The organism is Streptomyces sp. XD-27, from assembly GCF_030553055.1.
In the GTDB taxonomy this organism is placed as follows: domain Bacteria; phylum Actinomycetota; class Actinomycetes; order Streptomycetales; family Streptomycetaceae; genus Streptomyces.
This window is the reverse complement of sequence record NZ_CP130713.1, coordinates 6,840,075-6,897,745: the sequence shown is the minus strand read 5'-3', so window position 1 is coordinate 6,897,745 and position 57,671 is coordinate 6,840,075. Positions and strand designations below refer to the sequence as shown.

The window sequence follows — 57,671 nt, the reverse complement described above, 5'->3', positions numbered from 1 at the left end:
CGCCGTACTGGTCCTGGAGCCCGGGGAGGACGGTGCGCACCAGGCGATCGCCTACCTGCTGCCCCGATCCGACCGCGAGAACGGCGAGTTCTGGCTCGACTACCACGGCGAGCTCTGGGACGGCCGGCGCAACAGCCTCACCGAGAACGAGCGGCTCCTCGGCCTGCCCTGCCGTGATGTCCGTACGCTGATCGCACGGCTCGGCGAGGCCACCGGCCCCATCCGCCTGCTGCGCGGCCACGACGCGGGCGCCGAGGCCGCCCTGCGCGACAAGGTGACCGCGGAGCGCGACGAGGAGTTCCGCGTCTTCCTCTCCGAAATGCGCCTGGTCAAGGACGAGTTCGAGATCGCCGACCTGCGCTTCGCCTGCGACGCCACCGCCCGCGGCTTCGAGGACGTCGTCCGCATCCTCGGCGCGGACACGCCGACCCTCGAGCGCGCCATCGAGGGCACGTTCTTCCTGCGCGCGCGCATCGACGGCAACGACGTCGGCTACGCCTCCATCTGCGCCGCGGGGCCGCACGCCACGACCCTGCACTGGGTCCGCAACGACGGCGAGGCCCGTCCCGGTGATCTGCTGCTGCTCGACGCCGGGGTGGAGACCAACAACCTCTACACCGCCGACGTCACCCGCACCCTGCCCGTCAGCGGCCGCTTCACCCCGATCCAGCGCAAGGTCTACGACGCGGTGTTCGCGGCGCAGGAGGCCGGTATCGCCGCGGTCAAGCCCGGCGCCGGGTACCGGGACTTCCACGACGCCGCCCAGCGGACCCTCGCCGAGCACCTGGTCTCCTGGGGCCTGCTCGGCGACCGGTCGGTGGACGAGGTCTTCGAGCTCGGCCTGCACCGCCGCTGGACCCTGGCCGGTACCGGACACATGCTCGGCCTGGACGTCCACGACTGCGCCAAGGCCCGTACCGAGATGTACGTGGACGGCACGCTGGAGCCGGGCATGGTGCTCACCGTCGAGCCGGGGATGTACTTCCAGACCGACGATCTGACCGTGCCCGAGGAGTACCGCGGCATCGGCGTCCGGATCGAGGACGACTTCCTGGTCACCGCCGACGGCAACGAGAACCTCTCGGCCGCCCTGCCCCGGGCGGCGGACGAGGTGGAGGCCTGGATGGCCCGACTGCGGGGCTGACGACGCCGACCGCCGCGGTGAACGTCGCACGCGCCTCGGCCGCGTCGCGGACGTGCACCGAGGCGAAGGGCGCGCGGGGCACCGTGGTCCCGCGCGCCGGGCGGTCACCTCAGCGACGCCATCCAGGCCTCGACCTCGTCCGCGCCGCGCGGCAGGCCCGATGACAGGCAGACCGCGCCGTCGGCTGTGATGAGGAAGTCGTCCTCGATCCGGACGCCGATGCCGCGCAGCTCCTCGGGGACCGTCAGATCGTCGGGCTGGAAGTACAGTCCGGGCTCGACGGTGAGGACGTGCCCGGGCTCGAGCACGCCGTCCAGGTAGGTCTGGCTGCGGGCACTGGCGCAGTCGTGGCAGTCCAGGCCGAGCATGTGGCCCGTGCCGCAGACGGTGTACCGGCGGTACAGCATGGAGTGGGGAGCGTGGGCCGCCTCGCCGCCGGGCCGCAGTCCCCAGTCGTCGAGGCCCTCGTCGATGACGCGCATCGCGGCGTCGTGGAAGTCGCCGTACCGCGCCCCGGGCCGCAGCGCGGCGATGCCCGCCGACTGGGCGGCGAAGACCAGGTCGTAGACCCGCCGCTGGACATCGGTGAAGCGTCCGCTGACCGGGAGCGTCCGGGTGACGTCGCCGGTGTAGAAGGAGTCGGCTTCGACACCGGCGTCCAGCAGCAGCAGGTCCCCGTCCCGCACCGGCCCGTCGTTGTGCATCCAGTGCAGGACGCACGCGTGCGCGCCCGCCGCCGCGATGGTCTCGAAGCCCAGGCCGTAACCGTCCAGCCGGGCCCGCCGGTTGAAGGTCCCCTCGATCCAGCGCTCGCCCCGCGCGAGGGTCGTGGCGTGGCGCAGCTCGCCGACGACGTCGTGGAACCCGGCGACGGTGGACCCCACGGCCGCGCGCAGTTGCTCGACCTCCCACTCGTCCTTGACCAGCCGCAACTCCGAGAGGAAAGTGAGCAGTTCGGCCTCGGCCTCGCGGGCCGGCGGTACCAGCGCGTCGACGAGCGTGTCCTCGCCGCGCAGCACCCGGGTCGCGACGTTCCCGCCGAGGGCCCGCTCCAGGTCGTCGCGTGCGGCGGTCTCGATGCCCAGGGCGTCGGCGGTCTCGGCAAGCGTCCGGCGCCGCCCGACCCAGAACTCGCCGTGCTGCCGGTCGCGGTAGAACTCCCCGCCGTTCGCCCCGCCGTCACGGGGCGACCGCGGCCGGGTGAACAGGGTGACCGCGTGCCCGTTCCCGATGGGTTCGAAGACGAGGACGCTGTCGGGGACCGCCTGCGTACCCTGCTCGGCGGTGAGATGGATGAACGCGGAGTGCGGCCTGAAGGTGTAGTCGAAGTCGTTGCTCCGGGCCTTGAGCCCACCCGACGGGATGACGATCCGCTCGCCGGGGAACCGCTCGGACACCACCGCGCGCCGCTTGGCCGCGTGTGCCGCCCCGGGCACGGGCGGCAGCTTCAGGCCGGTATCCGCCCATCCGTGCCGGAACGACTCGGCCAACGCGGCCGACACCTCACGGTCGTGACTCCCGACACCGCGCAAGCCGTTCTGCCGCTCCACCGCACGCTCCGAATCGTCGTGGTCCGTTTCGGCGGAGAGTACCATTTCACATATGACACTTCTAGAACGTGTGCGCGATCCCCGACGGCCCCACCGAGCGTCCACGCCCGGCGCCTGACGTCTGACGCCTGACGCGGCGGCAACTCGCCGAGCAGGACGCCCACCGGCCGCCGGCGCAGGGCGCGGCGGACGCCCGCCCGTGGGTCTTCCGTCAGCGGCCGGTCCTCTTGCGGGCCTTTTCGGCTGCCTCTTCCGCCGCCTCCCGCGCCTTGCCGGTCAGTTGCTCGCCCTGGCCCTCGGCTTGCAGGGACCTGTCGCCCGTCGCCTTGCCCAGGGTCTCCTTGATCTTGCCCTTCGCCTGCTTCGCCTTGGCCTTGCCTTTTGCCATCGCGGATCGCTCCCTCTCCGGTTCGGCGGAGTCACGGACCCGTCCCGGGTAACCCGCACGCGCGCGGGGAAACCGTCGTTTTCGCGGAGCACCGGCGGGAACCCGAGGCAAATGGTGCGCATCGGATACACGATGATGACGGAACAGGCCGGCCCGCGGCAGCTCGTGGACCACGTGGTGCACACGGAGGACGTGGGATTCGACTTCTCCGTGACGTCCGACCACGCGTTTCCCTGGCTGCGGACCCAGGGCCACTCGCCGTACGCGTGGAGCGCACTTCACCGTCGACTCCGCCAAGCTGTGGGACTTCCCGGACCCGCCGCCGGCGATCGGCATCGCCGTCGAGCCCGACGCCGCCCTGCTCGGCGCCTTCGACCGGGCGGGCGGCGCGGGGAGGCCGCGGGTGGGGCAGGTACCCCTCGCTTACGACACCGACCGCGACGCGGCCGTGCGCCGCCCACGGCCCGCGCACCGTATGTCACCCGAACGCCCTGGTCACCGCGCTTCCGGCGCCGTACGCCACGAGTCTGATCCCGGGGCCTGTACTCGTCCGCCTGAGAGAGCAGGACGTGAGCAACGCACTTCCGCAGACCTGGGAGCACGCCGTCGTCACCGGCGGTGCGGGGGGCGTCCTCGCCGCGGCGGAGCCACGGGATGCGCGGCCCGGTCAACATCGGCAACTCCACCGGTGATGTCGGGGCAGAACTCTGTGATGTCGGGGTAGAACGGGGAACCCGGGAGGCATGACGGAGCAAAGCCCTGATCCAGATCGTTCGCGCGACGCCGGACAGCCCGGCGCGGGCGTGCCGCCCGGTGAGACGCCGCCCGGCGAGTCGAGCATGTCGGGGGCGGGGCCGCGGGAGACCTACAACCCCACCAAGGGGTGGGCCAAGGGGCCCACCGTCGCGATCCTCCTGCTGGTCCTGGTCTTCGTCGCCTTCTGCGTGGCCTTCATCGTGGCGCTGCTGTGAGCCCCTACCGCCTATGGTCCTCCGCGCGCGTGAGGCCGGCCTCCGTGACGCCCGAGTGGAGGGCGTCGAGTCCGAACGCGGCCAGCGGGGTGAGCGCTCCGACTCCCTGTACGCCGTGCCGCGCCGCGGTCATCGCTCCCCAGGCGAGGAAGTTGGCGGTGAAGGTGTACCCGTTCACGCCGCGCAGCGTGGCGCGGGCGAGCAGGTGCCCCGCGGAGGAGAACGCCTCCGCCACCACCGTCGTACCGTTCCGCTCGCGTGCCGTGGCGTCCGGGCCGACGAAGGGGCCCGCCGCCTGCCGGTCCAGGATCGCGGCGAGCCCGGCCTTGACGGGCCGGATCCGGGCGGCCGCCGCGATGCCGACCGACAGCAGCGGCATCGCCCGGGACAGCGCCCCGAACGATCCGAGGATGACGTCGATGTCGCGCAGCTCCGGGTGCGCCGCGGGCAGCCCGAAGTGCTCCGAACCGCCGACGCTGGCCCCGTACCGCGGCGTGGAGCAGCCGATGTCGAAGGCTCTCATCCGGGCACCCGTACGCTCCGAGCGGAGCCGCCCGCCACGGAAGCCGAAGGACGGTTCGAGCATGAAGCCCTTCAGGCTCGCCCGTGTGCCGCGGCTCTTTCCGCCGCCGTGGGGGAAGTACCCGATGTCCACCCGCACTGCGTCCGGCCCGGCCTCGCGCAGAGCCAGGGCTCCGGCGAGGTGGCCGGGCGCCCACTCGAAGCCGAAGGCGGTGAGCAGGCCGCATTCGGCGGCAGCCGCCGGCGGCCCGAAGTGCTCGAACACGCGGCGGATGAAGCGCTGCTCCGCGGACGAGTCGAGATAGGTCGCTCCGGCCCCGATCGCCGCCTCGACCGCCGGGTCGCCCCAGCGGTCGAACGGGCCCACCGTGGAGATCAGCACGTCACCGCGGTCCACGAGCTGCCGCACCGTACGCGGGCGGTCCGCCTCGGCGACGGCGGTCTCCAGGCCGCCGAGCTCGCCGCCGAGCTCGGCGGCGAGCCGCTCCAGCCGCCGGGCGGAGCGGCCGGCGAGGACGGGGCGGGCTCCCTGGGCGACGAGGGCGCGGGCGACGAGCTCCCCGGTGTAGCCCGTCGCTCCGAAGACCACGATCCGGCCGGCCATCAGGCGAACCGTCCGCGCTCGAGGACCTCGTCGACGACGCGGGGGTCGGACGCCGGGAGATCGCCCAGTTCCTCCGTCGCCGCCGCGTAGGCCTTCATCGCCGTGATCGCCTCCGGCGTGGTGATCGCGCTCAGGAACTCCGCCGCCTCCAGGCGCAGTCCGTCCACGAGCGGCAGGGATCCGCCGATGTTGACGGAGCGTTTGATCGCGCCGATGGCCGCCTTCGGGCGCCGCCCGAGCCGGGCGGCCACCTCGACCGCTCGTTCGACCAGCAGGTCCGGGTCGACGACCTCGTCGACGAGCCCGATGTCCAGCGCCTCCTTCGGGCTGAGCGGCCCGCCGTCCAGGCACAGGCGCAGCGCGGCGGCCCGGCCCAGCAGCCGCGTGAGCCGCTGGGTTCCCCCGCCGCCGGGCGGGAAGCCGAGGAAGATCTCGGGCTGGGCGATGCAGTGGTCGCCGTCGGCCATGAGCCGCATGTCGCAGGCCAGGGCGAGCTCGCAACCGCCGCCGCCCACGTGCCCGTTGAGGGCCGCGATCCACACGGCCGCGCATCGCTCGATCCCCAGACTGACCTGGCGCATGCGTTCCATCACCGCCAGCCCCGCCGCCGGGCTGCGGCGCAGTGCCTCCTGTGCGCCCGGCACCCGCAGGGCCGCGCCGACGGCCTTCAGGGCGGCGTGGACCGCCTTGGGGCTCATCGGTGGCGAGGATTCGGCGTTCGCGAGGACGAGACTGACGTCGAAGTGCGCGACGAAGCGCGAGGGGTGCGCGCCGGTGAGGACGACCGCCCCGACGTCGGGATCCTCGTCCGCGCGTCGGGCCAGCGCCGCCAGCTCCATGTGGATCGCCGCGTCCAGCAGCGCATGGGGCGGGTTGTCGATGGTCGCCAGCAGGACGTTTCCCCGCTCCTCCACCGTGAGCGTGCCGCTCATCGCTGTCCTTCCATACGATCGAACCTCCGTTTGACCCCCCTGAGTCCTCGGCCGTTGCCCTTTCGCCGCAAGCTACAACCGGGGCCACCCGACGGACGGCAGGCAGGCCGCGCCCGGGGTGTCCGTCACCGTTCCGCCGGACTCGGCTCCTCGGCGGGTGCCGCGTCCACCGCGCGTTCCGTAGTGCCGCGGTAGGCGAACCAGGGCAGGAAGAACTGGGCGGTCGGCCCGACCGCGAGCGCGTACAGCACGGTGCCGACGCCCACGCTGCCGCCCAGCAGCCGGCCCAGGGCGAGCACGGTGAGCTCGATCACGGTGCGGACGAGCCGGATGGAACGCCCGGTCGCGGCCGACGCGCCGGTCATCAGCCCGTCCCGGGGCCCGGGCCCCAGGCGCGCGCCGACGTAGACGGCCACGGACAGCCCGTTGAGCAGGACACCGCCGACGAGCAGACCGACCCGGGCGGGGAGGCCGAGGTGCTCGGGAACGAGCCAGAGGCCCAGGTCGGACGAGCACGCCACGACGATGACGTTGGCGCCGGTGCCGAACGTCGGCCGCTGTCTGAGGGGGATCCACAGCAACAGCACGAGCACGCCCACGAGGGCGCTGACCATGCCGAAGCTCAGGGCGGTGCGGCGTTCCAGACCCTCGTTCAGCACGCTCCAGGGGCTGACGCCCAGCGCGGACCGGACGGTGAGCGCGATGCTGAATCCGTACAGACCGAGGCCGATGAACAGCTGGGGCAGGCGCCGCAGCGGCCGCTCGGCCAGACGGAGGTAGGTGAGGTCCTGCTTCATACGGCTCGCTCCACACGGTGTTCGACGTCCTTCAAGGCCAATGGGGCGAGTCTGTAGAGTGATTGGCCCGCACCACAGGGCCAATCTCAGGGGAATGGTTGGTATGGCCGACTCGAACGCGGTTCCGCCGCCGCGGGGCATGGAGCGCGGCGACCGGGCGCTGGGCGGCCGGCAGCTCGCCGCCATGCTGCCCGACCCGGTCGGCGCGCGGCCCGCCTACCGCCACCTGGCGCGGGCGATCGGCGCGCTGATCCTGGACGGGCGGATCGCGTTGCACGTCAGGCTCCCCGCCGAGCGGGAACTGGCCGCCGCCCTGAACACCAGCAGAGCCACCGTCACCGCCGTGTACGACCTGCTGCGCGAGCGCGGCTACGCGCACAGCCGGCAGGGCTCCGGTACGTGGACGGACCTGCCGGAAGGCCGCAGGCCCAACGGCGTCAACCGGCTCCTCGGCACCGCGGACACCGCGATCGACCTGGCCCGGGCCGCGCCCGGACTGCCGGGGCAGGCGCTCGTCGACGCGCTCGCCCAGGTCGCTCCGCGGCTGGCGGACCACGCGCACACCCCCGGCTACCACCCCTACGGCCTTCCGGAGCTGCGCGCCGCCGTCGCCGAGCGCTTCACCCGGCGGGGCCTGGCCACCGTGCCCGAGCAGATCCTCGTGACCTCCGGCGCCCAGCACGCGCTCACGCTGGTCCTGGGGCTGCTGTGCCGGCCCGGCGATCGCGTCGTGGCCGAGAACCCGTCGTACCCGAACGCTCTGGACGCCCTGCGCCGGGCCCGGCTGCGCACCGTGCCGGTCCCGGTGACCGACACCGGCTGGGATCTCGACGTCGTCGAGTCGGCCTTTCGTCAGGCGGTGCCCCGACTTGCCTACCTGATCCCCGACTTCCACAACCCGACCGGTTGCCTCATGCCCGATCAGGAGCGCGCGCGCCTCCTGCGCGCCGCTCGGCGCTCCGGCACCTGGCTGGTCGTCGACGAGACCCTGGCCGACCTCGCCCTGGACGTTCCGGCCCCGCCACCGCTGGCCTCCCGCGCCGCGCCCGGCGACGCCGGCCAGGTCATCACCGTCGGCTCGATGAGCAAGACCCACTGGGCGGGGCTGCGGATCGGCTGGCTGCGCGCCCCGGCGCGGCTCGTCACCGAGCTCGCCGGCCAGCGGGTCGCCACCGACATGGGCGGCTCGGTGCTGGACCAGCTCCTGGCCCTCACCCTGCTGGCGCGGGCCGGGGAACTGCTGCCGCCCCGCCTGGAGCAGCTGCGCGAGCAGCGCGCCGCCCTGGCCGCCGCCCTGACCGAGCACCTCCCGCGGTGGACCTGGCGGCTGCCGCCCGGCGGACTGTCGCTCTGGGTCGACCTGGGCGAGCCCGTCGCCCCGGCCCTGGCCGAGCGGGCACGGGACTACGGGGTGCGGATCGAGGGTGGTGGCGCCTTCGCCACCGACCCGGGCGTCTTCGAACAGCGCCTCCGCATCCCGTACACCACGCCTCCGGACACCCTGCGCGAGGCGGTGCGCCGTATGGCGGCCGCCCTCGCGGACGGACCGTCACCGAAGCCCGCCGACCGGCGCCCGCACTGGATCGCCTGACCGCCTGGTCGCCTGGTCGCCTGGTCGCCTGGTCGCCTCAGAGCGTCCGGCGGGCGGCGATCGTACGGCGCGCCCCGTACGCGGCGGCGCCGACGACGAGCACCGCGGCGCCGGAGACCACGGAGGAGACCGGCAGCGCGAAGGCCAGGACCAGGCAGCCGGCCAGTCCGACCACGGGGACGACGCGCGGCGGCCGGCCCTCGGCCGGGGCGAGGGTCCACGCGGCGGCGTTGGCGACGGCGTAGTAGGCCAGCACGCCGAAGGACGAGAAGCCGATCGCCCCGCGTACGTCCGCGGTCGCCGCGACCACCGCCACGACCGCGCCGACCGCGAGTTCGGCCCGGTGGGGCACCTTGAAGCGCGGGTGGACGGCGGCCAGGGCATGCGGCAGGTGGCGGTCGCGGGCCATGGCCAGCGTCGTACGGGAGACGCCGAGGATCAGCGCCAGGAGGGAGCCGAGCGCGGCGACGGCGGCGCCGACGCGGACGACCGGCGCCAGATGGTCCGCGCCCGCGGCGCGTACGGCGTCCGACAGCGGTGCGGCGGCCTCCGCCAGCCGCTGCGGACCCAGCACCATGAGGACCGCGGTGGCGACGACGGCGTACGCAGCCAGGGTGATGCCGAGCGCGAGGGGGATGGCGCGCGGGATGGTGCGGGCCGGGTCGCGGACCTCCTCGCCGAGGGTGGCGACGCGCGCGTATCCGGCGAAGGCGAAGAACAGCATGCCCGCCGCCTGGAGTACTCCGCCGAGGGTGGCGTCGCCGCCGACGTCCAGCCGTGCGGTGTCCGCGTCGCCGGAGGTGAGCGCGGACACCGCCACGGCGGCGAGCACGGCCAGGACGACCGCGACGACGGCCCGCGTCAGCCAGGCGGACTTCTGCACCCCGGCGTAGTTCACGGCGGTGAGCGCCACGACGGCGGCCACCGCGGTGGCGTGGGCCTGGCCGGGCCAGACGTACGAACCGACGGTCAGCGCCATGGCCGCGCAGGAGGCGGTCTTGCCGACGACGAACGCCCAGCCAGCCAGGTAGCCCCAGAAGTCGCCGAGCCGCTCGCGGCCGTAGACGTAGGTGCCGCCGGAGGCCGGGTAGCGGGCGGCCAGCCGCGCGGAGGAGGTCGCGTTGCAGTACGCCACGACGGCCGCCACCGCCAGGCCGAGCAGCAGCCCCGACCCGGCGGCACGCGCCGCCGGGGCCAGCGCGGCGAAGATCCCGGCGCCGATCATGGCCCCCAGGCCGATCACCACCGCGTCGAACACCCCCAACCGCCGCTGCAACTCCTCCGGGAGGTCTCCGGCGGTCGACGGCTTGCTCATGGGCCCACTCCCTCGTCGGCGCGGTCGCGGAACGTCTTCCGCCACGCGAGGGAGACATACACCAGCGCCACGAGCACCGGAACCTCGATCAGGGGCCCTACGACACCCGAGAGGGCCTGGCCGGAGGTGACGCCGAAGGTGCCGATGGCGACGGCGATGGCCAGCTCGAAGTTGTTGCCCGCCGCGGTGAACGCGAGGGTGGCGGTGCGGTCGTAGGCCAGGCCGATGGCCTTGCCGAGGGCGAAGGTGCCGAACCACATCACCGCGAAGTACACCAGCAGCGGCACCGCGATCCGGGCCACGTCCAGGGGCCGGTTGGTGATGGTGTCGCCCTGGAGGGCGAAGAGGACCACGATGGTGAAGAGCAGCCCGTACAGGGCGAACGGACCGATCTTCGGCAGGAACGTCTGCTCGTAGCCCTCCCGGCCCAGCTTCCTCTCGCCCAGACGGCGGGTCAGGAACCCGGCCGCCAGTGGGACGCCGAGGAAGATGACGACGTTGAGGGCGATCTTCCCCGTGGAGATGTCGAGGTGCTCGCCGTCGCCGAGGCCGAGCCAGCCGGGCAGCAGGTCGAGGTAGAACCAGCCGAGCAGGCCGAAGGCCAGGACCTGGAAGACCGAGTTCAGGGCCACCAGGACGGCGGCGGCCTCGCGGTCGCCGCAGGCCAGGTCGTTCCAGATGACGACCATGGCAATGCAGCGTGCCAGGCCGACGATGATCAGGCCCGTGCGGTACTCGGGCAGGTCCGCCAGGAAGACCCATGCGAGGGCGAACATGACCGCCGGGCCGAGCAGCCAGTTGATCACCAGCGAGGAGATCATGAGCTTCCGGTCGCCGGTGACCGCGTCGAGCTTGTCGTAGCGGACCTTGGCCAGGACCGGGTACATCATGATCAGCAGACCGAGGGCGATCGGGAGGGAGATCCCGCCGATCTCGACCTTGGCCAGGGCGTCGTCCATGCCCGGGATGGCCCGCCCGAGGCCGAGACCGAGGGTCATCGCGGCGAGGATCCACACCGCGAGGAAGCGGTCGAGTGTCGACAACTTGCCGACGATCCCGGCCTCTGCCGGGATCGTCGGGTCACTGCGGCCGGGGGAATCCGTCCTGGTCACGGGCAGGACCTCTTTCGTGCGGTGTCGCGGGTCGTACGGGCGGTCTCGGCGAGCTCGGCGAACTGGCCGGCCAGTGCGGCGATGACGTCGGGCCGGAGCTTGTAGTACGTGAACCGGCCACACGGCTCGGTGTCCACGACCCCGGCCTCCCGCAGCACCCTCAGATGGTTCGAGAGGTTCGTCTGCCGGGCGCCGGTCTCCTCCACCAGGTGGGTGGTGCACAGCGTCTCGCGGGCCAGCAGATGGACGATCCGGAGCCGGAGCGGGTCCGCGAGGACCCGCAACAGTTCAGTGTCGACTGACGTCAGCATGTGCTGATACTTTCACACCATGCCGGCCCCGCCCGCGGGCCGGAGACGAGCCAGAGACGAGAGAGACCGCCTGATGCCCGACAAGCCCTCCGTGCTGTTCGTCTGCGTCCACAACGCCGGCCGCTCGCAGATGGCCGCCGCGTGGCTGACCCACCTGGCCGGGGACCGCGTCGAGGTCCGCTCCGCGGGCTCCGCGCCCGCGGAGCGGGTCAACCCGGCCGCCGTCGAGGCCATGCGCGAGGTCGGTATCGACATGTCGGCCGAGGTCCCCAAGGCCCTCACCGTCGACGCGGTCAGGGCGTCGGACGTGTGCATCACGATGGGCTGCGGCGACACCTGCCCGGTCTTTCCCGGTAAGCGCTACCTGGACTGGCAGTTGGACGACCCGGCCGGGCAGGGCGTGGCGGCCGTGCGCCCCATCCGCGACGAGATCAGAAGGCTCGTCGAGGACCTGATCGAGGAGATCGCCCCGAAGGCCGCCGGGTGACGGCCGAGTGACGGCCTAGCGCCCCGTCGCCGCCGCGGGCTTGACGGCCCGGATCACGGCGGAGTGCATGCCGTCCGCCACCGGATGAGTCGGGGTGATCTCGACACCGGTGAATCCCACGGCCTCCAGGCCCGCGCGGTACTCGGCGAACGACAGCGCACCGGCGATGCAGCCCACGTAGTCGCCGCGTTCCGCGCGCTGATCCGGCGTGAGGCGGTCGTCGGCCACGACGTCGGAGACGCCGACGCGGCCGCCGGGGGCCAGCACGCGGAACATCTCGGCGAAGACGGCGGGCTTGTCCGTGGACAGGTTGATCACGCAGTTGGAGATCACCACGTCGACGGTGTGCGCGGGCAGCGGAACGGACTCGATGGTGCCCTTGAGGAACTCGACGTTCGTGGCACCCGAGCGCTCGGCGTTGGCCAGGGCGAGTGCCAGCATCTCCTCGGTCATGTCGAGCCCGTAGACCTTGCCGGTGGGGCCGACGCGGCGGGCGGAGAGCAGGACGTCGATCCCGCCACCGGAGCCGAGGTCCAGGACTCGCTCACCGAGGTGGAGATCCGCGACGGCCAGCGGGTTGCCGCAGCCGAGGGACGCCACGACCGCCTCGGCGGGGAGCGCGTCCCGCTCGTCGGCCCCGTACAGCGCGGCGCCGAAGTTCTCGTCGATCTCCGCGGCCGTCCCGGTGCCGCAGCAACCCGTACCCCCTTCGGCCACCTTGCGGGCCGCCGCGGCGTATCCGGCCCGGACGGCCTCGCGCAGATCAGAGGCATGTTCGGTCATGACTCCTCCTTCTTCACGTCCCTGCGTACACAACACTCCCCCTTGTATCGACATCCGTCAACATAGATGAGCATCTAATTAAGGGGGCCGGGGGCCGCATCTCGGTGAGCGGAGACATGAAGAAGCCGCCGATTTCGGACGATCCCCCGTTTCGCCCGAAATCGACGGCAGCCGCTGGAATCCGAACTGTTCGGCGGAGCACGGATGCCCGGCGGCCCTCTGAGTATATTGGCTACCAGCCAGTCAACGCAGGAGTTATCGCATGTCCCCGCGTAGCGCATCGGTCAATGAGGAACTGCGCCGACGCTCCAAGACGCGACTGCTGGAGGCGACGGTCGAGCTGGTGGGCCGGGACGGCTACGAGGCGACGACGCTCGCCGGCATCGCCGACCGGGCCGGGACCGCCCGCGGCCTGGTCTCGTACTACTTCCCCAGCAAGCGCCAGCTCCTGCAGAGCGCGGTGCACCGCCTGATGCACATGCGGCTGGCCGCGGCCCTGGACCGGGAGCCGCTGCCCACCGGTCCGGACGCCGGCCGGGAGCGGCTGGCGCGCGCGATCGACGCGGTCCTCGGGCTCGCCCGCGACCGGCCGCGCCTGATGCGCACCCACATGGCGGGGATCCTGACGGCGGAGGGCTTCGTCCAGTGCCCCGAGCAGCAGCAACTCGCGGCCCTGCTGCGCCGTACGGTCGCCGAATACGGCTCGCCGGACCCGGACGAGGACTACGTGCTGCTGCGCGCGCTGCTGATGGGCGCGGTGGTGGCCATCCTGCTGCCGGGGGCACCGATGCCGCCGGAGCGGCTGCGCGCGGAGCTGTTCCACCGGTACGGGCTGGACTGGACGCAGGGCGACCCGCCGCCGGCGGTCGAGCGTCCTTGACCTGACCGTCAGTCGCCGAGCCGGTCGCCCTGGCGGGCGGCGGCCAGCAGGACGGCGTCCAGCAGCCCGGGGAACAGCTCGTCCAGATCCTCCCGGCGCAGGGCGTTCAACTTGGCCGTACCCCGGTAGATCTGACTGATCACGCCGGACTCGCGCAGCACCCGGTAGTGGTGCGTGCACGTGGACTTGCTCACGGGCAGCTCGATCTCCGAACACGCCAGCGCGTCGGCTCCGGCGGCGAGCGCCCGGACCACGCGCAGGCGCATGGGATCGGACAGCGCGTGCAGGACGTCCTCCAGGCGGATGGCGGCCCGCTCGGGGTGGTCCAGGGCGCGGCCCGCCGGGGACTCCGGTGCGGTGCTGGATGTCTGCGTCGGCACGGCGGGACCTCGTTCGCTCTCCCCTGGGATCTCCATCGGACCCCGCTCGGACCTCCATCGTACGAGAACCATCGTAGTTTGACACTCTACGTACTACGAGGTTTATCGTACGAGCGGCATTCCGCCGGATGAGAGAGAGGCAGCCCGTGAGCGCCCTGTTCGAGCCCTACGCCCTGCGGTCCCTGACCATCCCCAATCGCATCTGGATGGCTCCCATGTGCCAGTACTCCGCGGAGCCCTGCGGGCCGGACGCGGGCGTCCCGAACGACTGGCACTTCTCCCACTACACGTCGCGCGCCAGCGGCGGCACCGGGCTGATCCTGACCGAGGCCACCGCCGTCAGCCCCGAGGGCCGGATCAGCCCCTTCGACCTGGGCATCTGGAACGACACCCAGGTCGAGGCGTTCCGCCGGATCACCGCGTTCCTCAAGGACCGCGGCACCATTGCGGGCATCCAGATCGGCCACGCGGGGCGCAAGGCGTCGACGGACCGGCCGTGGCTGGGTGGCGCGCCCCTCGGGCCGGACCGGCACGGCTGGCAGCCGCTGGGGCCGAGCCCGGCGGCGTTCGACGAGCGCCACCCGGTGCCGGACGAGCTGACGACCGCGCAGATCAAGGAGATCACGGGGCAGTTCGCGGACGCGGCGCGGCGCGCGCTCGCCGCCGGTTTCGAGGTCGTCGAGATCCATGGCGCGCACGGCTATCTGATCGGCGAGTTCCTCTCCCCGCACAGCAACCACCGCACCGACGAGTACGGCGGGTCCTTCGAGAACCGCACGCGCTTCGCGCTGGAGGTGGTCGACGCGGTGCGGGAGGTGTGGCCCGAGGAACTGCCGCTGTTCTTCCGGATCTCGGCCACCGACTGGCTGGCGGAGAACGGCGCGGGCGAGGGCTGGACGGTCGACGAAACCGTGGCGCTGGCGCGCCTGCTGCGGGAGCACGGCGTGGATCTGCTGGACGTCTCCAGCGGGGGCAACGCGGCGGGCGTACGGGTCCCGACCGGGCCCGGCTACCAGGTGCCGTTCGCCGCGCGGGTGAAGGCCGAGACAAAGCTGCCGGTCGCGGCCGTCGGGCTGATCACCGAGCCGGAGCAGGCCGAGCGGATCCTCGCGGGCGGCGAGGCGGACGCGGTGCTCCTGGGCCGGGAGCTGCTGCGCGACCCGTACTGGGCGCGACGCGCGGCACGCGAGCTCGGCGACGAGGTGTCCGTCCCGCCGCAGTACGGCCGGGCGGCCTGACCGGCCCGGCGCGGCCGCGGGCCGCGCCGGAGGGTCGTCCCCGCCCCGGTCCGGGACGGGGACGACCGGGGGCGGAGCCGTCCGGGACGGCCGACCGACGGGCCGTTGTCAGTGCCGGGGTGCAGACTCTGTGATGCCGGACACATCCTCAACCCTGGAGGTGACGCGCCATGGCGGACGTGCTGCTCGCGGTGGGCACGCGTAAAGGGCTGTTCCTGGGGCGCCGCGACGGCGGGGCCGACTGGGCCTTCACCGGTCCGCACTTCCCCATGCAGGCGGTGTACTCCGTCGGCATCGACACCCGCCGCCCCGTGCCCCGGCTGCTGGCCGGGGCGGACAGCTCGCACTGGGGGCCGTCGGTCTTCCGCTCCGACGACCTCGGAGCCACCTGGCGGGAGCCGCCGAAGCCCGCCGTGGCGTTCCCGCGGGACACCGGCGCCTCGCTGGAGCGGGTCTGGCAGTTGCAGCCCGCGGGCCCCGAGGAACCCGATGTCGTCTACGCGGGCACGCAGCCTGGCGCCCTGTTCCGCTCCGACGACGGCGGCGAGACCTTCGCGTTCGTACGGAGCCTGTGGGAGCACCCGCAGCGCGAGCAGTGGGGCGAGGGCTTCGGCGGCCAGGCCGTGCACACCGTGGTGACCGACCCGCGGGACGCGAGGTCGGTGCTGGTCGCCGTCTCCGCCGGCGGCGTCTACCGCACCCGTGACGGCTGCGCGAGCTGGGAGCCGTCCAACGCGGGCCTGAAGGCGGAGTTCCTGCCCGACCGGTATCCGGAGTTCGGCCAATGCGTGCACAAGGTCGCCCGCGACCCGACCGACCCCGACCGGCTGTATCTGCAAAACCACGGCGGGGTGTACCGAAGCGACGACGCCGGGGCGAATTGGGCGGAGATCGGGGCCGGTCTTCCCGCCGATTTCGGATTCGCCGTCGCCACCCACCCGCGGCGCGGCGGCGTCGCGTACGTCTTCCCGGTCAGCGACGGCAGCGACCGCTATCCGCCGGGCTACCGCTGCCGGGTTTTCCGTACCGAGGACGCCGGGGCCTCGTGGTCCGCGCCGGCCACGGGGCTGCCCGCGGAGGAGCACTACGGGGTGGTGCTGCGCGACGCGCTGCGCACCGACGACGCCGAGCCCGCGGGGGTGTATTTCGGAAATCGCAATGGCGAGGTGTTCGCCAGCGCGGACGAGGGAGACAGCTGGCGCCTGATCGCCTCGCACCTGCCCGATGTGCTGTGCGTCCGGGCCGCCGCAGTCGGCTGAGACTGCTCCAGGTGAATCAGAGGGGACTGCTCCAAGCGAATTAGGTGAGGCATATCCGAGTGCGGGGCGGGGCATTCCTGTGCTTGCTTCCCAAACCTCACCTCTTCCAGCACCTCATCGCAAAGGAGAATTTCGCATGCGCAGATCTTTGGTCGCCGCCGCCGGAATCGCGGCATTCATGTTCGGGTTCGCGGCCCCCGCCGTGGCCGCCGACGACCCTTGGGATGACCTCGGGAACTTCGGAGGCTCCGGGGCCAGCAGGGCTCTGGTGGTTCCGGCGGTTCGGGTGGCTCCGACAAGGACAAGGACGACGACGGGCTCGCGGGTCTCTTCGGCGGCTTCTCGGTGCCCACCAGCGGGGGCTTCTCGGTGCCCACCAGCGACGGCGGCCGCATCCGGATCGAGCAGACCGCGACCAGCTGACGGTCTCCCCACGCGGTGACGCGCCCGCGGCCGCTCCGGCCCCCGTACCGCCCGACCGCCCGCCGTATCGGTGCGGCCCTCACAGGCTGAGCCGATAGAGTGACGCATCGTGGCTGCACGAGCGTTGAACGAGATCGTAGAACCGGGCTGGGCCAAGGCGCTGGAGCCGGTCGCCGGGCGTATCGCCGCGATGGGCGACTTCCTGCGGGCCGAGATCGCCGCGGGCCGTACCTACCTCCCCGCGGGGGCGAATGTGCTGCGCGCCTTCCAGCAGCCTTTCGACGAGGTGCGGGTGCTCATCGTCGGACAGGACCCGTACCCCACCCCCGGGCACGCGGTCGGGCTGAGCTTCTCGGTGGCCCCGGAGGTGCGGCCGCTGCCCGGAAGCCTGGAGAACATCTTCCGCGAGATGTACGACGACCTCGGGCACCCGCGCCCCTCCAACGGGGACCTCACGCCGTGGTCCCGGCAGGGGGTGCTGCTGCTCAACAGGGCGCTCACCACCGCGCCGCGCCGCCCCGCCGCGCACCGCGGCAAGGGCTGGGAGGAGGTCACCGAGCAGGCCATCCGGGCGCTGGCCGCGCGGGGCCGCCCGCTGGTGTCGATCCTGTGGGGCCGGGACGCGCGCAACCTGCGGCCGCTCCTGGGCGGGCTGCCGTGCGTGGAGTCCGCCCACCCCTCCCCCATGTCCGCCGACCGCGGCTTCTTCGGCTCCCGGCCGTTCAGCCGCGCCAACGACCTGCTGGTCCAGCAGGGTGCGCAGCCCGTGGAGTGGCGTCTTCCCTGACGGGCGGGTGACAGCGGGCGCAGGTAGGGTGCCCGCCATGACGACACATCCGAACACCCCTTCGGGCTGGTACGCCGACCCGCAGGGCACGCCGAACCTGCTGCGCTGGTGGGACGGCACTCGGTGGACCGAGCACACCCACCCCGGACAGCCCGGCCAGGTCCCGCAGCAGCCCGTGGCCGAACCTGCCAAGATCCAGCACCAGGTCCAGCAGCAGGCGGGCGTCGCCCCGGCCGTGACCGGCGGCGGCACCCTGTTCAGCGAGCCGGTCCTGGTGGTGAACCAGAAGGCCAAGCTGATCGAGCTCACCAACGAGTACAGCGTCTTCGACCAGCACGGCCGGACCATCGGCTCGGTGGTGCAGGTCGGGCAGAGCACGCTGAAGAAGGTCGCGCGCTTCGTCTCCAGCCTCGACCAGTTCATGACCCACCGCCTGGAGATCCGGGACGCGCACGGGCAGCCGCACCTGGTGCTCACCCGCCCGGCCAAGTTCATGAAGTCCCGGGTCATCGTGGCGCGCCCGGACGGCCAGCCGGTCGGCGAGATCGTCCAGCAGAACGTCATCGGAAAGATCAACTTCTCGATCGAGGCCAACGGGCAGCGCGTCGGCGCGATCAAGGCCGAGAACTGGCGCGCCTGGAACTTCGCCATCGTCGACCACACCGACACGGAGATCGCCCGGATCACCAAGACGTGGGAGGGCCTGGCGAAGACCATGTTCACCACGGCGGACAACTACGTCCTGCAGATCCACCGGCCGCTGCCGGACCCGCTGCTGAGCCTGGTCGTGGCGACCGCGCTGACGGTCGACACCGCGCTCAAGCAGGACGCCCGCGGATTCGGCTGAGCCCGATGGGCGCACGACGGCACCCGGAGCCCCCCGGGCACGTGCTCGGCATCGACTCCGGCGGCTCTGGCTTACGGGTCGCGGTGGCGCCCGTCGACGGCCCCGGCATCGACGGCCTCGGCGAGCCTCTGACGTGGTCCTCGCCCACCCCGGCCGTGGTCGGCGCGCGCGGCGTCGACGCGCGCAGCCTGCTGGACCAGGTGGTGCCCGCCGCGCGAGAGCTGCTGCGCGAGGCCGGAGCGGAGCGGCCGGCGGCCGCCTGTGTCGGGGCGGCGGGCATGGCCGCGCTCGGCGGCGAACTGCGGACGGTGCTCCCGGACGCCCTGCGGCGGGCCCTCGGCGTGCGGCGGCTCGCGCTGGCCGCCGACGGGGTGATCGCGTACGCCGGAGCGCTCGGCCAACGGCCCGGCGCGGTGGTCGCGGCGGGCACCGGGCTCATCGCCCTGGGCACCGACCTGGCCGCGGGCTGGCGGCGCGCCGACGGCTGGGGGCATCTCCTCGGGGACTGTGGCGGCGGGGCGTGGATCGGCCGGGCCGGCCTGGAGGCGGCGCTGCGCGCCCACGACGGGCGGCACGGCGGCTCGGTGGCGCTGCTCGCGCGGGCGGAGGCGGTCTTCGGGCCGGCAGGAGAGCTGCCCGGCGCCCTGTATCCGCGGGCCGACCGGCCCGCCGTACTGGCGTCGTTCGCGCCGGAGGTCGGCCGGTGCGCGGCCGAGGACCCGGTGGCGGCGCGGATCCTGCGGCAGGCGGCCCGGCACATCGCCGAGGCGGCGGAAGCGGTCTGCCCGCACGGCGCGCACCCGGCCGGCGAGGCACCGGAACGCGGCGACCGGGGGTCCCCCGGGACACGGGGCAGGGCATGGGACGGGCACCGTACGCCCACCACCCCGGCGGACCCCGAGAGCATGGCGCATCCGGCCGACCTGGCCGGGCATGCCGGTCCGGCGGACGGGCGGGCCCCTGGCGCGGCCGCGGGCCGGGCGAGGACGGCGACCGCCGTGGCGGCGGCGGGCCACGCCCCCGGCCGGGCGGCCGGACGCGGCGAGACGTGCACGGTGGCACTCACCGGCGGCCTCTTCCGCATGGGCGAGCCGCTGCTGCGCCCCGTACGCGCCGAGCTGTGGGCGCGGCTGCCGCATGCCCGGGTCGTCGAGTCCCCCGCGGACCCGCTGGCCGGCGCGCTGCGCGTGGCGGCGGCGCTCGCCACCGACCGACTGCTGCTCCCTCAGGACGCGGCGCTGCTGCGCGTGATGTGAGGCGCGGGCCTGTTGCGGAGGCGCGGGTCCGGTGCGGAGGTGCGGGGCCTGTGCCGGAACCCGCGGCGCTCGTGAGCTGCGGGCACGCGTCCTGCGAGGCCCCGGAAGCACTGGTCCGGACCGCGGGCGTCAATATGGAAACCGGCATAGCTGGACGTATGACCCGACGTCGCCCCCGCCCGCGCAGCACAGGGCTTCGAACGACTAACATGCGGCGCCATGAGCTCCCCCACAGGGCCCTCGTCCGGCCTGCCAGTACGAACACCGCGTCCCCGCCAGTCCGGACGGCACCGCCGACCGGAGCCCGCGGCCGCACCCGTCGGCGCACCTCCGCTGGTGCTCGCCGTACCGGGTGCGCCCGATGCCGCCGCGCGCGGCGTGGCGGAGGAGATCCTGAGCATCACCCGCTCCGAGCTGCCCGGTCTCGACGCCCGACTGGCCTTCGCGGAGGCGGACGGCGGGGAGTTCCCGCAGCTGGAGGCCGTGCTCAAGCAGGCGGCCGAGGAGCGCGGGGACCGGGTGCGCCGGGCCGAGGAAGCGGCGCGCGCGGCCCGCGAGGAGTTGCTCGTCGTCGCCGAGGCGGAGGGCGTGGACCCGGCCGAGGTCCCGCTCGACGAGTCCGGCGTGCGCGCCGCCGCGCAGGGCCCGGCGGCCGTCGTGGTCCCGCTGCTGGCCGGTCCGGAGTCCGGGCTGCTGCGGCGGATACGCGAAGCCGTGGTGAGCAGCGGGTCCGCCGCCGAGATCACCGATGTGCTGGGCCCGCACCCGCTGCTGGCCGAGGCGCTGCATGTACGGCTGTCGGAGGCCGGGCTCGCCCGTGCCGACCGCGCCCGCCTGTTCACCGTGGCGACGGCCGCGGACGGCATCATCCTGGCCACGGTCGGCGGCCCCGAGGCCGTGCAGGCCGCCGGGATCACCGGCATGCTGCTCTCCGCGCGCCTCGCGGTGCCGGTGATGGCCGCGGCGCTGGACGAGGAGGGCTCCGTGGTCCGGGTGGCGGAGCAGCTGCGGGGCTCCGGCTCCGGGCAGCTCGCCCTGGCCCCGTACCTGATCGGCCCCGAGGTGGCCGGCGAGGTGCCCGCCGAGGCCGCCCGCGAGGCCGGCTGTGCGACGGCGGAGCCGCTCGGCGCGTACCCGGCCGTGGGCAAGCTGGTGCTGTCGCAGTACGCGGCGGCCGTGGGCATCACGCTGCGGTCGGGGGCGCAGGGCGCGCCGCTGCGCTGAGCAGCACCGCCCGCTCCCGGTACACCGCCGCTCCCCCTACGAGGCGAGCCGCCACACGAGCCGTATGAGCCGCTGTACGCGCCATACGGCCTCGATCCGCCCACTCCGCACGGAAGGGGGCCCTCCGCGTCGCGGAGGGCCCCCTTCGGCGTTCTGAGAGGCCGGGCGGGCAGCCCGGGCTACCTGGCCGCGCCCAGCGGCGCGGCCAGGCCGGTCAGCGCCGTCTCCAGTCCGTGCAGATGAGCCAGTGCCCGCTCCGCACCCGGGTGGTGGTGCGCGTCGGCCGCGAGGGCGGCGGAGGCCGGCGACGGCTCGCGGCCCGGCGAGGTCAGCCGGTGGACCGCCGCCTCCACCCGCTGGCAGGCCGCGGTGAGCCGGGCGTCGTGGGAGGCGTCGGGGTCGGCGGCCGTCTCGGCCAGCCCGCGCACCTGCCGGGCGCAGTCGTCGAGGAGCACCATGACCGCGCGGGCCCGGTCCTTGCGGGCGCGCAGCGGGCTGAGCGGGTGCAGCAGCGGGGCGAGGGAGAGCCGTACCCGGGCCAGCAGGAGTTCCAGTTCGGCGACGTCCGGGGCGGGGTCGGCGGTCGCGTCGCCCGCGAGCCGCCGCGCGGCCGCCGCGGTGCAGCGCCGTACGCAGTGCAGGGCGCGCTGGATCCACGCGTCGGTCGCGGCGTGGGTGGTGATCGGCAGGACGAGCGCGACAGCCAGCGCCGCGCCGAGCGCGCCGACGGCGGTCTGCCCCAGGCGCAGCGCCAGCAGCCCCGGGTGCAGCACGCCCATCAGCCCGTACAGCAGGGCGGCCATCACGGTGACGAAGAACATCATCCAGCTGTACGACGGGGCCGCCGTGTAGAAGATCCCGAACACGCAGAGGGCGACCAGGGCGACGGTGGGTGCGGGCTCGCCGTGCAGCGGTACGGCGACCACCAGGCCGGCCGCGATGCCGCAGACCGTGCCGACGACCCGGCGGAGGCCGCGGACGAGCGTCTCGCCGCGCGAGGCGGTGTTGACGAAGATCCACCAGGCGGCGCCGACGGCCCAGTACCAGCGTTCGTCGGAGAGCGCCTGCCCGACGGCGAGGGCGAAGGCGCAGGCAGCGGTGGCCTGGAACGCCTGCCGGGTCGCCGGGTGGGCCAGCCGGCGCCCGCCCGGCGGGGCCGGGGCGGCCGGTGGCGGGTTGTGGCGCTCGATGCACCAGGCACCGAACCGGACGCCCGCCACCGCCAGCAGGGCTATCGCCACGGCCGCGTACAGCTGGGGCAGCTGGCCGGGGACGGCGTGCAGGAACTGGGTGGCGAAGAACATCATGAACGCGAAGATGCCCAGCGCGTTGCCACGCGGCCCCCAGCGGCGGGCCGCGACCCCGCAGAAGACCACAGCGAGGAACGCGGCGTCGCGCAGGAGCGGCAGCTCGTGCAGTGCGGTAGCCGCCGCCAGCACGGGGAACCCGGCCAGCGGCAGCAGCGCGGTGGTGCCGGCCTGGCGGCGTACGGTGGGGTCGGCGACGGTGAACAGCGCCAGCATCGCGGCGAGTCCCGCGGTGATCGAGGCGGCCAGCGACAGCCCGCACAGCTCGGTCGCGGTCACCGCCAGGCCGACGCCGACGACGGCCCGCGCCGAGGTGCGCAGCCGCAGCCGGCCCGGGTCCGGAGTCATGAACATCCGTTGCAGCACGGTCGCCGAACGCCCCCTGATCACCTGAATCCTCTGAATCCTCTGATGCGCGCTGTTCCCGACGTGGGAAGACTGTTCCGGGCATGGAAAAGGCGCTGCGGGACTCCCCGCAACGCCATTGTCGGGAGAAGGAAAGCATCCGCAGGGACAGTGGCTCAACCGATGCCGCCATAGGTGTGCCATTGGTACAGTCGGACGCCAGATGTTCCGACCAGAGGGAGGCCGTTGGCCCATGTCGGCGGTGGACCCGGCGTCGGTGGACGCGCTCGACGCGAGAATCCTGCGCCTGCTGCTGGAACAGCCGCGCACCAGTGTCCGGGAGTACGCGCGCACGCTGGGCATCGCCCGCGGCACCCTGCAGGCCAGGCTGGACCGGCTGGAGCGGGACGGTGTGATCACCGGTTCCGGCCCGTATCTGTCGCCCGCCGCCCTCGGCCATCCGGTGCTGGCGTTCATCCACATCGAGGTCACGCAGGGGCACCTGGATGACGTCGGCGACGCCCTGGCCGCGGTGCCGGAGATCATCGAGGCGTTCTCGATCACCGGCGGGGGCGATCTGCTGACGCGGGTCGTGGCGCGGGACAACGAACACCTCGAGGACGTGATCCAGCGGCTGATCCGGCTGCCGGGCGTGGTGCGCACCCGCACCGAGATGGCGCTGCGCGAGCGCGTGGCGTACCGCGTGCTGCCGCTCGTCGACGAGATCGGCCGCGCCGCCGCGGCCCGCGCCCGCCGCCCGCTCTGACCTCCTCGTACCGCGCCCGTAACCCCCCTCGTACGCGGACTCCTGACGGTGGGCCACGCCCCCGTGGTTTTTTCGGATTTAACCGGATGAGACTATGCGCTCGCCCATTTCCTTCCATTCTGAGAACGGAGCGCATATGGAACGAGCATGTGGGGGCGGGGCGATGCGCCGCTGGGGAGCGACGGTCATAGCCTCGACCGCGGCCCTGTCGGTGGTGCTGCCGGCCGCGACCGCCGAAGCGACGACCGGCCCGTCCGGTGTCACGGCGAAGGGCGCGTACCTCCTGGACAGCGGGTCCAACAAGCAGCTGTGGGGCAAGGGCGCGGACACCCAGCGCCAGATGGCGAGCACCACCAAGATCATGACCGCGGTCGTGGTGCTCGACACCCGCGGGGTGAACCTGGACAAGAAGGTCACCGTCAAGAAGGCGTACCGTGACTACGTCACCCGTCAGGGTGCCAGCACGGCCGACCTGAAGACCGGTGACAAGGTCACCGTGCGGCAGTTGCTGTACGCGCTGATGCTGCCGTCGGGCTGCGACGCCGCCTACGCGCTGGCCGACACGTTCGGCACCGGCGACACGATGGCCAAGCGCACCAAGTCGTTCGTCTCCAAGATGAACAGCAAGGCCAGGGCGCTGGGGATGTCGAAGACCCAGTACGACTCCTTCGACGGCATCTCGCAGAGCAACCGCAACTTCACCACGCCGCGGGACATGGCGAAGCTGGCCCGGCACGCGATCGGCAACACCACGTTCGGTACGGTCGTGAAGACGACCATCACCAAGCAGAAGGCCCCGGCCGCCAACGGCGGGACGCGGATCTACACCTGGGAGAACACCAACAAGCTGCTCGGCTCGTACCGGGGCGCCATCGGTATAAAGACCGGCACCGGCACCGCGGCCGGCAAGTGCCTGGTGTTCGCCGCGAAGCGCGGCGACCGCACGGTGGTGGGTGTCATCCTCAACGACACCAACCGCTACACGGACGCCAAGAAGATGCTCGACTGGTCGTTCCGCACCAAGTCGACGGTGAAGTGGCGTGAGCTCTCGCCCGAGGCGCAGCAGGACTGACGTCCGCTGAGCCGCCGACGCCCCGGCCGGATCGGCTCCGGCCGGGGCAGGCACCCGTCGTCCAGGACTGGCGGTCAGCGTGGTTCATGAAAGATCATTCCCGCATGACCTCAGAGATGATCACCGCGGCCGCATCGGGTACGTGGAAGCTCGGCGACCTGGAAGTCAACCGGATCGGGTTCGGTGCGATGCGCCTGCCGCAGACCGGCGGGGCGCTTGTCCCCGCCGCCGTGCCCCGCGACCGCGAGCAGGCGATCAACGTACTGCGCCGCGCCGTTGAGCTCGGTGTGAACCACATCGACACCGCCGCCTTCTACTTCTCGCCGCTGCGCTCCGCCAACGAGCTGATCAACCGGGCCCTGGCCCCGTATCCGGACGACCTCGTCATCGCGACGAAGGTCGGCCCGTGCCGGGACGCGGCGGGGCAGTGGGCGCCGCACGCGAGGACCCCGGAGCAACTGCGCGGCCAGGTCGAGGAGAACCTGCGCCAGCTCGGCCGCGACCATCTCGACGTGGTCAACCTGCGCGTCGTCGGGACCGATTCGATCGCCGAGCGGTTCGGCGCCCTGGCCGAGCTGCGCGACGCCGGGCTCATCCGCCACCTCGGCATCTCCAACGTCACCGCCGAGCACCTCGCCGAGGCCCAGGCCATCGCGCCGGTGGTCTGCGTCCAGAACATGTACGGCATCGGCGTGCGGCCCGAGGACGACGCGTTCGTGCGCGGCTGCGGCGAACAGGGCGTCGCGTTCGTGCCGTTCTACGCGGTCGCCGGTACGGGACGCGAGACGGGCGCGAGCGGCGGCGACAGTGCGGAGGTGCTCGCCATCGCGCGGGCGCACGGGGCGAGCCCGGCGCAGGTGCGACTCGCGTGGACGCTGCACCGCGGGCCGCACGTACTGGCCATCCCCGGCACCGGCGACCCCGATCACCTCGTCGACAACGTGGCCGCCGGCGCGCTGCGCCTCTCCGAGGCCGAACTGGCCGTCCTGGACGGCCTCCACCGGGGCGCGGCCTGAGCCCGGGGATCCTGGACCCTGGGATCCAGGACCCGGGGTCCAGGACCCGGCATCCAAGACCCGGGATCCAGGACGGCGAACGGGTTCAGCGGCCGGTCTCCGCATCGCGGACGAACGCCGGGACGCGGCTGTTCAGCACGCTCACCGGTATCGCGTGTCCGGCTCCCGGAACCACCTCGGTCCGCGCGTTCGGCAGGAGGCGTGCCCTGGCCTCCGCGCGGCGGGCGTCGATGGCGCGGCTGGCGCCGCCCAGCAGCACCAGGACGGGCGCGGTGACCGAACGCAGCTCGTCGTCGCCGACCTTCCGCGGCGGCAGCAGCCGTCCCCGGAATCCGCGCATCGCCTCGACGACCAACCGGGCCTGCGCCTCCGCGCATTCCGGGCTCTCGCCCGTGTCGCCGACGATCTTGCCGAACCAGCGGCGCCGGAAGTCCTCGGAGCCGCTCACCATGGCGGCGACGGCTGACAGGAGGAAGCCGGGCTTGAGCGGGGCCAGGGCCTGCGCCGGTTCGGCCAGGGTGAGCGAGACGATCCGGTCGGGGAGGCGCACGGCCTGGTTGAGCGCGACCCAGGCGCCGTAGGAGATCCCCGCCAGGTGGACCCGGTCGACGCCGAGGCCGGCGAGGACCTCTTCCAGCCAGTCCGCGGTGGCCTCCGCGGAGCGGATCGGAGCGGTCTGCGTGCTGCGGCCGGGCTCGCCGACGCGGTCGACGGCCAGCACGGGCCGGTCCTCGGCGAACGCGGCGACGCTCGACGCCCACACGGCGGGCGTCGCGTTGGCGCCGGGCAGCAGCACCAGCGGGACGCCCTCGGCGTTTCCGTAGCCGTACACACGGGTGGTGCCGAAGCGGGTCGGCACGTCCCGCTCCTCGCGCGGCCGCGGCCAGAACTCCATTGCCCGCTCGTACGCGGCCAGGAACCGCGCCCTCGCCTGATCGTCGGTGAAGGAACTGATACCGCTGCCCATGGGACCGCCTCCCCGCTTCGCGGCAGCCCTCCCGGCCGCCGGCCACGGAGTTGATCTTCCCAGGCCGCCGGGCGGGGAGGCGCAACCGGGTCGGGTACTCGCCGTCACCCGCCGTCGCCCACGGGCCGAGGCGGGTCGCCGGGCGATCAGCCGGAGACGGCCTTGCCCCAGCCCCGGGCCACGGTCCGCTTGGCCTGGGTCTCCTGCGCCTCGCTGGGGAAGGACGGGACGCCGATCACCGGCGGCAGCTTGGACGCGGCATCCCTGTCCAGGGTGCCGTTCTTGGCCATGGCGATCATCAGCGCCGGGCGGGCGAAGCCGTAGAGGTAGGTGTTCTGCCCCACGGCGCTGTAGACGTACTCCTGCCACAGACGGGCCGCGGCGGGGTGCGGTGCGTCCTTGTTGATCGCCTGCGAGTAGTACTGCGCGAACTGGCCGTCGTCGGGAACCGCGACCTCCCAGTCCACGCCCTTGGCCTTGAGCTTCTCGGCGTAGCCGGTGTTGAGGTAGTCCCAGTCGATGATGATCGGCGTCTCGCCCGCTGCGATGGTGGCGGCGGTGGCCTCGACCGAGGTGTAGTTGCCGTTCTTCTTCAGCTCGGCGAAGAAGTCCAGGCCCGGCTGGATGTCGGCGAAGGAACCGCCGTTGGCCAGGGAGGCGGCGTACACGGCGGCGAAGGCGGCTCCGGACTTGGTCGGGTCGCCGTTCAGGCTGACCTTCCCCGGGTACTCGGGCTTGAGCAGCTCGGCGAAGGTCGTCGGGCAGCGCTTGACCCGCTTGGCGTCGCAGCCGATGGAGATGTAGCCGCCGTAGTCGTTGTACCAACGCGCCTTGGGGTCCTTCTGGCCCTCGGGGATGTCGTCGAAGGCGGCGACGCGGTACGGGGCGAGCAGGCCCTGCTGGGCGGCGCCGTGGGCGAAGGAGCTGCCGAGGTCGACCACGTCCGGGGCCTTGCTCTGGCCCTTGCGGGAGGTGATGGCGCGGACCTCGTCCTCGCTGGAGCCGTTCGGGTTCTCGACGTTCACCTTGATCCCGTACTTGTCGGTGAATCCGTCGATCAGCTGCCCGTAGTTGGCCCAGTCCCGCGGCAGGGCGATCGCGTTGAGCGTGCCCTCCTTCTGGGCTGCCGCGACGAGGGCGTCCAACCCGCCCGCCTCCTCCATCGAGGTCGCGGTCGCCACGTTCTCGGCGTCGGCCGTACCGGAGCCCTCCGACCCGCCGCACGCGCTCAGGACGAGCGCGGTGGCGGCGACGCCGCAGGTCAGGGCAGCCACCTTGGGAAGGGCCGCCCGTCTGTTCCGGAACGTGATCACGATGTCTCCTCGGTACGGGTCGATACGAGCGGCCACCTGCGCGGAGCTCGAACAACTTGCCTGAACAAGTCGGGGCTCAGTAGGCCCGGCATCGGTGAACGGAAGGTGAACTTGAGAAGAAAAGTTCACCCCCGGGAGGAGGCGAACAGGCCCGCTTCCCCCAGCCGCTCACAGAGCGCGACCCTGCCGCCACCCGCGACCCGCGGATGACCGTACGGCCCCGTCAGGCTGACCCGTGATGCGGTGAAATGCGCACACAACGGCGAAGTGTCGCGCACGTATCGATCGAAGGGGGCGCTGGTGAGGGCACGCCACGAGGAGATCGCCGACGCACTCAGGCGCTCCGGGTCTCATCTGCCCCGGAATGCCCGGCGGTAGGCAGCAGGCGAGATGCCGACCGTGGTGGCGAGGTGCCGGCGGAGTGAGGCGGCGGTGCCGAAACCCGCACGGGCGGCGATGTGGTCGACCGGCAGGTCGGTGGTCTCCAGGAGCCGTCGGGCGTGATCGACCCGCTGCCGGGTGAGCCACTGCCCGGGCGGCATGCCGACCTCGTCGCGGAACCGTCGGCAGAACGTTCGGACACTCATGCGGGCATGCGCCGCCAGCTCGGCCAGGGTGAGGGGTCGGTGGAGTTGTTCCAGGGCCCAGTCGCGGGTGGCGGCCGTGGTGGCGGCCGAGGGCTCCGGCACGGGGCGGTCGACGTACTGGGCTTGGCCGCCTTCACGCCACGGGGGCACCACACAGAGCCGGGCCACCCGGTTGGCGACCTCGCTGCCGTGGTCGCGGCGCACCAGGTGCAGGCAGAGGTCGACGCCGGCGGCGACCCCCGCCGCCGTGAGGACCTGGCCGTTGTCGACGAACAGCACGTTGGCGTCCACCTGGACCTGCGGAAAGGTCTGCTGGAAGTGGTCGGCCTCGTTCCAGTGCGTGGTGGCGGAACGGCCGTCGAGCAGGCCCGCGGCAGCCAGGACGTAGGAGGCGGTGCAGATCGAGACGATGCGGGCGTCGGCGGGGAGGAGGGCCAGAGCCTGGGCCACTTCGCCGGGCAGCCAGTCCCGTTGCTCATCGGGACCACAGGTGAACGGCGGGATGACGAGGGTGTCCGCCGTTCGCAGCGCCTCGCTTCCATGGGCCACGGTGATGGCGAAGTCAGCGCTGGTGATGACCGGACCGCCGTCCAGGCTGCAGGTGGCGACCTCGTACAGCGGCTGCCCGTCGCGCCCGGCAGCCGTGCCGAAGATCCTTACCGGGATGCTGAGTTCGAAGGGATAGACGCCTTCGAGGGCCAGGACGACGACACGGTGCATGGCAAGATCCTTCCAGATGATGGCAATCATGCCACTCGTTCCTGGTGCCGGAAGGCGAGAACCTTGATCCAAGCGGGCCGGAACGGCCCGAACGGAACAGAGGGATGACGATGCGTGCGATCGGTCAGGACGGCTTCGGCGGGCCCGAGGTACTGAAGGTCATCGAGGTGGAGCGCCCGGAGCCGGGTCCGGCCGAGGTGCTGGTGCGGGTGCATGCCGCCGGGGTCAACCCGACCGACTCCTGGCACCGGGCCTCCGGCGGGCTGGCCGGCGCCGTGGTCCGGCTCGGCTGGGACGTCTCCGGCGTCGTCGAGGCCGTCGGTCCGGGGGTGACCACACTGGCCCCGGGCGACGAGGTGTTCGGCCTGCCGCGCCACCCGCTCCCCGCGGGCACCTACGCCGAGTACGTGACCTCCCCGGCCCGGCACCTGGTCCGCAAGCCCGCCGGGCTCACCCACGTACAGGCCGCCGCGCTGCCGCTGGCCGCGCTCACCGCCTGGCAGGCCCTGGTCGACGTCGCCGAATTGAGCCCCGGCCAGAGGGTGCTGATCCACGCGGCGGCGGGCGGCGTCGGCCACCTCGCCGTGCAGATCGCGAAGGCCCGCGGCGCCCACGTGATCGGGACCGCCCGCTCGGCCAAGCACGACTTCCTGCGCGGCCTGGGCGCCGACGAACTGGTCGACTACACCGAGGCCGACTTCGAGACGGCCATCGAACCGGTCGACGTCGTCATCGACACGATCGGCGGCGCGTACGGGCCGCGCTCACTGCGCACCCTGCGCCGCGGCGGCGTCCTGGTCTCACTCGCCTCCCCGGCCGAGGCGTACCTGGCCGACGAGGCCGCCCCTCTCGGGCTGCGCGCCACCTTCATGATCGTCGAAGCCGACCAGGCGGGCATGCGGGAGATCGCCGCCCTCGCCGAGGCGGGCCTGCTCCGGCCCGCGATCGACACGGTGCTCCCGCTCGACCAGGCGGCCAAGGCCCACGAGCTGGGCGACAGCCGCCGCACCACCGGCAAGATCGTCCTCTCCCTCACCGACTGACCACCCGGCTGACCGCCCGACGGACCGGAAGAGCCCTTCCTGCGATGACCACCTTCGTCCTCATACCCGGCGCCTGGCACGGCGCCTGGACCTACGAACCGCTGGCCCGGCAGCTCCGCACACACGGACACCAGGCCCACCCCCTCACCCTCACCGGAGTGGGGGACCGCCGGCACCTGCTCACCTCCACGGTCAACCTCGACACCCACATCGCAGACGTCGTCAACCTCCTGACCGACCAGCAGATCACCGACGCCGTCCTGGTCGGACACAGCTACGGCGGCATGGTGATCACAGGCGCCGCCGACCGCGTCCCGGAGCGCGTGGCCGGCCTGGTCTACGTCGACGCCATGGTCCCCGAGGACGGCGACTCATGCTGGTCCCTCGTCACCGACCAAGAGCGCGCCTGGTACCTCGAGGGCGTGGGCGAGACCGGCTACACCAGCGCACCCCTGCCGTTCTTCGACCCCCGGGCCACACCCCACCCGCTGGCCTCCCTCCTCCAGTCCGTCCGCTTGAAGGGCGGCCTCGACCGCTACCGCAGCAGGGACTACGTCTACGCCACCGGCTGGGACGGGCAGTCCCCCTTCACCGCGCTCCACGAACGACTGCGCGACGACCCCGCCTGGCGCACGCACGCCGTGGCCTCCGGCCACAACGTGATGCGGGACGCTCCTGACGAACTGCTGAAGATCCTGCTGACGACCGCACAGGACCAGTGAACGAACAGCCTGTCCGCCACACCCTGGACGGTCCGGATCATCCAAGGCAGCTGAGCCGCACCTGACGGCTGGGATCACTCCCGTCCACTGACGTTGCCGTCAGCCTTACCGTCCCAGAGCACGATGAAGCCCCCGCCAGGAGACACCTGGCGGGGGCTTCACATTGGCTAAGAGCTGTCCCGCAACCATCAAGAAGCCCCGCTCGCGGGCACACGAGCTGTGCGAGGAGATCGTGCGCCGCACCGAGCCGGCATGCGGTTCGTTCGCTGAGCCCGGGAAAACCGTTGGACCTGCTGACGGGGGCGCGTCGTAGGGTTCGGGGCGCGGTGACGCGGTCGGCGAAGAGGGAACGGTGGATGGCGGGACTGTACGAGATCTGGCAGCGGGCGGACGTGTCGCGCAGGCTCGACGTGTTGTCGGGCTTCATCGCGATGTGCGTGGTGGGGGACGACGACGCGCGACGCCGTCTCGCCCAGCTGATTGCTGGCGCGGACGCGGCCCTCTCCACCTCGCCCCCGGATTTGGTGGTCGCCTCGGAGCACCTGGACGAACTCGTCTGGTGGGCTGACACGGAGTGGGCCGATCACCCCTATCGTCCCGTGGAAGCCCGGCCAGACGAGGCCGACCGGCAGACGCGCGACTACGCAAAGGATCTCCGGCACGCAGCACTCCCGGTCCGCGTCCGGGACGAGATGGGCCGCATCGAACTCAGTCTTGAGGTGCGGTTTCTGGCCTTGTGCCGCCAACCGGAGTTGGACTGTCGGATCCGCCAGGATGTCTTCTACGTCGCCGGGCGTGCCGCGATGGCCCTCGATCTTGGACACTTGGAAGCGGCAGAGCGGGAGATCCGGCGCATGGAACAGGTGGGTTCCGTGGAGCCGCGGGAGAGCCGCTGCGGCTGATTCGCGGCTTTCCGAGGTCCACAGATGTGGAACGATCTCTTCACGTGGCTGGTGTGATCACGGCGTCGGAACCGCATTGGATAGCCCCGTTCAGCGGGCTGCAGCCGCGCGACTTCCGCAGGCTGACCGCTATGTTGCGCCGAGAGGGTGCTGAGCTGACTCGTCGAGGGCGTCCCTGGTCACTGCCGCTGGAAGACCGGCTGCTGTTGGTCACCGCGTACTGGCGAACCAACCTGACACTGCGCCAGCTAGCCCCGCTGTTCGGCATCTCCACGTCAGCTGCCGCCCGCATCGTCGACGACGTCGGGCCGTTGCTGGCCCTCAAGCAGCGGCAGCGCTTCCGCGCCGGCACCGTGCTCATCGTAGACGGCACACTCGTGCCCACCCGCGACCACAGCGCCGCCGAGCAGTCCAAGAATTACAGGTACTCCACCAACCACCAAGTGGTCATCGACGCAGACACACAGCTGGTCGTTGTGGTCGGACGGCCGGTGCCTGGGAACCGCAACGACTGCAAGGCGTGGGCCGAGTCCGGCGCGAAGGCCGCCGTCGGGAAGACCACCACGATCGCCGACGGCGGCTACCCGGGCACTGGACTGGTCATTCCGCACCGCCGTCCCGTCGGCGGCGAGCTGTGCGACTGGAAGCAAAAGCCAACCGCTCCCACAAGCAGGTCCGGGCCCGTGTCGAGCACGTCTTCGCGCGAATGAAGACCTGGAAGATCCTGCGCGACTGTCGACTCAAGGGCGACGGTGTCCACCACGCCATACTCGGCATCGCCCGCCTGCACAACCTCATCCAAGCCGCATAGCGGGCTACCCGCCCTGGGTAGTCAGCCAGCCTCGCACGCCTCGGAGATCATTACGGGACAACGCTTAGTGCAGGTTATGCCAGGCGTGACCACAAGCACCTCGACATTCTGCTTCTCTTCGCCGCGTGTCGGCGACGACGAACACGGAGAGCAGAACACGAAAGGCATTCAAGTATTCGCTCGGCGGAAGATTGATAATCCTCCCCATTTGTTCGAGAATCCTCTCTCGAACGATCAAGACCGCGGGGGTCATTGTCGTCTTTACCCCTGACCGCAACAGACCGTCGCGCCCATCCTGCGCCGTTGCGTGTGCCTGCATGGAGTAGCGAACCACCTCTTGCAGTACCGCTCTCTGCTCACCCAGCTCCAGCGAAGAGAACCAGGTCACGGCCTCCTCAAAGGCGCGGAACCCTTGGGCGACCTCGTTGATGATTCGCTCTGATGCTCGCAAGTGCTCACCTCTACGGCGTGACCCCCGCCAGCACATACTACGTGTGCGCACGCGGCGTTCGTCACGGCGTTGCGGCCGTGCCGCGCGCGACCCGCGCCAGCGGGTCGCCTTTGTACAGCACCCGTCCGGCAACGTTGCCCTCAACCGTTGCCGTCAAGGCCCCTCAGAAGCCCCGCTGGATACCGCTTCAGCGGGGCTTCCCGTTTATTCAACGAACCGATCGGCTGAGGCAATTCCGATTCGAGGCAGGCTGACGGTTCATGAGATTCGGGTGAATCAACACCCGCAGCTCAGTCCGCCATCCGGGCGCTAATTGCATCTATTTCCCGGCGAATCGGCCCACTGACCGGAATCCTCTTCCACCACCAGCCGCGCCCCTCACCGATCGAGTCGTCGAGTTTTTTGATGCGTTGACAGTCGTCCTGTTCCGTATAGGAGAGAAACTTCTCGTCTACGTCTCTCACTGCCGCAGCAGCAGCCGTGGAACAATCCGGGTCAAGCTTCCCGAGCCCTCTAGCCACGAAATCGCGCAGGGAAAGGGCTGCAAGGAGATCGTAGGCACCCCAGACCGTCCGGTCGGAATCAGAGAGGGGTAGATCACTTTCCATCTTCTTGAGGTGCTGATACCAGCCAGCCACCAGGTCACACAAGTCAATCTCACGACTCGCTGACACTCGAACCGAGATCTGTTGCAGTTTGGAAATTTCGCTCGACCCCAGGAAACGACTGAGCCATTCCTTGATCTCGTGATTCATGGCGATCACCGTCTCCCCGGGTAGTACGTTGTTGTCCTCCAGGGCATATCCCAGTTCACAATAACTCGCACTCCGTTGCGATCGAAGCGAGAGGAATTTTGGCCGGTGAGCTGCACAGGGCCTGCATTCCGCAAGGTATCTTCAATTTCCGCTCGCGTCGGCCGCCCCAGTGCCGGATTTCCGTCATCAGTATGCCCGTTTGCAAACTCCACGAACTCGTCTAGCGAGTATTCACTCCCATGGAAGTCTTGCCCTCCAAGCTTGTCGCCGGGCTTTCCGCCAACTGCCGTCCGGCAGTCAGAGCCACTATTGTGAACCAGTACCGGCGTCTCGCCCGCCAGCACATAGTACGTGTGCGCGCCGGATGGGCGTCACCTGCATTTTCGCTGGTCAGCGAATTCCGGCCTGTCCGTGGGTGTGCATGGAAGTGCCGTGCTGTGCGCCTCTGTTGCCGTCGGCGTTGCCGTCAGACGGCTACGCGCGTGAGGGCGGTGGAGTGGGCTTTGGCCGGTGTCCTGCCCGGGTTGGGGTCGGGCATGGTCAGGGGGCCGTACGCTGGCCCGGCAACTCGGGCAGGCTTTGGACCTGCCCGGAATTTGAACGAGTGGCTCCCTGGCCTTGCCCGACGCGGGCCCCGGCCCGGGGAGGTGGGTAAAGCCCATGGAACCGACCGGCCCCACATCCGGGCCTCCGCCCCGGCCAATTCCCCGCCATCGCCTCGCCGTCGGCCTGGCGTTCGCCGTGCGGGCGCGTCCGGCTTCTCCGCGCCTCCGGCACAACGCTGCGCTTTTCTGCGCGGCCTGGTCGCTGGCCGGCCCGCGGTGGCGGAGCCGAGAGCGGGCCGGGTGAGCGGCCGTGCCGCGCGCGACCCGCGTCAGCGGGTCGCCTTGACCGTGACCTACGTGCACTCGGTGCTCAAGTCGGCACTGGAAAACGCCGTTCGTGAAGACGAGCTGCCCCGCAACGTCGCCCGGAACGTCAAGACCACCGCACCCCGGCCGACGCGTTTCCGGCCCTTCACCACAGCCGAGGCCCGCCAGTTCCTCGACGCCAGCGCCGCCGCAATCCGCCGAACCCTCCAGCGCACCAGCGCAGGCGGACTCACCACGCTACCCACCAAGACCCGGGCCTCCGAACGCCGCATCCCCCCTCCCCACCCGCTGCCTCCGGTCGCTGAAGCTCCACCGCGAGCAGCAGAAGCGCGAGAGTGAGGCCGCGGGCACCACGTGGCAGCACGACGGGCACGTGTTCACGACGGTGCAGGGCCGACCGATCGCCCCCACCAACCTCACCCGCACCTTCGCCACGCTCCTCCGCAAGGCCGGCCTCCGCCGCATCCGCTTCCACGACCTCCGGCACTCCGCCGCCACCCTGCTCCTGGAGCAGGGAGTCGAACTCGTCGTGATCAAGGAACTCCTCGGCCACGCCCACATCGGCGTCACCGCAACCGTCTACGCCCACGTCCGACTCCGCCTCCAACGCGACGCCGTAATGGCGCTCGGAAACGCTCTCGACCACCCCTGACCCACGCACGGCAACGGCGGCGAGCACCCCTGGTGTTCGCCGCCGTTGCCGTCAACTACTGCCGTCAGGTGACGACATAACGGTCGATGCCGGGCACGTGATGACCCCATGGGTTCGCTAGCACGAACACGCAGAGCTCCGCAGTAGCGTCAATCACCGAGCCGGAAGTTGCCCCGCTGCACCAACCAGGCTGTTCTATTTCGCCGATTTGATCACTTGACGGAATAAAAAGCCAGCAATTCCCCTGCAGCCAAGAACGGTTACTCCTTCGAGATCATCGAAATCCCACCTGCAGCTAGAGAGAACATCCGCACGAGAGCTCTGCGAACATCAGGATCTCGATCGATTCGCTCCAGCGATTCCAGCATTGCCGGATCGAGGTCGATAGTGGCAACTCCGCCAGCATCCTGGTCGCCAGCCGTCGCGAACAGCAGCAGACATCGATACGCCTGCACAACCCCTCCGCGTTCCTCCCGCATCAACGGCCGGAGCAAGACGGCGCCTTCCTTGACCTGGCCCCGAAGCGCTTCCACAGAGGACCACCGAGTTGCCCAGCCTCGACCCTCCGCCTCCGCCTGGATCACCAGCAACGCGTCGAAGCTGATCTCGCACACGCGGAAGTCGGGGTCCGTCGAACGGATGAGTGACATCAGAAACTAATCCCCATCGTAGACGTCGATACGAATCTGCGTATCCGGATCGATACGCCCGTCCTTGATCCTTCTTAGGATCTCGTCCTTTCGGTGATGACCTCCAAGAATGGTGCCATCGCGCGAGACGAGGATTCCATCTCCTTCATCAGCATTGTTGATGCCGTCCAGGAGCTCATCATTACTCAGCTCCTCGTGATACCACTGCGAAGCCGGATCCCGGGTGCTCTGCCCATCGGTGTATTGGCCGAGATCACCAGCATTTTCGTGACGCGCAGATATTCCCGAACCGCTCGGCCCGCACCCCTTGCCATTGCTGTTGTGAACGAGTACCGGCGTCTCGCCCGCCAGCACATAGTACGTATGGAGGCCCCCCACAGTCAGGTTGTACGTGCGGGCATGCCTGGTGAAGGGCTTGTTGGCCGTGACGATGACGGTGTGGCCGTCGTCGGTGCGCAGGCTCATTCCCGGCCGGAGTCCGCCCGCTTCGACCCAGCGGTCCTCGGATGGCGACCAGAAGGGGTGCTCGTGGGTCGCGGTGAGTGTCTCGATGCCGTCGGCGGTGGCGATGGAGAGCGTGTTGAACCGCTTGTCGTCCTCGGTGCGGATGAGACGGGTGACGTCGCGGGCGCCGGATTCTCCCGTTTCCGGGTCGGTCGCCAGGACCTTGTCGCCCAGTTCGACGTCCTCGATGTCCTTGGTGGTCCCGTCGGCCATGAGGACGTCGGTGCCGGCCAGGAAGCACTTGCAACCTGAAGGCGCGGAGCCCTTCCTCCGTTTTCCCGCGTCCTTGGCGGCGTCCGCTCCCTTGAGCCCCTTCAGGAGCTTGGCAGGGGTCGGGAGGTCCGTTGCCGCGCTGCCGCAGGCCGCGGTGAAGCCGAAGTTGCTCGCGCAGCTCTCCCACCCTTCCACATCGGGGAGGACGACAGAGGCGAGGACGGGGGCGGCGTACTGGGTCCAGAAGTTCTTCGGGGTCTCCTTTTCCTCAGTACGCAACCAAGAAGTGTGCTTCTGTGCGCCCTTTCTCTGGGCGGCCCAGGACGAGGTGATGGTGGTGGAATGAGCGCCGCCTACCTTGCTGCCCGTGTAGCCGGGGAAGTACGTCTCATTCCGATAGCTCCAGCCACCCGCGTCGTCCCGGTACCACCCGCTCCCGGTGGACCCGTGGTTGATGTCGCCGTGCTTGGTGTATTGGTCGTTGTACCCCGCGCCGCCCGCAGGGCCGTCCGGGCGCAGGCCCGTCGGGTCGCTGTACGTGAGCGGGTTGTTGTCGGCGTACGTGTAGCCGTGCATCTGCTGCGGGTCGAGCAGATCCATGATCGGGTCGACGGAGAGGAACCGGCCGGTCGCGGGGTCGTATTCGCGGGCGCCCAGGTGGGTGAGACCGGTGACGGTGTCGTTCGTCCCGCCGACGAAGCCTTTCGTGCCCGGCCAGGTCTTCGGCTGTTCACCGCGTATGCCGCCGAAGGGCGTGGTGCGGCGCTGGTTCAGTTGGAAGGTCGGGCCGTCGATGGCGAGTTGGCCCGTGCCGTGGTGGTCGGCGAGGGTGAGGGAGACCTTGTCGTCGTCGGTGCGGACGGCCTGGTGGCCGCCGCCGAGGTCCGTGTAGCGGGTCGCCTTCGGGGTGGTCGAGCCCTTGGGCAGGACGACCTCGGTGTGGCCGAGGTAGAGCGTGGTCTCGGTGGGTGTTCGGCCGATGAGGCGGTTGCCGTCGGCGTCGTAGACGTACTCGGTCACCGAGTCCGCGCCGGACCCGGACGGTTGGGTCACCTTGGCCAGGTGGCCCTCCGCGTCCCAGACCAGGCTCTGTTTGTCGCCGCCCAGGGTGCGTGTTTCGGTGTTTCCCACCTCGTCGTAGCCGTAACTCTCCCTGGCCGTACCCGAGGGGCCGGTGATGTCGACCTGGTCGAGCGTGTGCGGCCGCGGGCCGCCCGCCGGCGGGTAGGAGTAGCGGCGCTCGGTGGCCTTCGCCGGGTCACCCGCCGGATCGTGTCGCGTCTCCGTGAGGCGGTTGCCGACCGTGTCGTAGGTGTACGACAACCAGTACGGGGCCGGGCCTCCGATCGTGCCGGAGGCGGGAACGTCGGCACACGTCTTCGTCGGCTGAGTCCACGCTTCGTTCAGGCGGCGCAGGTAGTCATAGCGGAAGCACTGGGTGTCGGTGCCGGAGCGGGAGGTGTCGGAGACCGACGTGACGTTGCCCGCCGGGTCGTAGGCGTAGGTCGCGAACTGGTCGACGCCTGCCACGTCCTGGCGGTCGACCCGGCTGGTCGACAGCCGCTGCGTGCCCCACTCGTAGGTGTTGGTCACCCATGTCTTCTTGTCACCTGTGGCGGCGCCTCCCAGCTCGTACTGGCGGGGCTTGCCGGTCAGGCTGTAGGCGGTGGAGGCGCTCATACCCCGGCCGAACACACGGATGGGGCGCAGCGTCCGGTCCTCGTACTCGTAGCTGTGGCCGCCACCGGGGAGCGCCCCCGCCGCCGAGTAGCTCACTCCGCTGACTAGCCCGTTGATCTTGTACGTCGTGGTGGCCTGGTACGTTCCCGCGAGGGCGCCTTCCTCCTTGGGGATGACCACGGCGGTCCGGGTCGGCTGATACAGCCGGTCGTATTCCGTGATCTTGTCGGTGTACGCCGCCCCGTTCACGTAGCGCGTGGACTCGGCGAGCTGTCCCTTGGCGCCGCTGATCGTGTCGTAGACCCACGTGGCCCGCAGGACACCGGTGGCGCTTCCCTCACGCAGCTCGGTGGGGCGGCCCAGGTCGTCGTAGAGGTGGGTGAGGGTGAGCTTTCGCGCGTCGGTGGTGGTCGTCAGCCGGCCCCGGTCGTCGAAGGCGCTGTCGGTCCTTCCGCGGTCGGGGTCCCTGGCCACGACCTGGCGGCCGAGCTGGTCGTACTCGTAGGCCCAGGAGTTGCCCGCGGGGTCGGTGACCTTGGCCAGCCGGCTCGCCGGGGTGTACTCGTACCGGGTCGTGTCGTGCGTGGCCGGGGCCTGGCGGGTGTGGTGCTGCCACAGCTCCGTGGTCCGGCCGCGGGCGTCCGTGACGGTGGTGGTGGCGGTGCCGCCCTCGGGCGGGGTGACGGTGGTCCGGTCGCCGCCGTACACGGTGCGTGTGACGGCCAGGACCTTGCCGCCGTCGCCGTTGCCGGCGATCTCCTTGGCCTCGGTCTCCCTGCCCAGCCCGTCGTAGGCGTGGTGGGACTGGGTCTCGACGCTCAGCGCGTTCTCGGGCTCGAAGAGCAGCCTGCTGGGCTTGGTTTCGGCGTAGTAGGTGGCGAAGGTCTTGGCGGTCAGGCCGCGCCCGTCGTAGAAGGTGTCGGTGAGCAGGCGGCCGCCGTCGGGACCCGGCGCCTGCGTCTGGCGCCGGCGCAGGAACCCGTCGTAGAGGGTGAAGGACTCGATCTGCCCGTCGCCCTGTTCGTCCAGGGTCCGCGTGCCGACCGCGACCGGCTTGCCCTCCTCGACGAGATAGCTGAACTCGTAGGTCGGCAGCTGGTCGATGCGCCGGTTGGCGAGCCACACCTTGGTGGAGCGTCCCAGAGCGTCGTAGGCGAACTCGGTGCGCTTGCCGTTGGTGTCGGCCTGGGCCTTGGGCCGGCCGCGCAGGGGCTCCAGTTCGGTGGTGGTCGTCTGCGCCGTGGCGGTGTCGCCCTTCTTGGCGGGCGGGGTCGTGACCGTCGTCTTGGTCGGGTAGCCGGTGGCCGGGCTGTACGCGGTCGTGGTGGTGCGGCCGTCGTCGCGAGCCGTGCGGACCGGGGCGCCGGTGCCGGAGACGGTGACGTCGGCCGTGAGATCGGTGCTCGTCAGCGCGCGGCCGTACGCGTCGTAGGTGACGCCGGACTCCAGGTAGGTGGCCTTGGTCCAGTCGTGCGCCTTGAGGGTGGCGTGGGCCGTGGCGTCGCCCTTGGTGGGCTCCTGGCCGTAGCCGCCGCCGTCGTAGGCGGTGCGGACGTCCGAGATGACCTGCTTGGTGCGGTCCGGGGTGGCGTCGCAGGCGACCGCCACGGTCTCGACGCGCGAGGGCAGGGTGAGGAGGTTGGCGCCGGTGTTGTCCGCGTAGGTGGTGCGGGTGCACTGGTTGTCGGACGCCACGGTGGTGTCGCCGAAGTCGTCCACCTGGAAGGGGCGGCCCGCGACCGTGTCGTACGAGGTGGCCTTACTGGTCGTACGCCACCGGTCCCCCGCGCCGTCATCCAGCGAGGTGAAGGCCTTGGAGTACGCGGTCCCGGTGAAGTTCGCGGTCACCGTGCCCCAGGAGCGTTCCCGCTTGGCGGTCTGGTGGCGCCAGGGACGGTTGATCTCCTTGGACAGCACCTTGCCGCCCGGGCCGGAGTACGACGCCGACTTGTACGCGAATCCCGCCGCCGACTCGTGGTCGGTGATCGGGTCGCCCTCGTCGTCGCCGAGGGCGACGGTGACGGACTTGGTGCCGCCGGACGGCTCCTTCTTGTCGCCGTCCATGCCTCGGAGGAAGTAGGTCTCCTCCTGCGACCTCATCCCGTCGGCGCCCTGGCCACCGGTCTGGACGCGGACGTGTCCGTAGCCGCGCCACTGCGACCACGTCTTGGACTTCTCCTTGGTCAGGCCGTCATCGTCGTCGAAGTGCCAGGCCGCGCCGCCCAGGTAGGAGTAGCGGGTGACCTGGTCCGGTGCCTTGCCGGTGCGGTCGGTGGCGGTGGCGGAGTCCACCACGTACTTGTTGAACCACTCGCGGTCCGGATCATCGGTGGAGCTGCCGCCGACGTACTGCGGGTAGCAGCGGGTGGTGTTGGTCTGCGGGGTCGGCAGGCTGTCCCAGGCGCAGGCCGGGCCGGAGTAGGTGATGTCGGTCTGGCCGCCGGACTCGTCCGCGACGGTGGAGACACGCGCCTTGATGAACGGGGCCTTGCCGTCTCCGGTCCTGTCGAGCCGGTTGGCGAGCTGGGTGTACGCGAAGGTGGTCTTCGGCAGGGTGATCGGCGTGGCCGCGGCGTGGCCGGTGTGCTGGATCGAGTCGAGCAGCAGCTGGTAGTCGACGTCGGCCGTGCCCCAGCGGTGGGTGAACTTCCAGGAGTCCACCTTGGCGTAGGCGTCGCCCTTGAGTACGTCGGTGGTCACTCCCGTCAGGCGCTTGCGGGTCCAGAAGGTCGGGGACAGGCGGCCCTGGTCGCATGTGGTGCCTGCCTTGCAGTTCAGGTCCCAGGGGGTGTCGTACCAGTACTGCGCCTTGCTGCCGATCGTGTCGGCGGCGCAGGTGACACCGTCGACCGGGATGCAGCGTTCGGTGTTGGTGAAGGTGACCTTGGCGAGGGCCTTGTTCGCGTAGAGATCCGTGGAGTTCAGGCCGTATTCGATGCGGTCGAGGGAGCCGCCCCGGACGTACGGGGTGTCGTCCTCCGCCTTGAGGTTGCGGCCGTAGGAGTTGGTCTCCTTGTCGTAGTAGTACGCGATGGCGTTGCCGTGGGTGTCCACGACGTAGTCCAGGTTCCAGCGCCATGCCTGCTGGCACCAGGAGGTGGCGAACGTCGACTCGTGGCAGGGCTCGCCGGAGTCGTCGCCGTAGACGGGGGCGGTCCAGGTGGAGTCGGTGGTCTCCTTGCCCGAGGCCCAGCCGTTGAGCTTGTGATAGCCGAAGTAGGAGCGGGTACCGTCCGGAGTGGTCACCCGCCAGTACTCGTTGTCGTTGTCACCGTTCCCGCGAGCGGTGCCGGTCAGGCGCTTGATCCTGGTGCCGTCGTCCTGCTTGAGCTTCCACTCGCCGTCACCGGCCGGGACCAGCTCTCCCCCCTTGCCGTTCAGGGACAGGAACGCGTTGTCGTAGCCCCAGCACAGGTCGCCCGGCTTGTTGCCGTCGCTGTTCTCGACGCCGTCGTCCGAGCAGGGCTTGTAGCGGCGCTCGATGAAGCCCGGCCAGACATCGAAGCCGTCGCCGACCCACGAGGACTGGTTGTTGGTGCCGCCGGTCCGGCCGTCGATCCCGCCGGAGGAGTACGAGAGCCCCACGTTCGGCTTCAGACCGCCGGGCACCTCGGGCACGGTCATCTGGTGCGACCAGGTGAAGTCACCGGTGTTGAGGTTGGTCTGCCAGGTTGCCGACGGGGAGAGCGACGTGGCCTTGTAGTCACCTTTGCCGCCCTGTGCCCCGGAGACGGCGGCCAGCACGGTCGCGCCTCCGGACCGCAGGGAGACCGCGTCCGCACTGAGCGTCTGCTTCTCCGTGTCGTTGACGGCGGCCACGGGTTTGCCGACGCGGCACGCGGCCTTCTCGGGCGTGGTCAGCGCGCAGGTGGGCAGTTCGAGCAGCCGGATACGGGAGGCGTAACCGCCGCCGTACGCCTCGGAGAAGGCGGAATAGTCCACCCGCACCTGGGCCTTGGCGGAGGCCGCTGGGGCCGCCTTGCCACGCGCGGACGTGCCGGTGAGGCTGAACAGCAGGCCGTCGACGCCGGCCCGGCGGGCGCTTCTGCGGTCCAGCACGCGTGCTTCGACGCTGCCGACCGCCGAACGCGCCTCGGCATCGGCATCGGCATCGGCATCGGCGGAGAGGGTGAGGGAGATCGGCAGATCGCCGGCGGGGACCGGCTCAGACCCGCGCTTCGCGGTTGCCGCGGGTATGCGCACCACGGCCGAGCCGCCGCGGGCCCACTCCGCCTTCGGGGCCCGATCGGGGACCCTCGGCCCCTTCTCCACCGTGCGGGGCTTGGCCTTCCCGGCGGGACCACCGGCGACGGGCCGCTCCGCGACCGGTAGGTCGGGGCGCCCCTCGCCGCTGTCCGCGGCGCTCTGCGGTGCGGTCACCGCCTGGAGGAGCGTCGCCACCATCACGGCGGACACCGCTGATGCCGCGCGTCTGCGCAGCGCTGTACTGACACGGGCCCTCGGGCTGCCGTTCATCCTGCCTCATTCCTCACCGCGAGTCGTGTGCGCGCGTGTTCGTCGCGGCACGGAAATGCTCCTCGTTGGTCGACTCCTGCGAGGTCGGTGCGCCCCTGTACGGTCGGCGCGCCGACACCGGTCTCAATCACTCGGCACTTCCGTCGGCGTATCGCGCTGGCTGTCGCGCAACTGCTGGATCTGGGGCTTCGTCAGCGCGCCCTGGAACGTCCACACGTCATCCACGACACCGGGCCAGTACTCGCCCCATGCCCCCGCCGTCTTCGCCCTGCCGATCTGCAGCGACTTCGTCGCCTTGAACGTCAGCGCGTTCTCCGCCCAGGAATGCCGGTCGGGGCACTGGGAATCGTCTGGTTCCCCGTCGCCGTTCTCATCGGCGCAGGCGGCATCTTGCAGTTCGCCGCCCACGTACAGGCGTGCTTCCTTGGCGAAACCGTCGTAGACCAGTGCGAGGTGGGTCCAATCCTCCACGGCGTAGAACAGCTCGTTGTCCGCGTTCGCCAAGGACGCCTCCTTCGCGTCCCTGTCCGGCAGGGTGATCCGCCAGCTTCCCGAGCCGGCACCGCCCTTCGGCTCCGGTACGTACCGCACGACGAAACCGCTGTGATACGCGCCCTCTGCGCTCAGCAGCGCCACACTGTGGTCCGGAGCCGCGGATGCCTGCGCCCAACCCGTCACCGTGAAGCTGCCGCTGGTGTCGACCGGCACGGTCTCCGTGGCGGCGTAGTCGTTGAGCCCGTCCAGCTGGAGCCCGCCGTCGTCGACCCGGCCGCTGCCGATGGCCGCACCGCCGTTCAGCTTCACCGCGTTGTCCTCGGGGGACGCGTCGGGCGAGGAGAGGGGGGTGCCGGTCGCCGTCTCGAACTTCCAGCGGCTCTTGAGCACCGGGCGTTGCTTGAACAGCTGCTGCACCTCGCCGGCCGCAACCGGGCGGTCGTACAGCCGTACGTCGTCGATCCGGCCGGGGAAGAAGTTCCCGGGCGTCTGGTCGTAGGAGCCCGCGCCGATGAACATGGGCCCTGCCGCGTACCAGGCACCTGCCGGCTTCACCGACCCGGCTGCCTGTCCGTTGACGTACAGGGTCAGCGTGTCGGCGACGGTGTCGTGGACGCCGACCAGGTGCGTCCACGTGTCCCCGTGGGCATGGTCGCCCTCGCGCTGCATGGCACGGATGGCGCCCGCGTCGGGGGCGTCGGAGGTGTGCTGGTTGAGCACCCAGCGGTCGTACGCGGCCGAGTAGTACAGCTCGAAGCCGGACTTGTGCTCGCCGCCCTGGGAGATCGCCACCACCGAGCGGGTCGGCTTGTTCTTGGGGAGCTTGGCCCACAGGGAGACCGCGAAGCTGCGGGAGGTGTTGACGTGCGGCGCGCCGACGCGGGCGTGGTCGTCCACGCCGTCGAGGGTGAGGGCCTTCCCCGCCACGCCGGGCACGCCTGCCGTGGCACCGTTCTGGAGGCGGGCCGGAAGGACGTCGCCATGACCGGCGACCTCGCTCTTCCCGGCCGCCTCGTCCAGGGTGAAGATCGCGACGGCCGGGCGGCCCGGGTCGCCGACGCGTTCCTTCGCGTAGAGCCGCGCCACCTCGTCGTCCGCGATGCCCTTGTCGAAGAGCTGGAGCTCGTCGAGGGTGCCGGGGAGGAAGGAGTCGGGCCGGCCGCTGTACGAGCCCGCGCCGATCTGGAGGCCCCGGCGGGCGTTCCACGGAGCCGAGTGCGCGGTCTCGCCGACCTTCCGGCCATTGACATACAGCTTCAGACGGCCCGCGACGGAGTCGTAGGAGCCCACCAGGTGGGTCCACTCCCCTGCCGTCACCCCGCCCGGCTGGGCCGCCATGGCGCGTACGGCCGTCGCGTCGGGGCTGTCGGAGCTGTACTGGTTGAACACCCACCGGTCGTACGCGGACGAGTAGTACAGCTCGAAGCCCGGTCGGTGGTTGCCCGGCTGTGCGGCGATGATCGCGGCATGGTCGGGCACTGTGTCCAGCTTGACCCACGCCGAGACGGTGAAGCCGCGGTCGGTGTCCACCACCGGGATGTCGGTCCCCGCGTAGCCGGTGGTCCCGTCCAGCTTCAGGCCGGTGCCGACCGCGCCGGGCGCGCCGGTCTGGGCGCCTCCGTGCAGTCGCGCGGTACGCGGCGGGGTCGAGCCCTTCGCCTCGGTGGCCCCGGCCGCCTCGTCCAGCTGCCAGGTGGCCCGCTCCGGCTGTCCGGCCTTCACTCGGAACTGGTACGTACGGATCTCGGATGTGTTACCCGCCTCATCGAGCGCCTGGGCCGTGACGAAGTTCAGGCCGGGTTTCGACGGCAGGATGTTCACCATGCGTGCTGCGCCGCCCGAGGTGGTCAGCTGGTTCCACGGTGCGGGACTGCCGTTGACCCCGTACCGGTACCGGGTGACGTCGGTGGAGGACGAGTCGAGGGTGAAGTGCCCGTACCGGCCCACGCCGTCGTACCACGGATCGTCCGGGTCCTCCGGATCGGAGGCCGGGTACTCACCGGACGACACCCCCGGCGCCTTCGGCACACTCGTGTCGTACACGAAGTAGCAGCTGGTCGAGGTCCCCGCCGACGACCACGGCGAATACTGCGCGCCGTCCCAGGAACGGGCGTACCACGAGATCGTCTTGTTCGGGGGGAGTGTGGTGGGCAGCGTGATCGAGAAACTCGAGCCGGAGCTCTTCGCCGTGGTGCGGCCCGGCTTCCAGCGCGGGATCGTCCCCTTGCCATCACCCGCGTCCCAGGCGGCCTGGAACTCCACCGACACCGTGTCACGGTCCGGGTCCGTGACGTTGTTGGCGTAGAGCTTGCCGCGGGTACGCACGCGGAGCGCGTCACCGGGCCGAGCGCATTCGCCGCCGTACTCCATCAGCAGCTGGGTCATCCTGATCTGCGCCGGCGGCCTGTTGTACTTCACCCGGAGAAACGCATCGTCCGAGAAGCGCTTCCAGGCGTAGCGATCCGACTCGTTCCCGGCCCGCAGGCCGAACGTCATGGTCGACCACCGCTTGTTCGCGGCCTCCTGGACCGCGCCCCTGATGTCGAACTCGGCGTCACCGGCCGCGCAGCCCTCCCAGCCGTGGGCGAAGGAGCGCGACGCCAGCTTGTCGATCCAGAAGCCGGAGGCGCTCTGCGAGTTCCAGGTCGTGGACGAGCTGATGTCCTTGGTGCGCCACAGCTGTACTTCGCGGTCAGAGCAGGACGCGGACCAGGTGTTGCGCACCACGAATTCGGCCGAGAGGACCGACTTTCCGGCGAAGGGCGAGGTCGGGATGCGGTAGAGAAGCCGCTTGGTGTCGTACGGGTTGCAGTAGTTCCACTCGCACAGGCCCAGGCCCTCGTCCGGCTTGCCGTTGAACTTCCACTGCGGCGAACCAGCCCAGTACTTCGATGCCATCGTCCACGCGGACGCGCGCGGGGAGTGCCACTGCGGGTCGATGTAGACCGGGTAGACGGTGTCCGCGCCGCGGAGGACACCGCGGTCCGGGGTCAGCACGAGTTCGCGACCACCGGTGGGGAGGTCGACGTCGATGCGGGCCAGCTTGCCGGATTCGCCCGCGCCGGGCTCTGTGCCGCCGTCACCCGCGGTCGCGGTGGCCGCGCTGTGTGCGGCGGGTGCGGCGGCGGATCGCCTGGCCGGTGTGACATCGCTGGAGTCCCACATCAGCGGTGCCGACGCCTCGAACACCGCCGACTTCGCGCCCTTGTCGACCGCCTCCAGACCGCCCTCCGCGGTCTCCGCCACCTGCACGCCGTCAGTGGCCAGGCGCAGCCGCAGCCGCTCCAGCTCCGGGCTGGCCGCCGCCTTCGCCGACTTCACCACCAGCAGCTGCGAGAAGCCGTCGACCTGTGCCGATAACCGCAGGTCCACGCCCGGGAGCACGTCCGGGTACGTCGCGGTCGCACCGTCCAGTGTCGGCTCGGGCAACGTGGCCGGCCACGACAGGGACAGCTCACGGCCGGCGCGTCGCATCCGCACCATGGGGGCGTCGCCGCCGCCGGAGAAGGCCAGGTCCAGTGTGGCCGCCTTGGGCGCGACGCCGCCTTCGCCGGTCTTCACCAAGTCGGTGTCGACCGGCCGCCATTCGCCGGCCACCCGCGTCCGGACCGGTCGCAGATGCTCGACGGCCTCCAGCTTTCCGTCCGGGGTGGCGAAGACCTCGCGGCTCTCGCCGCGCAGCGACGCGATTTCCACGTTCTCGCCGGACCGCTTGGCTTTCTGCACGGCGGTGCCCTCGGTGGCGGCGACCGGCGCGGCCTTCGTACGCGGGGAGGCGGAGGCCGTCTTCGCCGGCGCGGTCGCCGGACCCGCCGCGGCCTGGGCCGCCAGCGCGCCGGGCAGCAGCCCGGACGCCAGGGCGACCCCCAGCCCGCCGACGACAACACGTCTCGAGCCACGCATGCGCGCATGACGAAGCATCCCCCGGGCCCTCCCCTGACCCTCGTCCCGTCACAACGTGGAGATCACGTGGACGAGACGAGGAGAGAAGGTAAACCAGCGCGATCACGGTGGTCTACAGCACACAAAGGGCAAAGGCGACGAGTTTCTGACTGAACGGATCATTCCGGTGTGAGATGCGTCATTGTTTGACCGGCCGATGGAACGCGTCCTCACGGCTCCCCGCTTCCTCCAATCCTCCCAGCGCCCCGGGCAGGTCGCCGGTGTGCACCACCCCGAGGCGCTGGGTGGCGCGGGTCAGCGCGACGTACAGGTCGCTCACCCCGTACTCGGCCGGTTCCACGACCAGCACCGTGTCGAACTCCAGCCCCTTCGCCTGCCGTGCGTCCAGCAGCACCACGTCCCGGGTGAGGTCGGGCGCGGGCCCGTGACCCGCGTCCGGCAGCTCCGCGAGGAGCGACGCGTGCAGCGCCGCCGGGGCGACGACCGCGACCCGTCCCCCGCCCCGGGCCGCCGCGGCCTCCCGCGCCACCGCGGCGGCGAGGCCGCCTGCGGCAACGCGCAGCGCCCAGGGCCGCACCCCGGTCGACCGCACCGAGCCGGGCGGTACGAACGACGGGTCGTGCGCGCGCAGGAACCCGGCCGCCACCTCCATGATCTCGGCGGGCGTACGGTAGTTGACCCCCAGCCGCACGTGCTCCCAGCGGTCGCCCACGTACGGCTCCAGGATGCGTTCCCAGGAGCCGAGCCCGGCCGCCTCCCCGGTCTGCGCCGGGTCCCCGACGAGCGTCATCGAGCGCGTCGGAATCCGCCGCATCAGCAGCCGCCAGGCCATCGCCGAGAGCTCCTGCGCCTCGTCGACGACGATGTGGCCGAACGCCCAGGTACGGTCGGCCGCCGCCCGCTCGGCCGCGCTGCGGTGGTCGGCCTCCTCGTGACGTTCGGCCATCCGCTCGGCGTCGATGATGTCGTGCGCGGCGAGGACCTCGGACTCCTCGTCCTCGAACTCGTACGTCTCCGAGCCGGCGGACAGCTCCAACACGCCCTGTGCGTAGGCGATCCGCTCCTGGCGCTCGGCCTCGGCCGCGGCGCGGGCCGCGCTGTCGTCCTCGCCCAGCAGTTCGGCGGCCTCGTCGAGGAGCGGTACGTCGGCCTGGGTCCACGGCCCGCCCTGCCGCCGGATCAGGTCGGCCGACTCGTCGTCGAGGTGGACCGGCTCAGCGAGGAGGTCCGCGACGAACTCCTGCGGCGTGAGCTGCGGCCACAGCTCGTCGACGGCCGCGTGGACCTCCCGGCTCGTCGCGATCTCCTTGCCCATCTGGGCGAGGTCGTCGGGCCCCAGCAGGTTGGGCCCGCCGAACGGGTCGGCGCCGATCCGCTCGGCCAGTTGCGCGGTGAGCGCGTCGATGACGTGGAAGGCGAAGACGGGCCTGGCCAGGTTGTGGGACAGCCCGCTCTCGCGCGCCCGCCAGCGCGCGTCCTCGGCCATGGCCCGGTCCAGGTGGAGCGTCCCGTATCCGTCGTGGTCGATCTCCATCGCCCGCTCGGGCACGGTCTGCCGGTCCCGCAGCGCCTTCGCCAGCACGCCGGCCATGGCGGCGCGCCCCTTGACCTCGGCGGCGGCCGGACTGTCGGTGCCGGTGGCGCGCACACCGGGGAAGAGTTCGCCGATGGTGGCCAGCAGCACCCCCGTCTCCCCCAGCGACGGCAGCACGTCGCCGATGTAGCTCAGGAAGGCCGGATTCGGGCCGACGATCAGCACAGCGCGACGGGCCAGCAGTTCCCGGTGCTCGTACAGCAGATACGCCGCCCGGTGCAGCCCGACGACGGTCTTCCCCGTGCCGGGCCCGCCCTCGACGACCATGACGCCCTGGTGGGGCGCCCGGATGATGCGGTCCTGCTCGGCCTGGATGGTCCGGACGATGTCGTGCATCCGCCCCGTGCGGCCCGCGTCCAGCGCGGCCAGCAGGACCTCGTCGGCGTCCGCGCCCTCGTGGCCGGTGCGGGTCGGATCTCCGAGGTCCATCAACTCGTCGTGGAGCGCGGTGACGGTGCGCCCCTCAGTGGTGATGTGCCGCCTGCGCCGCAGGCCCATCGGAGAATGGCCGGTGGCCAGATAGAAGGGACGCGCCACGTCGGCCCGCCAGTCGATCACCAGGGGCGTACGGGACGGGTCATCCCGGCGAATTCCGATGCGCCCGATGTGGTGGGACCGGCCGTCCCGGAAGTCGAGGCGTCCGAAACAGAGCCCGTTCTCCCCCGCCTGGATCGCACTGAGCAGCCCGGACTGCTCCGCCACCAGCACATCCCGCTCGAGTCTGGCCTGAAAACCGCTCCCGACCTGCACGAGCGCGCCGCGCACCGACTCCTCGGCCTGCTCCCTGAGCTGGTCCAGCCGAGCGTAGAGGCCGGTGATGAATTGCTGCTCCTGCCGCATTTCCTCGGTTGACAATTCCACTCCTGACGCGATACGCTTCTCGCAGAAGACTTCCCCTGATGCCCTTTCCATAAAGGCATGAAGGGTTAAATATACGCAGGATCAAGCCCCGGATGTCAATTCATCCGGGGCTTTTCCTTTTGGGGATTTGTCTTTTTTGAGGCAACCGCCAGCATGCCCCGGTCGGTTCACCGTATGAAGTCGACCTCGGGGTAATGGCGCGAGGGGCCGTCGAGCAGCTCGCTGTGCCGGTGGCGCAGATGCTTGTCGAAGAAGGCGGCGAGGTAGGTGCGTTGGACCTCGATGGAGCGGTTGGGGTCGATCCTGCCGAGTATCTGCTCCAGTTGAGGCGGGGTCAGACCGAATGCGCCCGGCGCCTGGGGGAACAGGACCTGGTTGTCGACGAAGGAGTTGTGCCCGGAGCCGTGCAGCTTCAGGTCGAGCCGCTCTCCGTGCAGGTTTTCCCACAACCGCGCCCAGCTCCGGTCGGTGTCACGGTTGTGGCGCTCGGCGCTGAACAGCATGTAGGGGCGATCGAGCCGCTGGTGGACCGACGAACCGAAGAGCTGGCCGTCCAGGTTCACGCCGGCGTCGATCCTGGAGTCCGCTTGCATGGCCGCTGCCACCGATCCTCCGCCGAGGGAAGCGCCGAACATCCCGATACGTTTCGTGCTCACGGCTTGGGTCAGCCCGTGGGGGAGCTGCTTCTGTTCCACGTCCGGGTTGTGGCCGCGGGCGATCTCGGCCAGCTGGTCAACGACGAAGCGGGAGTCCGCCGCCCGAACGTCGATCAAGTCGCGCGATTTGGTACCTGGCTGCAGCATGCTCACCTCATGTCGCCCGCCGGGGAACACCACGTCGCCGGTGTCGTGGGTGTGGTCGATGGTGACGACCAAGTAGCCGCGGCTGGCCAGGTCCTGAACCAGTGCGGTGCCCGTCGCCCGGTTCCCGCGCCCGCCGGGCGAGTACAGCAGCACCGGCAGCTTGCCGGCCTTGCGGGCGACCGGGGCGCCGGTGTGCCCGGCGGTGGTGGGTAGGGTCACCCCGCCCGGCAGCACCTGCTGGCTGTTGGGGAGGAGTGCGGCAGGGTAGCGGGAGGTGTGCGTGGCCGGGTACCACAGGGAGACCATCAGCTCGCGCTGCTGTCCGGGCACCCATGGATCCATGCGCTTCGCGTCGCGCAGGTGCAGGTCGACCGTTCCGACGCCGTAGCGCCCGGTCGGGGCGGGGAGAGTGAGCTGGCCCGGGGCTTGCGGCGTGTTCAGGACCGCCGCCGCGGCCGTGGGCGTGTGGTCCGGGGCCGGCGCCATGTCCCAGGGCTCCGCCGCGGCCTCGGGCATACCGGAGCCGTTCCCGACGGCGGCGGCAGACCCGACCCCGGTGCCCAGGACGACGGCCAGTGCCCCTGTGGTGCCGGCGACCCGGGCGCGCAGCCGGCTCTGGCGCTTTCGTGCGTGCTTCGCGTGCTTCATGGGCAGCCCCGTCTCCACGATGGTGATCGCCACGTGACCGGCGATCGGCTGGCGGCCCATCGTATAGGCAGTTTGCCATAGCCAAGCCAACGCTCCGGATTATGCGGAGAGTTCCCGACCCCGCACGGATGGTGATGCGGGCGCCAACAACCCACCCTGAAGTGCATAGTTTTGACCTCGCACCAGGTGGCGCCGCCGGTCGCGCGGGCAATCTTTACCGCGGAGCCGTGTGCATATGGAAACGCGAACAGGCTTGTGATTATCGTGTGAACGCAGTATCGATACTGATCAAGTTGCCGCACGGCATCCCCCCACGCGCCGAGAGGACGCTGCCCTGCACCCGGTTGCCCCCGCGCCCCGTCGACACCGCGCACGACGCCGCGCCGACATGCCTCTGCTCGGAGGTGTCCGCCCGCCGATCGCCGCACTGCTGTGCGCACTTCTGGCAGTTGCCGTGTTTCCCACACTCGGCCTCGCCGCCGTCCATGAACAGGAAGTACCCCAGGCGGTACGCGACGCGGAACGCCGGATCGCCGAGGACGCCGCGGCCTCGTTCGGAACCTCCGTCGACGTCAGAGCCAGGGCGGTGCGTCGTTCCGCCGCGTCGGTCGAGGCCCCGGCGAGCGGTGCTCCGGAGGCGACGCTGCGGTCCCTCCTTGCGGCCGGTCCCCGCGTGCGGGGCGGTGTGCTCCTCGACCCGCGCACCGGCAGGCCGCTGGCGGCCAGCGGTGAAAAGGTGCCGCTGACCGGGGTGGATGTGGCGGCTCTGGCGCGCTCCGGTGCTGCCGACATCGCTCCCCGGCCGACCACTTCGGAGAGCGCCGGACCACGACTGCTGTTCTTCGCCCGGGTGGTTGTCCCCGCTCCGGCCCGGAACCAGGACCACGCACGGGACGCGGCGCGGGAACGGCGCGGCGGCACACGCGCATTCCTGCTGGTCGTCTCGGACAAGGTCGCGGCCCTCACGGTGCACGGAGAGGGGCGCACCGGTCAGGTGGTGGACCGGAAAGGAAAGGTGCTCGCCACCTCCGCCGCCACCGGCGCGGCCCTGACGCCCGACACCGAGGACCGCGCCCTGCCCTCCGCTGCCGCCGACGCCGGTCAGCGCACCGGCGACGCCTCCGGCAGCATGCTCGGCGACGGTCACGACGGGCTGCGCAGGGTCGCGGGGTGGGCATCGGTCGCCGCGGTGGACGGCAAGGACGACACCTCCGGCCTGGGACTGACGATTCTCACGTTCAGGGAGGTGCCCCCGGCGAAGGGCGGAGCCGACCACACAGGGTTCGCCATCGTGGCCGCGGGCGCGTTGGTGGTGATCGCCGTGTTGGTCACCCTGGTGCTGTGGGGCATCGTGCAGCGTCCGCTGCTGCGGCTGCACCTCTCCGCCGCCCGGCTGGCCAGGGGCGCCTGCGGCCTGCCCGAGGCGCGGGCGGAGTTGGCGCGGCCGGTGCCGGCCGGAGCGTTCGGCGAGCCCGGCAGGGTCGGCCGGGCGCTGGAGTCGATTCGCCGTCAACTGCTCGGCGAGACGGGACCGGAGCCTGTGCCGCCTCCCCGGCGCCGCCCCGGTGTCCGGTCGCTGGTCGTCGTCTGCGCACTGGTGATCGGCGCGTGGGGGATGCCGTTGCTCTTCCTGCTCAACCGCGTGCCGGACGCGCGGGCCGTACCGGCGGCCGTCGTCGCCGACCAACAGGCACGCACCGAAGCCGCCGCCGACCGGGTGCGGCAGTCCCTCGGCCAGAGCCACGCCGACCTCACGGCGATGGCATCGGCCATCGCCGGTGCGCCACGGGAGCGGGCGACGGAGGTGCTGCGACGGGGCCGCGCCGACCATCCCACGTACCGATCGCTGTACGTGCTGGACCGCAGCGGTGCCATCGTGCTGCGGGTGGGCAAGCAGCCGCTGCGCCCCCTGCTCCACGCGCCGGCCGGCAACGGGATCAGCCCGATCGGCGCATCGGGCAAGATCCCCGCGATCGCCGCCTACGCTCAGCTCAAGACCGGCGAGAACGACGAGAACGACGGGAATGCCAAAGGCACCGCCCCGGCTGTCGTCGTCGCGGAGATCGGCGTGGACGCGCTGAACGACCTGGTCGCCCGTCCGGGGCTCGGCAGGGTGTGGCTGACCGACGAGCACCACAAAGTGGTCGCGGCGAGCGTCGACTTCGAAGCCTTCCAGTCACTTCCCAGTCGGGGCCTCACCCGTCTGGTGGTCAAGACCGACGCGGCACCCGGCGGCGCGGGCAGCCCGGCATCGGCCGTACTCCACTCGGGGAGCGCGCCGGGCGGGGGCCCGTCGGTCGCGGCCGCCGCGCCAGTGGCACAGACGGGGCCCGCCGCCGGACTCCGCTGGCGGGTGGTCTCCGCCGAGCCTGCCGCGGCGCTCAAACTGGCGGCGTTCGAGGCGCAGGCACGCACCATGCTGGCCGGCCTGCTCGCCCTGTCCGCGGGGGTCGCCTGCCTGGGCTGGCTGCACATCGTGGTGGTCAGACCGCTGCGCACCCTCGCCAACTGCGCGGAGCGGCTGGCCGCCGGTGACCGCCGCACCGTGCTGTACCCGGTCCACCACGACGAATGCGGCTCGGTCGCTCGCAGTCTGGAGCTGCTCCGGCAGGCGCTGGCAGAGCAGGACCGCGGCGCGGAGGCCGGCGTGGCCGCTGTCCCTGCCCCATCGTTCCACCCCGGCGGCGCGCCGTAACAGTGAAGGACCGACTGACGTGCTTTTCCTTTACGTTGTACTTCTGCTGAGCTGTGCCGCGCTGCTGGTCGCCGGCGTGCTGGAGCAGCGGCGCCACTACGCCGCGCTGGCGCAGATCCCCACGCGGGTGCTGGTCAACGGCATCCGGGGCAAGAGCTCGATCACCCGCCTGTGCGCGGGGGCGCTGCGCGGCGGTGGTCTGGTCACCGTGGCCAAGACCACCGGTACCGCTGCCCGGTTCATCCACCCGGATGCCACAGAGGAGCCGGTGTACCGGAAGTTCGGCATCGCGAACATCGTCGAGCAGATCGGCATAGTCCGGCGCGCCGCGGCATACCGGCCGGACGCTCTGGTCATCGAGTGCATGGCGGTGATGCCCGCACTTCAGGAGGTCAACCAGGAGAAGCTGATCCGCTCCACCATCGGCGTGCTGTGCAACGTCCGTGAGGACCACCTCGCCGAAATGGGCCCGACGCTGGACGATGTGGCGCGCTCGCTGTCCCGGTCGATGCCGGTCGGCGGGGTCTGCGTCACCGCCGAGCAGGAGCGACTGCACATCCTCAAGGAGGAGGCGGACAAGCGCAGGTGCCACCTGATCGCGGTCGACCCGGAGTCGGTCACCGACGAGGAGCTGCGCGGGTTCAGTTGGTTTACGTTCAAGGAGAACGTCGCCATCGCGCTGGCGGTGGCCGAACTGCTCGGGGTGGACCGGGCCACGGCGCTGCGCGGTATGTGGGACGCGCCGCCGGATCCCGGCGTGCTCACCGTCGAGCGCTACCGCACACCGGAAGGCAAGCGGCTGCGCTTCGCCAACGTCTTCGCCGCCAACGACCCCGAGTCGACGTTGATGAACGTCCGTCAGTTGGAGGAGCTCGGTGCGATCCGCCGCCCGCTGAACCTGGTCGTCAACTGCCGCCCGGACCGGGTGGAACGCAACGGGCAGATGGGAGCGATCGTCCCCGACCTGGCCCCGGAGACGGTCTTCCTCATCGGGCACCCGACCAAGAGCGCCCTCGACGGCATCCCGCCGGGCTGGTCGTCGGGCCGGGTGGTGGACCTGGGCGGCGAACGGCGGGACGCGCACGAGCTGACCCGCGCCATCCTCGCCGAACTGGCCCCTCATTCCTCACTGGTGGCCGTCGGCAACATCCACGGCCAGGGCGAACTGCTCCTGGAGCACCTCGGCAAGCTGCCCCCGGACCACGCCGATGAGCCGCTTCCGATCGCGCACCCGCCCGAGCCGGAGCCGTACAGCTGGGTGGCGGCGCTGAACGACCCGACGTCCGGCCCGTATATCCCACGCCCCTCCGCTGTCCCACGCCCCTCTTCTGTCCCAAGCCCCTCCGCCGCCCATCCCGACGCCTGGTACGAGACCGCAAGGAAGTCGCTGTGATCCCCGTCACCATCACTCCGCAGATCGCCGCGCTGGGGATCGCCCTCGGACTGGTCTTCTCGCTGGTCTGCTATCTGACCACCAACCTCTCTCCCGGCGGCATGATCACCCCCGGCTGGCTGGCGCTGACCATCGTGACCGATGTGGTCCGGGCCGCGCTGATGGTCGGCGTCATGGTGCTCACCCTCGTCACGACCAAGGTCCTCCAGCGTCATGTGATCCTCTACGGGAAGCGGCTGTTCGCCGCCGTGGTGCTGTCCGCGGTGCTGCTCCAGACCACGGTGATGCTCGCCCTCCAGCACGAGTTCCCGCTCCTTTACACCACCCAGACCCTGGGCTTCATCGTGCCCGGCCTGATCGCCTATCAGATGGTCCGCCAGCCGTTGGCGGCCACCGTGGTCTCCACCACCGCGGTGACCCTCGGCACGTATGTAGTGCTGGTCGCCGGGCTGCTGCTGGGGGCACTGCCCGTCGGCTGAGCGAGCCGCACGCGTCCGTCGAGTCCATCCGCACATCGAGCACCACGTAGAGGAGGTCGCCATGGGCACCAACCCCACCCCGACCGGCAGGCCCAGCCGCCGTCAGATCCTGGCGTCCGCCGCCGGTCTGGCCGCTGCCGGAGCGGTCGGCGGATACGCATGGCACCACTCCCGAAGCGGCACACCGGACGGTGACGTTCCGGGGGACGGTGACGTTCCGGGGGACGGTGACGTCTCGGTGCCGACCGGCGGCTACCGCTTCGAGCGCCTCGCCGCGCCCGCCCGTACCGTGGTCCGCGCCGCCGACGGCCGCGTACTGGCCACCTTCACCGACGGCGCCCGCACCGCGCTGCTGACCGGCCCGACCCGTACCTGGAGCGAGCCGCGCACCACCGGCGCGGTGGTGCGCGGCGACGCCTGGGTGCGGCTGATGGACGGCGCATGGAGTCGGGGCAAGGAGCGAACCCGCTGGTTCCGGGGATGGTTCCCCAAGGCCCTTGCCGACCGCAGTCCGGACGTCATCGCCGTGGCCTTCCAGTACGGCGACGGGGCGCCCGATCTGCGCACCGACTCCGGCCTGCGCTACGCCGGCAAGGCCCACTTCGGGCCGCTCCTGCCAGGGCAGTCGCCGACGTCGTTCCATTCCCGCGATGAGAAGTCCGACTTCTACGACTACCTCGGCGTTCCCTGGACCTTCCCCGACGGCATCCGCAAGCACCCGGAGAAGAAGCGCTACGGGGACGTGGACTGCTCCGGCTTCATGCGCCTGGTCTGGGGCTACCGCATGGGCTACCCCATGCACGCCACCAACAACCCGGGGACCGGTCTGCCCGCCGGGCCTACGCCATCGCCGACCGGGCCCCGGCGTGCTGCTGATCCCGAACACCGGCCGGCCACCTGCCGACATCAGCCGGCTACTCCCCGGCGACCTCGTCTTCTTCGCCATCGAGATCGGCCGACCTCGCGCCATCGACCACGTCGGCATGTACCTGGGGCCGGACACCGACGGGCATCCGCGCTTCTATTCCAGCCGCTCACGGGCCAACGGGCCCACCATGGGCGACCTGGCCGGCCGCGCCACGCTCGACGGCCATGGCTTCTACGCCCAGGGGTTTCGCATGGCCCGCCGCCTGTGAAGCCGACGCCACCAGCCCGCAGCCAAAGGAGCCCCGCCATGGACGCCGCCACCCTCACCCGGGACCCCACCGACCGCCACCACCGCACGCACCGCACCAGACGCGGCGGCCACGCCAAGCGCCGTCGACGGACCACCATCAGCCGGGAGGCATACGCCCTGCTGCTGATCCTGGCGGCTGCCGCGGTGCTCTACGCCTGGGGCATCGGCCGTACCCCGGTGCACCCGTACTACAGCGCCGCCGTGCGGTCGATGGCGGCGGACTGGAACGCCTTCGTCTTCGGCGGGCTCGACCCGAGCGGCTCGATCACCGTGGACAAGATCCCCGGTGCGCTGTGGCCGCAGGCCCTTTCCGTCAGGCTATTCGGACCGTACACCTGGGCGGTGGTACTGCCGCAGGTGCTGGAGGGCGTCCTCGCCGTCTGGGTGCTGCACCGGATCGTCCGCGCCTGGGCCGGCCCCTTCGCAGGGCTGCTCGCCGCGCTGGTACTCACCCTCACTCCGGTCACCGTCGCGCTCAACCGGCACAACATCCCCGACACCCTGCTCGTCCTGCTGCTGGTCCTCGCGGCGGGGTCGCTGCAGAAGGCCGTCGCCACCGGGAGGCTGCTGCCGCTGCTCGGCTGCGGGGCATGGGTGGGGCTGGCCTTCCAGGCCAAGATGCTCCAAGCGTGGCTCGTTCTGCCGGTCTTCGCCGCGGTGTACCTCTGGGCAGCGCCCGGCTCCCGGCTGGACCGGGCCCGGCGGCTGCTCCTCGCCGGGATCACCGCACTCGTCGTCTCCTGCTCCTGGCTGCTGCTGGTATGGGCCTCCCCCGCCGCGCACCGCCCCTACATCGACGGGACCACCGACAACAACCCCTTCACCCTGGTCTTCGGCTACAACGGGCTGAGCCGCTTCGGCGACGACCCGCACGCGCTGGGCGCCGTCGCCGGCACGGCCGCCAGCCGCTCCACCGGCAACACGGGGTGGAGCATGGTGGTCAACCACACCGTGGGCCCGCAGATCGCCTGGCTCCTGCCGCTCGCCGTGCTGGCCCT

At 71.2% G+C, this 57,671-nt stretch carries 41 protein-coding genes and 4 pseudogenes (2 of these 45 cut by a window edge); 24 read left to right on the top strand and 21 right to left on the bottom strand.

The genetic code is table 11. The annotated features are described in order from the left end of the window. Window positions 1–1,144: pseudogene (locus tag Q3Y56_RS30120) on the top strand (aminopeptidase P family protein); it begins 322 nt to the left of the window's first position. A gap of 104 nt (window positions 1,145–1,248) precedes the next feature. On the opposite strand, the gene Q3Y56_RS30115 reads toward Q3Y56_RS30120, so the two are convergent. Both Q3Y56_RS30115 and Q3Y56_RS30110 read right to left on the bottom strand, forming a co-directional pair. After that, complete coding sequence (locus Q3Y56_RS30115; protein WP_304464923.1) at window positions 1,249–2,739, bottom strand: aminopeptidase P family protein; 1,491 nt, start codon at window positions 2,737–2,739, stop codon at window positions 1,249–1,251. A gap of 166 nt (window positions 2,740–2,905) precedes the next feature. After that, window positions 2,906–3,082 (bottom strand): CsbD family protein, encoded by a 177-nt coding sequence (locus tag Q3Y56_RS30110; RefSeq protein ID WP_304464922.1) that lies wholly within the window; start codon window positions 3,080–3,082, stop codon window positions 2,906–2,908. 111 nt (window positions 3,083–3,193) lie between these two features. On the opposite strand from Q3Y56_RS30110, the pseudogene Q3Y56_RS30105 reads away from it, so the two are divergent. Together Q3Y56_RS30105 and Q3Y56_RS30100 are read left to right on the top strand one after the other, a co-directional pair. Then, window positions 3,194–3,539: pseudogene (locus Q3Y56_RS30105) on the top strand (hypothetical protein); the annotation flags it as partial. Window positions 3,540–3,825: 286 nt separating this feature from the next. Beyond that, window positions 3,826–4,053 (top strand): DUF6480 family protein, encoded by a 228-nt coding sequence (locus Q3Y56_RS30100; protein WP_304464921.1) that lies wholly within the window; start codon window positions 3,826–3,828, stop codon window positions 4,051–4,053. 4 nt (window positions 4,054–4,057) lie between these two features. Here the strand turns inward: Q3Y56_RS30100 and Q3Y56_RS30095 are convergent, their stop codons facing one another. The 3 genes from Q3Y56_RS30095 to Q3Y56_RS30085 form a co-directional block, all read right to left on the bottom strand. After that, a complete protein-coding gene (locus Q3Y56_RS30095) occupies window positions 4,058–5,179 on the bottom strand; it encodes a trans-acting enoyl reductase family protein (RefSeq protein ID WP_304464920.1) in 1,122 nt (373 codons plus the stop codon). Beyond that, on the bottom strand, window positions 5,179–6,111 hold the full coding sequence (locus tag Q3Y56_RS30090) for an enoyl-CoA hydratase/isomerase family protein (protein WP_304464919.1): 933 nt from the start codon (window positions 6,109–6,111) through the stop codon (window positions 5,179–5,181). The genes Q3Y56_RS30095 and Q3Y56_RS30090 overlap by 1 nt, the downstream gene beginning before the upstream one ends. A gap of 125 nt (window positions 6,112–6,236) precedes the next feature. After that, complete coding sequence (locus Q3Y56_RS30085) at window positions 6,237–6,908, bottom strand: YitT family protein (protein ID WP_304464918.1); 672 nt, start codon at window positions 6,906–6,908, stop codon at window positions 6,237–6,239. A gap of 103 nt (window positions 6,909–7,011) precedes the next feature. On the opposite strand from Q3Y56_RS30085, the gene Q3Y56_RS30080 reads away from it, so the two are divergent. Further along, window positions 7,012–8,499, top strand: a complete 1,488-nt coding sequence (locus tag Q3Y56_RS30080; RefSeq protein ID WP_304464917.1) for a PLP-dependent aminotransferase family protein — start codon at window positions 7,012–7,014, stop codon at window positions 8,497–8,499. A gap of 37 nt (window positions 8,500–8,536) precedes the next feature. On the opposite strand, the gene Q3Y56_RS30075 is transcribed toward Q3Y56_RS30080, so the two are convergent. The 3 genes from Q3Y56_RS30075 to Q3Y56_RS30065 are packed head-to-tail and all read right to left on the bottom strand — an operon-like array spanning window position 8,537 to window position 11,237. Continuing rightward, window positions 8,537–9,814: an APC family permease gene (locus Q3Y56_RS30075; RefSeq protein WP_304464916.1), complete on the bottom strand. Its 1,278-nt coding sequence runs from the start codon at window positions 9,812–9,814 to the stop codon at window positions 8,537–8,539. After that, window positions 9,811–10,926, bottom strand: coding sequence for an ACR3 family arsenite efflux transporter (gene arsB, locus Q3Y56_RS30070; RefSeq protein ID WP_304464915.1), 1,116 nt, complete (start codon window positions 10,924–10,926; stop codon window positions 9,811–9,813). The genes Q3Y56_RS30075 and arsB overlap by 4 nt, the downstream gene beginning before the upstream one ends. Beyond that, window positions 10,923–11,237, bottom strand: a complete 315-nt coding sequence (locus tag Q3Y56_RS30065) for a helix-turn-helix transcriptional regulator (protein ID WP_304464914.1) — start codon at window positions 11,235–11,237, stop codon at window positions 10,923–10,925. The genes arsB and Q3Y56_RS30065 overlap by 4 nt, the downstream gene beginning before the upstream one ends. Before the next feature lie 73 nt (window positions 11,238–11,310). Between Q3Y56_RS30065 and Q3Y56_RS30060 the strand changes: the two genes are divergently transcribed. Further along, a complete protein-coding gene (locus Q3Y56_RS30060; RefSeq protein ID WP_304464913.1) occupies window positions 11,311–11,724 on the top strand; it encodes an arsenate reductase ArsC in 414 nt (137 codons plus the stop codon). Window positions 11,725–11,739: 15 nt separating this feature from the next. Here the strand turns inward: Q3Y56_RS30060 and arsM are convergent, their stop codons facing one another. Continuing rightward, a complete protein-coding gene (gene arsM, locus Q3Y56_RS30055; RefSeq protein WP_304464912.1) occupies window positions 11,740–12,507 on the bottom strand; it encodes an arsenite methyltransferase in 768 nt (255 codons plus the stop codon). Window positions 12,508–12,769: 262 nt separating this feature from the next. Here arsM and Q3Y56_RS30050 point away from each other — a divergent pair, with 262 nt between their 5' ends. After that, a complete protein-coding gene (locus Q3Y56_RS30050; RefSeq protein WP_304464911.1) occupies window positions 12,770–13,387 on the top strand; it encodes a TetR/AcrR family transcriptional regulator in 618 nt (205 codons plus the stop codon). Between the two features lie 8 nt (window positions 13,388–13,395). On the opposite strand, the gene Q3Y56_RS30045 is transcribed toward Q3Y56_RS30050, so the two are convergent. Beyond that, complete coding sequence (locus Q3Y56_RS30045) at window positions 13,396–13,767, bottom strand: helix-turn-helix transcriptional regulator (RefSeq protein WP_304464910.1); 372 nt, start codon at window positions 13,765–13,767, stop codon at window positions 13,396–13,398. 146 nt (window positions 13,768–13,913) lie between these two features. On the opposite strand from Q3Y56_RS30045, the gene Q3Y56_RS30040 reads away from it, so the two are divergent. From Q3Y56_RS30040 to Q3Y56_RS30015, 6 genes are all read left to right on the top strand, one after another. Further along, on the top strand, window positions 13,914–15,005 hold the full coding sequence (locus Q3Y56_RS30040; protein WP_304464909.1) for an NADH:flavin oxidoreductase/NADH oxidase: 1,092 nt from the start codon (window positions 13,914–13,916) through the stop codon (window positions 15,003–15,005). Between the two features lie 170 nt (window positions 15,006–15,175). Further along, window positions 15,176–16,264 carry a sialidase family protein gene (locus tag Q3Y56_RS30035; protein WP_304464908.1) on the top strand — a complete coding sequence of 363 codons (1,089 nt, stop codon included), beginning with the start codon at window positions 15,176–15,178 and terminating at the stop codon, window positions 16,262–16,264. 532 nt (window positions 16,265–16,796) lie between these two features. Next, on the top strand, window positions 16,797–17,474 hold the full coding sequence (locus tag Q3Y56_RS30030) for a uracil-DNA glycosylase (protein WP_304464907.1): 678 nt from the start codon (window positions 16,797–16,799) through the stop codon (window positions 17,472–17,474). Window positions 17,475–17,511: 37 nt separating this feature from the next. Next, window positions 17,512–18,321, top strand: coding sequence for a phospholipid scramblase-related protein (locus tag Q3Y56_RS30025; RefSeq protein WP_304464906.1), 810 nt, complete (start codon window positions 17,512–17,514; stop codon window positions 18,319–18,321). A gap of 5 nt (window positions 18,322–18,326) precedes the next feature. Next, window positions 18,327–19,577 carry an N-acetylglucosamine kinase gene (locus Q3Y56_RS30020; protein WP_304464905.1) on the top strand — a complete coding sequence of 417 codons (1,251 nt, stop codon included), beginning with the start codon at window positions 18,327–18,329 and terminating at the stop codon, window positions 19,575–19,577. A 219-nt stretch (window positions 19,578–19,796) separates the two neighbouring features. Next, a complete protein-coding gene (locus tag Q3Y56_RS30015) occupies window positions 19,797–20,801 on the top strand; it encodes a sirohydrochlorin chelatase (protein WP_304464904.1) in 1,005 nt (334 codons plus the stop codon). 179 nt (window positions 20,802–20,980) lie between these two features. On the opposite strand, the gene Q3Y56_RS30010 is transcribed toward Q3Y56_RS30015, so the two are convergent. Then, window positions 20,981–22,462, bottom strand: a complete 1,482-nt coding sequence (locus Q3Y56_RS30010; protein ID WP_304464903.1) for an FUSC family protein — start codon at window positions 22,460–22,462, stop codon at window positions 20,981–20,983. Window positions 22,463–22,706: 244 nt separating this feature from the next. On the opposite strand from Q3Y56_RS30010, the gene Q3Y56_RS30005 reads away from it, so the two are divergent. The 3 genes from Q3Y56_RS30005 (at window position 22,707) to Q3Y56_RS29995 (ending at window position 25,307) form a co-directional block, all read left to right on the top strand. Further along, on the top strand, window positions 22,707–23,219 hold the full coding sequence (locus Q3Y56_RS30005; RefSeq protein ID WP_304464902.1) for an Lrp/AsnC family transcriptional regulator: 513 nt from the start codon (window positions 22,707–22,709) through the stop codon (window positions 23,217–23,219). Window positions 23,220–23,355: 136 nt separating this feature from the next. Next, window positions 23,356–24,291, top strand: a complete 936-nt coding sequence (locus Q3Y56_RS30000; protein ID WP_304464901.1) for a D-alanyl-D-alanine carboxypeptidase family protein — start codon at window positions 23,356–23,358, stop codon at window positions 24,289–24,291. 104 nt (window positions 24,292–24,395) lie between these two features. Then, on the top strand, window positions 24,396–25,307 hold the full coding sequence (locus Q3Y56_RS29995) for an oxidoreductase (protein WP_304464900.1): 912 nt from the start codon (window positions 24,396–24,398) through the stop codon (window positions 25,305–25,307). Window positions 25,308–25,392: 85 nt separating this feature from the next. On the opposite strand, the gene Q3Y56_RS29990 is transcribed toward Q3Y56_RS29995, so the two are convergent. The 3 genes from Q3Y56_RS29990 to Q3Y56_RS29980 all read right to left on the bottom strand — a co-directional run bounded on the left by Q3Y56_RS29990 (window position 25,393) and on the right by Q3Y56_RS29980 (window position 28,894). Then, window positions 25,393–26,274 carry an alpha/beta fold hydrolase gene (locus Q3Y56_RS29990; protein WP_304464899.1) on the bottom strand — a complete coding sequence of 294 codons (882 nt, stop codon included), beginning with the start codon at window positions 26,272–26,274 and terminating at the stop codon, window positions 25,393–25,395. Between the two features lie 146 nt (window positions 26,275–26,420). After that, window positions 26,421–27,548, bottom strand: a complete 1,128-nt coding sequence (locus Q3Y56_RS29985) for an ABC transporter substrate-binding protein (protein ID WP_304465866.1) — start codon at window positions 27,546–27,548, stop codon at window positions 26,421–26,423. A 389-nt stretch (window positions 27,549–27,937) separates the two neighbouring features. Further along, window positions 27,938–28,894, bottom strand: a complete 957-nt coding sequence (locus tag Q3Y56_RS29980; RefSeq protein WP_304464898.1) for a GlxA family transcriptional regulator — start codon at window positions 28,892–28,894, stop codon at window positions 27,938–27,940. Window positions 28,895–29,004: 110 nt separating this feature from the next. On the opposite strand from Q3Y56_RS29980, the gene Q3Y56_RS29975 reads away from it, so the two are divergent. From Q3Y56_RS29975 to Q3Y56_RS29960, 4 genes and pseudogenes are all read left to right on the top strand, one after another. After that, window positions 29,005–29,937 (top strand): NADP-dependent oxidoreductase, encoded by a 933-nt coding sequence (locus Q3Y56_RS29975; RefSeq protein WP_304465865.1) that lies wholly within the window; start codon window positions 29,005–29,007, stop codon window positions 29,935–29,937. 44 nt (window positions 29,938–29,981) lie between these two features. Then, complete coding sequence (locus tag Q3Y56_RS29970; protein ID WP_304464897.1) at window positions 29,982–30,659, top strand: alpha/beta fold hydrolase; 678 nt, start codon at window positions 29,982–29,984, stop codon at window positions 30,657–30,659. Window positions 30,660–31,015: 356 nt separating this feature from the next. Next, window positions 31,016–31,561: a hypothetical protein gene (locus tag Q3Y56_RS29965; protein ID WP_304464896.1), complete on the top strand. Its 546-nt coding sequence runs from the start codon at window positions 31,016–31,018 to the stop codon at window positions 31,559–31,561. A 44-nt stretch (window positions 31,562–31,605) separates the two neighbouring features. After that, a pseudogene (locus tag Q3Y56_RS29960) lies at window positions 31,606–32,372 on the top strand (transposase). A gap of 64 nt (window positions 32,373–32,436) precedes the next feature. Here the strand turns inward: Q3Y56_RS29960 and Q3Y56_RS29955 are convergent. Both Q3Y56_RS29955 and Q3Y56_RS29950 read right to left on the bottom strand, forming a co-directional pair. Beyond that, on the bottom strand, window positions 32,437–32,823 hold the full coding sequence (locus tag Q3Y56_RS29955) for a DUF5958 family protein (RefSeq protein ID WP_304464895.1): 387 nt from the start codon (window positions 32,821–32,823) through the stop codon (window positions 32,437–32,439). A 290-nt stretch (window positions 32,824–33,113) separates the two neighbouring features. Then, window positions 33,114–33,578 carry a hypothetical protein gene (locus Q3Y56_RS29950; RefSeq protein WP_304464894.1) on the bottom strand — a complete coding sequence of 155 codons (465 nt, stop codon included), beginning with the start codon at window positions 33,576–33,578 and terminating at the stop codon, window positions 33,114–33,116. Window positions 33,579–34,465: 887 nt separating this feature from the next. On the opposite strand from Q3Y56_RS29950, the pseudogene Q3Y56_RS29945 reads away from it, so the two are divergent. Beyond that, window positions 34,466–35,102: pseudogene (locus Q3Y56_RS29945) on the top strand (tyrosine-type recombinase/integrase); the annotation flags it as partial. 260 nt (window positions 35,103–35,362) lie between these two features. On the opposite strand, the gene Q3Y56_RS29940 reads toward Q3Y56_RS29945, so the two are convergent. From Q3Y56_RS29940 to Q3Y56_RS29920, 5 genes are all read right to left on the bottom strand, one after another. Further along, entirely contained in the window at window positions 35,363–35,752 is a 390-nt protein-coding gene (locus Q3Y56_RS29940) for a hypothetical protein (protein WP_304464893.1), read from the bottom strand. A gap of 6 nt (window positions 35,753–35,758) precedes the next feature. Further along, window positions 35,759–42,553, bottom strand: a complete 6,795-nt coding sequence (locus Q3Y56_RS29935; RefSeq protein ID WP_304464892.1) for a polymorphic toxin-type HINT domain-containing protein — start codon at window positions 42,551–42,553, stop codon at window positions 35,759–35,761. 195 nt (window positions 42,554–42,748) lie between these two features. Continuing rightward, window positions 42,749–47,023 carry a LamG-like jellyroll fold domain-containing protein gene (locus Q3Y56_RS29930; protein ID WP_304464891.1) on the bottom strand — a complete coding sequence of 1,425 codons (4,275 nt, stop codon included), beginning with the start codon at window positions 47,021–47,023 and terminating at the stop codon, window positions 42,749–42,751. Between the two features lie 178 nt (window positions 47,024–47,201). After that, entirely contained in the window at window positions 47,202–49,457 is a 2,256-nt protein-coding gene (locus Q3Y56_RS29925; RefSeq protein ID WP_304465864.1) for an AAA family ATPase, read from the bottom strand. 188 nt (window positions 49,458–49,645) lie between these two features. After that, on the bottom strand, window positions 49,646–50,989 hold the full coding sequence (locus Q3Y56_RS29920; protein WP_304464890.1) for a hydrolase: 1,344 nt from the start codon (window positions 50,987–50,989) through the stop codon (window positions 49,646–49,648). Window positions 50,990–51,317: 328 nt separating this feature from the next. Here Q3Y56_RS29920 and Q3Y56_RS29915 point away from each other — a divergent pair, with 328 nt between their 5' ends. The 4 genes from Q3Y56_RS29915 to Q3Y56_RS29900 form a co-directional block, all read left to right on the top strand. After that, window positions 51,318–53,624: a HAMP domain-containing protein gene (locus Q3Y56_RS29915; protein WP_304464889.1), complete on the top strand. Its 2,307-nt coding sequence runs from the start codon at window positions 51,318–51,320 to the stop codon at window positions 53,622–53,624. Between the two features lie 19 nt (window positions 53,625–53,643). Next, window positions 53,644–55,017, top strand: coding sequence for a poly-gamma-glutamate synthase PgsB (gene pgsB, locus Q3Y56_RS29910; protein ID WP_304464888.1), 1,374 nt, complete (start codon window positions 53,644–53,646; stop codon window positions 55,015–55,017). Beyond that, window positions 55,014–55,496 carry a poly-gamma-glutamate biosynthesis protein PgsC/CapC gene (locus Q3Y56_RS29905; protein ID WP_304464887.1) on the top strand — a complete coding sequence of 161 codons (483 nt, stop codon included), beginning with the start codon at window positions 55,014–55,016 and terminating at the stop codon, window positions 55,494–55,496. Before pgsB ends, Q3Y56_RS29905 begins: the two co-directional genes overlap by 4 nt. Window positions 55,497–55,557: 61 nt before the next feature. Further along, on the top strand, window positions 55,558–57,671 hold the 5' portion of the coding sequence (locus Q3Y56_RS29900; protein ID WP_304464886.1) for a glycosyltransferase family 39 protein. 934 nt of this gene lie beyond the right edge of the window; 2,114 of the gene's 3,048 nt are visible here — the first part of the coding sequence; the start codon lies at window positions 55,558–55,560; its stop codon lies off the right edge, out of view.

Bases quoted from the DNA above. Each gene is read 5' to 3' on its own strand.
- Q3Y56_RS30115 (WP_304464923.1), bottom strand. From the start codon at position 2,739: ATGGTACTCTCCGCCGAAACGGACCACGACGATTCGGAGCGTGCGGTG.
- Q3Y56_RS30110 (WP_304464922.1), bottom strand. From the start codon at position 3,082: ATGGCAAAAGGCAAGGCCAAGGCGAAGCAGGCGAAGGGCAAGATCAAG.
- Q3Y56_RS30100 (WP_304464921.1), top strand. From the start codon at position 3,826: ATGACGGAGCAAAGCCCTGATCCAGATCGTTCGCGCGACGCCGGACAG.
- Q3Y56_RS30095 (WP_304464920.1), bottom strand. From the start codon at position 5,179: ATGGCCGGCCGGATCGTGGTCTTCGGAGCGACGGGCTACACCGGGGAG.
- Q3Y56_RS30090 (WP_304464919.1), bottom strand. From the start codon at position 6,111: ATGAGCGGCACGCTCACGGTGGAGGAGCGGGGAAACGTCCTGCTGGCG.
- Q3Y56_RS30085 (WP_304464918.1), bottom strand. From the start codon at position 6,908: ATGAAGCAGGACCTCACCTACCTCCGTCTGGCCGAGCGGCCGCTGCGG.
- Q3Y56_RS30080 (WP_304464917.1), top strand. From the start codon at position 7,012: ATGGCCGACTCGAACGCGGTTCCGCCGCCGCGGGGCATGGAGCGCGGC.
- Q3Y56_RS30075 (WP_304464916.1), bottom strand. From the start codon at position 9,814: ATGAGCAAGCCGTCGACCGCCGGAGACCTCCCGGAGGAGTTGCAGCGG.
- Q3Y56_RS30065 (WP_304464914.1), bottom strand. From the start codon at position 11,237: ATGCTGACGTCAGTCGACACTGAACTGTTGCGGGTCCTCGCGGACCCG.
- Q3Y56_RS30060 (WP_304464913.1), top strand. From the start codon at position 11,311: ATGCCCGACAAGCCCTCCGTGCTGTTCGTCTGCGTCCACAACGCCGGC.
- arsM (WP_304464912.1), bottom strand. From the start codon at position 12,507: ATGACCGAACATGCCTCTGATCTGCGCGAGGCCGTCCGGGCCGGATAC.
- Q3Y56_RS30050 (WP_304464911.1), top strand. From the start codon at position 12,770: ATGTCCCCGCGTAGCGCATCGGTCAATGAGGAACTGCGCCGACGCTCC.
- Q3Y56_RS30035 (WP_304464908.1), top strand. From the start codon at position 15,176: ATGGCGGACGTGCTGCTCGCGGTGGGCACGCGTAAAGGGCTGTTCCTG.
- Q3Y56_RS30025 (WP_304464906.1), top strand. From the start codon at position 17,512: ATGACGACACATCCGAACACCCCTTCGGGCTGGTACGCCGACCCGCAG.
- Q3Y56_RS30020 (WP_304464905.1), top strand. From the start codon at position 18,327: ATGGGCGCACGACGGCACCCGGAGCCCCCCGGGCACGTGCTCGGCATC.
- Q3Y56_RS30015 (WP_304464904.1), top strand. From the start codon at position 19,797: ATGAGCTCCCCCACAGGGCCCTCGTCCGGCCTGCCAGTACGAACACCG.
- Q3Y56_RS30010 (WP_304464903.1), bottom strand. From the start codon at position 22,462: ATGTTCATGACTCCGGACCCGGGCCGGCTGCGGCTGCGCACCTCGGCG.
- Q3Y56_RS30005 (WP_304464902.1), top strand. From the start codon at position 22,707: ATGTCGGCGGTGGACCCGGCGTCGGTGGACGCGCTCGACGCGAGAATC.
- Q3Y56_RS30000 (WP_304464901.1), top strand. From the start codon at position 23,356: ATGGAACGAGCATGTGGGGGCGGGGCGATGCGCCGCTGGGGAGCGACG.
- Q3Y56_RS29995 (WP_304464900.1), top strand. From the start codon at position 24,396: ATGACCTCAGAGATGATCACCGCGGCCGCATCGGGTACGTGGAAGCTC.
- Q3Y56_RS29990 (WP_304464899.1), bottom strand. From the start codon at position 26,274: ATGGGCAGCGGTATCAGTTCCTTCACCGACGATCAGGCGAGGGCGCGG.
- Q3Y56_RS29980 (WP_304464898.1), bottom strand. From the start codon at position 28,894: ATGCACCGTGTCGTCGTCCTGGCCCTCGAAGGCGTCTATCCCTTCGAA.
- Q3Y56_RS29975 (WP_304465865.1), top strand. From the start codon at position 29,005: ATGCGTGCGATCGGTCAGGACGGCTTCGGCGGGCCCGAGGTACTGAAG.
- Q3Y56_RS29970 (WP_304464897.1), top strand. From the start codon at position 29,982: ATGACCACCTTCGTCCTCATACCCGGCGCCTGGCACGGCGCCTGGACC.
- Q3Y56_RS29965 (WP_304464896.1), top strand. From the start codon at position 31,016: ATGGCGGGACTGTACGAGATCTGGCAGCGGGCGGACGTGTCGCGCAGG.
- Q3Y56_RS29950 (WP_304464894.1), bottom strand. From the start codon at position 33,578: ATGAATCACGAGATCAAGGAATGGCTCAGTCGTTTCCTGGGGTCGAGC.
- Q3Y56_RS29940 (WP_304464893.1), bottom strand. From the start codon at position 35,752: ATGTCACTCATCCGTTCGACGGACCCCGACTTCCGCGTGTGCGAGATC.
- Q3Y56_RS29935 (WP_304464892.1), bottom strand. From the start codon at position 42,553: ATGGTGGCGACGCTCCTCCAGGCGGTGACCGCACCGCAGAGCGCCGCG.
- Q3Y56_RS29930 (WP_304464891.1), bottom strand. From the start codon at position 47,023: ATGCGTGGCTCGAGACGTGTTGTCGTCGGCGGGCTGGGGGTCGCCCTG.
- Q3Y56_RS29925 (WP_304465864.1), bottom strand. From the start codon at position 49,457: ATGCGGCAGGAGCAGCAATTCATCACCGGCCTCTACGCTCGGCTGGAC.
- Q3Y56_RS29920 (WP_304464890.1), bottom strand. From the start codon at position 50,989: ATGGGCCGCCAGCCGATCGCCGGTCACGTGGCGATCACCATCGTGGAG.
- Q3Y56_RS29915 (WP_304464889.1), top strand. From the start codon at position 51,318: ATGCCTCTGCTCGGAGGTGTCCGCCCGCCGATCGCCGCACTGCTGTGC.